Source organism: Caulobacter sp. BP25 (assembly GCF_002737755.1).
GTDB lineage: Bacteria > Pseudomonadota > Alphaproteobacteria > Caulobacterales > Caulobacteraceae > Caulobacter.
Map to the genome: position 1 here is coordinate 1 of NZ_PEGH01000009.1, position 52755 is coordinate 52755.

The 52755-nt window shown below is 67.7% G+C and carries 64 protein-coding genes and 3 pseudogenes (1 of these 67 only partly in view); 46 read left to right on the plus strand and 21 right to left on the minus strand.

All coding sequences use genetic code 11. The features are described from left to right. On the plus strand, positions 1-1520 hold a 1520-nt coding region (rpoD, locus tag CSW59_RS05850; protein ID WP_099443159.1), incomplete at its 5' end, for an RNA polymerase sigma factor RpoD. A gap of 222 nt (positions 1521-1742) precedes the next feature. Here rpoD and CSW59_RS05855 read toward each other — a convergent pair. The 3 genes from CSW59_RS05855 to CSW59_RS05865 all read right to left on the minus strand — a co-directional run bounded on the left by CSW59_RS05855 (position 1743) and on the right by CSW59_RS05865 (position 4419). Next, entirely contained in the window at positions 1743-3395 is a 1653-nt protein-coding gene (locus tag CSW59_RS05855; protein WP_099443160.1) for a M56 family metallopeptidase, read from the minus strand. Beyond that, a complete protein-coding gene (locus CSW59_RS05860; RefSeq protein WP_099443161.1) occupies positions 3392-3781 on the minus strand; it encodes a BlaI/MecI/CopY family transcriptional regulator in 390 nt (129 codons plus the stop codon). Before CSW59_RS05860 ends, CSW59_RS05855 begins: the two co-directional genes overlap by 4 nt. A gap of 131 nt (positions 3782-3912) precedes the next feature. Further along, positions 3913-4419, minus strand: a complete 507-nt coding sequence (locus CSW59_RS05865; RefSeq protein ID WP_099443162.1) for a VOC family protein — start codon at positions 4417-4419, stop codon at positions 3913-3915. 405 nt (positions 4420-4824) lie between these two features. Between CSW59_RS05865 and CSW59_RS05870 the strand changes: the two genes are divergently transcribed. Then, positions 4825-5235 carry a hypothetical protein gene (locus CSW59_RS05870; protein WP_099443163.1) on the plus strand — a complete coding sequence of 137 codons (411 nt, stop codon included), beginning with the start codon at positions 4825-4827 and terminating at the stop codon, positions 5233-5235. Between the two features lie 36 nt (positions 5236-5271). Here the strand turns inward: CSW59_RS05870 and CSW59_RS05875 are convergent, their stop codons facing one another. From CSW59_RS05875 to CSW59_RS05885, 3 genes are all read right to left on the minus strand, one after another. Further along, entirely contained in the window at positions 5272-5688 is a 417-nt protein-coding gene (locus CSW59_RS05875) for a flagellar export protein FliJ (protein ID WP_099443164.1), read from the minus strand. Next, positions 5688-7022, minus strand: coding sequence for a flagellar protein export ATPase FliI (gene fliI, locus CSW59_RS05880; protein ID WP_099443366.1), 1335 nt, complete (start codon positions 7020-7022; stop codon positions 5688-5690). The genes CSW59_RS05875 and fliI overlap by 1 nt, the downstream gene beginning before the upstream one ends. A gap of 91 nt (positions 7023-7113) precedes the next feature. Next, complete coding sequence (locus CSW59_RS05885) at positions 7114-8115, minus strand: CocE/NonD family hydrolase (RefSeq protein WP_099443165.1); 1002 nt, start codon at positions 8113-8115, stop codon at positions 7114-7116. 151 nt (positions 8116-8266) lie between these two features. Between CSW59_RS05885 and CSW59_RS05890 the strand changes: the two genes are divergently transcribed. From CSW59_RS05890 to CSW59_RS05900, 3 genes are all read left to right on the plus strand, one after another. Then, a complete protein-coding gene (locus CSW59_RS05890; protein ID WP_099443166.1) occupies positions 8267-9046 on the plus strand; it encodes a LytTR family DNA-binding domain-containing protein in 780 nt (259 codons plus the stop codon). A gap of 421 nt (positions 9047-9467) precedes the next feature. Continuing rightward, positions 9468-10163: a response regulator transcription factor CtrA gene (gene ctrA / locus CSW59_RS05895; RefSeq protein WP_010920871.1), complete on the plus strand. Its 696-nt coding sequence runs from the start codon at positions 9468-9470 to the stop codon at positions 10161-10163. 232 nt (positions 10164-10395) lie between these two features. Continuing rightward, complete coding sequence (locus tag CSW59_RS05900; protein WP_099443367.1) at positions 10396-11763, plus strand: peptidoglycan DD-metalloendopeptidase family protein; 1368 nt, start codon at positions 10396-10398, stop codon at positions 11761-11763. Positions 11764-11766: 3 nt separating this feature from the next. On the opposite strand, the gene CSW59_RS05905 is transcribed toward CSW59_RS05900, so the two are convergent. From CSW59_RS05905 to CSW59_RS05930, 5 genes and pseudogenes are all read right to left on the minus strand, one after another. Then, a complete protein-coding gene (locus CSW59_RS05905) occupies positions 11767-13065 on the minus strand; it encodes a M20/M25/M40 family metallo-hydrolase (RefSeq protein ID WP_201722729.1) in 1299 nt (432 codons plus the stop codon). A 74-nt stretch (positions 13066-13139) separates the two neighbouring features. Further along, positions 13140-13297, minus strand: a pseudogene (locus CSW59_RS21765) (hypothetical protein); the annotation flags it as partial. Between the two features lie 33 nt (positions 13298-13330). Further along, entirely contained in the window at positions 13331-15391 is a 2061-nt protein-coding gene (locus CSW59_RS05915; protein ID WP_099443167.1) for a phosphocholine-specific phospholipase C, read from the minus strand. Between the two features lie 100 nt (positions 15392-15491). Further along, positions 15492-16592: a Zn-dependent alcohol dehydrogenase gene (locus CSW59_RS05920; protein ID WP_099443168.1), complete on the minus strand. Its 1101-nt coding sequence runs from the start codon at positions 16590-16592 to the stop codon at positions 15492-15494. A 94-nt stretch (positions 16593-16686) separates the two neighbouring features. Further along, a complete protein-coding gene (locus CSW59_RS05930; RefSeq protein WP_099443169.1) occupies positions 16687-17160 on the minus strand; it encodes a chemotaxis protein CheW in 474 nt (157 codons plus the stop codon). Positions 17161-17335: 175 nt separating this feature from the next. Here CSW59_RS05930 and CSW59_RS05935 point away from each other — a divergent pair, with 175 nt between their 5' ends. Further along, positions 17336-17731 carry a hypothetical protein gene (locus CSW59_RS05935; protein ID WP_099443170.1) on the plus strand — a complete coding sequence of 132 codons (396 nt, stop codon included), beginning with the start codon at positions 17336-17338 and terminating at the stop codon, positions 17729-17731. Between the two features lie 166 nt (positions 17732-17897). Next, positions 17898-18125, plus strand: a complete 228-nt coding sequence (locus CSW59_RS05940; RefSeq protein ID WP_099443171.1) for a hypothetical protein — start codon at positions 17898-17900, stop codon at positions 18123-18125. Positions 18126-18334: 209 nt separating this feature from the next. Here CSW59_RS05940 and CSW59_RS05950 read toward each other — a convergent pair whose 3' ends face one another. Beyond that, entirely contained in the window at positions 18335-18580 is a 246-nt protein-coding gene (locus CSW59_RS05950) for a DUF2188 domain-containing protein (protein ID WP_099443172.1), read from the minus strand. Between the two features lie 145 nt (positions 18581-18725). Here CSW59_RS05950 and CSW59_RS05955 point away from each other — a divergent pair, with 145 nt between their 5' ends. Genes CSW59_RS05955 through CSW59_RS05965 form a run of 3 tightly spaced genes read left to right on the plus strand, consistent with a single transcriptional unit; the run spans position 18726 to position 19789 of the window. Next, positions 18726-19007 (plus strand): type II toxin-antitoxin system RelE/ParE family toxin, encoded by a 282-nt coding sequence (locus CSW59_RS05955; protein ID WP_099443173.1) that lies wholly within the window; start codon positions 18726-18728, stop codon positions 19005-19007. Then, positions 18982-19308, plus strand: coding sequence for a HigA family addiction module antitoxin (locus CSW59_RS05960; RefSeq protein ID WP_099443174.1), 327 nt, complete (start codon positions 18982-18984; stop codon positions 19306-19308). The genes CSW59_RS05955 and CSW59_RS05960 overlap by 26 nt, the downstream gene beginning before the upstream one ends. Before the next feature lie 4 nt (positions 19309-19312). Next, entirely contained in the window at positions 19313-19789 is a 477-nt protein-coding gene (locus CSW59_RS05965) for a hypothetical protein (protein ID WP_099443175.1), read from the plus strand. Here CSW59_RS05965 and cobS read toward each other — a convergent pair. Further along, a complete protein-coding gene (gene cobS / locus CSW59_RS05970; RefSeq protein ID WP_099443176.1) occupies positions 19786-20796 on the minus strand; it encodes a cobaltochelatase subunit CobS in 1011 nt (336 codons plus the stop codon). The genes CSW59_RS05965 and cobS overlap by 4 nt on opposite strands. 190 nt (positions 20797-20986) lie before the next feature. Between cobS and CSW59_RS05975 the strand changes: the two genes are divergently transcribed. After that, positions 20987-21706 (plus strand): phosphatase PAP2 family protein, encoded by a 720-nt coding sequence (locus CSW59_RS05975; RefSeq protein ID WP_099443177.1) that lies wholly within the window; start codon positions 20987-20989, stop codon positions 21704-21706. On the opposite strand, the gene CSW59_RS05980 is transcribed toward CSW59_RS05975, so the two are convergent. Then, positions 21675-22115 carry a hypothetical protein gene (locus CSW59_RS05980; protein WP_099443178.1) on the minus strand — a complete coding sequence of 147 codons (441 nt, stop codon included), beginning with the start codon at positions 22113-22115 and terminating at the stop codon, positions 21675-21677. The two genes, CSW59_RS05975 and CSW59_RS05980, sit on opposite strands and share 32 nt — an antisense overlap. A 174-nt stretch (positions 22116-22289) precedes the next feature. Between CSW59_RS05980 and CSW59_RS05985 the strand changes: the two genes are divergently transcribed. From CSW59_RS05985 to CSW59_RS05995, 3 genes and pseudogenes are all read left to right on the plus strand, one after another. Beyond that, positions 22290-23918, plus strand: coding sequence for an ABC-F family ATP-binding cassette domain-containing protein (locus CSW59_RS05985; protein ID WP_099443179.1), 1629 nt, complete (start codon positions 22290-22292; stop codon positions 23916-23918). A 112-nt stretch (positions 23919-24030) separates the two neighbouring features. Further along, a pseudogene (locus tag CSW59_RS21605) lies at positions 24031-25309 on the plus strand (HlyC/CorC family transporter). A 229-nt stretch (positions 25310-25538) separates the two neighbouring features. Further along, positions 25539-25907, plus strand: a complete 369-nt coding sequence (locus CSW59_RS05995; protein ID WP_099443180.1) for a response regulator — start codon at positions 25539-25541, stop codon at positions 25905-25907. Positions 25908-26032: 125 nt separating this feature from the next. Here the strand turns inward: CSW59_RS05995 and CSW59_RS06000 are convergent, their stop codons facing one another. The 3 genes from CSW59_RS06000 to CSW59_RS06010 all read right to left on the minus strand — a co-directional run bounded on the left by CSW59_RS06000 (position 26033) and on the right by CSW59_RS06010 (position 30294). Next, positions 26033-29089, minus strand: a complete 3057-nt coding sequence (locus CSW59_RS06000; protein ID WP_161495022.1) for a TonB-dependent receptor domain-containing protein — start codon at positions 29087-29089, stop codon at positions 26033-26035. Between the two features lie 416 nt (positions 29090-29505). Continuing rightward, positions 29506-29934: a cytidine deaminase gene (cdd, locus tag CSW59_RS06005; protein ID WP_099443182.1), complete on the minus strand. Its 429-nt coding sequence runs from the start codon at positions 29932-29934 to the stop codon at positions 29506-29508. 87 nt (positions 29935-30021) lie between these two features. Continuing rightward, positions 30022-30294: a BolA family transcriptional regulator gene (locus CSW59_RS06010; protein WP_099443183.1), complete on the minus strand. Its 273-nt coding sequence runs from the start codon at positions 30292-30294 to the stop codon at positions 30022-30024. A 59-nt stretch (positions 30295-30353) separates the two neighbouring features. Between CSW59_RS06010 and CSW59_RS06015 the strand changes: the two genes are divergently transcribed. Continuing rightward, positions 30354-31004: a J domain-containing protein gene (locus CSW59_RS06015; RefSeq protein ID WP_099443184.1), complete on the plus strand. Its 651-nt coding sequence runs from the start codon at positions 30354-30356 to the stop codon at positions 31002-31004. Between the two features lie 46 nt (positions 31005-31050). On the opposite strand, the pseudogene aroB reads toward CSW59_RS06015, so the two are convergent. Both aroB and CSW59_RS06025 read right to left on the minus strand, forming a co-directional pair. Further along, positions 31051-32162 (minus strand): annotated as a pseudogene (gene aroB, locus CSW59_RS06020) (3-dehydroquinate synthase). Continuing rightward, positions 32159-32764, minus strand: a complete 606-nt coding sequence (locus CSW59_RS06025; RefSeq protein ID WP_099443185.1) for a shikimate kinase — start codon at positions 32762-32764, stop codon at positions 32159-32161. Before CSW59_RS06025 ends, aroB begins: the two are co-directional and overlap by 4 nt. Before the next feature lie 59 nt (positions 32765-32823). Here CSW59_RS06025 and CSW59_RS06030 point away from each other — a divergent pair, with 59 nt between their 5' ends. The 3 genes from CSW59_RS06030 (at position 32824) to CSW59_RS06040 (ending at position 35550) form a co-directional block, all read left to right on the plus strand. Then, positions 32824-34320, plus strand: coding sequence for a hypothetical protein (locus CSW59_RS06030; RefSeq protein WP_099443186.1), 1497 nt, complete (start codon positions 32824-32826; stop codon positions 34318-34320). Further along, complete coding sequence (locus CSW59_RS06035) at positions 34317-35243, plus strand: site-specific tyrosine recombinase XerD (RefSeq protein WP_099443187.1); 927 nt, start codon at positions 34317-34319, stop codon at positions 35241-35243. The genes CSW59_RS06030 and CSW59_RS06035 overlap by 4 nt, the downstream gene beginning before the upstream one ends. Before the next feature lie 85 nt (positions 35244-35328). Next, entirely contained in the window at positions 35329-35550 is a 222-nt protein-coding gene (locus CSW59_RS06040) for an alkylphosphonate utilization protein (protein WP_099443188.1), read from the plus strand. A 494-nt stretch (positions 35551-36044) separates the two neighbouring features. Here the strand turns inward: CSW59_RS06040 and CSW59_RS06045 are convergent, their stop codons facing one another. Both CSW59_RS06045 and CSW59_RS06050 read right to left on the minus strand, forming a co-directional pair. Beyond that, positions 36045-36539 carry a hypothetical protein gene (locus tag CSW59_RS06045; RefSeq protein ID WP_143754959.1) on the minus strand — a complete coding sequence of 165 codons (495 nt, stop codon included), beginning with the start codon at positions 36537-36539 and terminating at the stop codon, positions 36045-36047. Between the two features lie 12 nt (positions 36540-36551). Beyond that, positions 36552-37211, minus strand: coding sequence for a S24 family peptidase (locus CSW59_RS06050; protein WP_099443190.1), 660 nt, complete (start codon positions 37209-37211; stop codon positions 36552-36554). Between the two features lie 85 nt (positions 37212-37296). Between CSW59_RS06050 and CSW59_RS21770 the strand changes: the two genes are divergently transcribed. The 28 genes from CSW59_RS21770 to CSW59_RS06190 form a co-directional block, all read left to right on the plus strand. Beyond that, positions 37297-37605 carry a helix-turn-helix domain-containing protein gene (locus CSW59_RS21770; protein ID WP_099443191.1) on the plus strand — a complete coding sequence of 103 codons (309 nt, stop codon included), beginning with the start codon at positions 37297-37299 and terminating at the stop codon, positions 37603-37605. Between the two features lie 2 nt (positions 37606-37607). Continuing rightward, a complete protein-coding gene (locus tag CSW59_RS06060) occupies positions 37608-38579 on the plus strand; it encodes a ParB N-terminal domain-containing protein (RefSeq protein ID WP_099443192.1) in 972 nt (323 codons plus the stop codon). Next, positions 38572-39057, plus strand: a complete 486-nt coding sequence (locus tag CSW59_RS06065; protein WP_099443193.1) for a hypothetical protein — start codon at positions 38572-38574, stop codon at positions 39055-39057. The genes CSW59_RS06060 and CSW59_RS06065 overlap by 8 nt, the downstream gene beginning before the upstream one ends. Next, positions 39054-41012: a transposase domain-containing protein gene (locus CSW59_RS06070; RefSeq protein WP_099443194.1), complete on the plus strand. Its 1959-nt coding sequence runs from the start codon at positions 39054-39056 to the stop codon at positions 41010-41012. The genes CSW59_RS06065 and CSW59_RS06070 overlap by 4 nt, the downstream gene beginning before the upstream one ends. Positions 41013-41095: 83 nt before the next feature. Beyond that, positions 41096-42091 (plus strand): AAA family ATPase, encoded by a 996-nt coding sequence (locus tag CSW59_RS06075; RefSeq protein ID WP_099443195.1) that lies wholly within the window; start codon positions 41096-41098, stop codon positions 42089-42091. Between the two features lie 11 nt (positions 42092-42102). Beyond that, the gene (locus CSW59_RS06080; protein ID WP_099443196.1) at positions 42103-42333 is read left to right on the plus strand and encodes a hypothetical protein; all 231 of its coding nucleotides are present in this window, start codon (positions 42103-42105) and stop codon (positions 42331-42333) included. Continuing rightward, entirely contained in the window at positions 42326-42700 is a 375-nt protein-coding gene (locus tag CSW59_RS06085; protein ID WP_099443197.1) for a hypothetical protein, read from the plus strand. The genes CSW59_RS06080 and CSW59_RS06085 overlap by 8 nt, the downstream gene beginning before the upstream one ends. Further along, positions 42697-42930 carry a hypothetical protein gene (locus CSW59_RS06090; protein WP_099443198.1) on the plus strand — a complete coding sequence of 78 codons (234 nt, stop codon included), beginning with the start codon at positions 42697-42699 and terminating at the stop codon, positions 42928-42930. Before CSW59_RS06085 ends, CSW59_RS06090 begins: the two co-directional genes overlap by 4 nt. Next, positions 42927-43103, plus strand: coding sequence for a hypothetical protein (locus tag CSW59_RS20740; RefSeq protein ID WP_161495023.1), 177 nt, complete (start codon positions 42927-42929; stop codon positions 43101-43103). Before CSW59_RS06090 ends, CSW59_RS20740 begins: the two co-directional genes overlap by 4 nt. Then, complete coding sequence (locus tag CSW59_RS06095) at positions 43100-43810, plus strand: DUF3164 family protein (protein ID WP_099443199.1); 711 nt, start codon at positions 43100-43102, stop codon at positions 43808-43810. The genes CSW59_RS20740 and CSW59_RS06095 overlap by 4 nt, the downstream gene beginning before the upstream one ends. After that, the gene (locus tag CSW59_RS06100) at positions 43810-44046 is read left to right on the plus strand and encodes a hypothetical protein (RefSeq protein WP_099443200.1); all 237 of its coding nucleotides are present in this window, start codon (positions 43810-43812) and stop codon (positions 44044-44046) included. The genes CSW59_RS06095 and CSW59_RS06100 overlap by 1 nt, the downstream gene beginning before the upstream one ends. Further along, the gene (locus tag CSW59_RS06105; RefSeq protein ID WP_099443201.1) at positions 44043-44234 is read left to right on the plus strand and encodes a hypothetical protein; all 192 of its coding nucleotides are present in this window, start codon (positions 44043-44045) and stop codon (positions 44232-44234) included. Before CSW59_RS06100 ends, CSW59_RS06105 begins: the two co-directional genes overlap by 4 nt. Beyond that, positions 44234-44518: a hypothetical protein gene (locus CSW59_RS06110; RefSeq protein ID WP_099443202.1), complete on the plus strand. Its 285-nt coding sequence runs from the start codon at positions 44234-44236 to the stop codon at positions 44516-44518. The genes CSW59_RS06105 and CSW59_RS06110 overlap by 1 nt, the downstream gene beginning before the upstream one ends. After that, positions 44515-44838: a hypothetical protein gene (locus CSW59_RS06115; protein ID WP_099443203.1), complete on the plus strand. Its 324-nt coding sequence runs from the start codon at positions 44515-44517 to the stop codon at positions 44836-44838. The genes CSW59_RS06110 and CSW59_RS06115 overlap by 4 nt, the downstream gene beginning before the upstream one ends. Continuing rightward, positions 44838-45068 carry a hypothetical protein gene (locus tag CSW59_RS06120; protein ID WP_099443204.1) on the plus strand — a complete coding sequence of 77 codons (231 nt, stop codon included), beginning with the start codon at positions 44838-44840 and terminating at the stop codon, positions 45066-45068. The genes CSW59_RS06115 and CSW59_RS06120 overlap by 1 nt, the downstream gene beginning before the upstream one ends. Then, positions 45065-45373: a hypothetical protein gene (locus tag CSW59_RS06125; protein ID WP_099443205.1), complete on the plus strand. Its 309-nt coding sequence runs from the start codon at positions 45065-45067 to the stop codon at positions 45371-45373. Before CSW59_RS06120 ends, CSW59_RS06125 begins: the two co-directional genes overlap by 4 nt. Then, positions 45370-46011: a gp16 family protein gene (locus CSW59_RS06130; RefSeq protein WP_161495024.1), complete on the plus strand. Its 642-nt coding sequence runs from the start codon at positions 45370-45372 to the stop codon at positions 46009-46011. Before CSW59_RS06125 ends, CSW59_RS06130 begins: the two co-directional genes overlap by 4 nt. After that, positions 46004-46213, plus strand: a complete 210-nt coding sequence (locus tag CSW59_RS06135) for a hypothetical protein (RefSeq protein WP_099443207.1) — start codon at positions 46004-46006, stop codon at positions 46211-46213. Before CSW59_RS06130 ends, CSW59_RS06135 begins: the two co-directional genes overlap by 8 nt. Then, positions 46210-46596, plus strand: a complete 387-nt coding sequence (locus CSW59_RS06140; protein ID WP_099443208.1) for a hypothetical protein — start codon at positions 46210-46212, stop codon at positions 46594-46596. The genes CSW59_RS06135 and CSW59_RS06140 overlap by 4 nt, the downstream gene beginning before the upstream one ends. A 104-nt stretch (positions 46597-46700) precedes the next feature. Beyond that, the gene (locus CSW59_RS06145) at positions 46701-47333 is read left to right on the plus strand and encodes a glycoside hydrolase family 108 protein (RefSeq protein WP_099443209.1); all 633 of its coding nucleotides are present in this window, start codon (positions 46701-46703) and stop codon (positions 47331-47333) included. After that, positions 47323-47607 (plus strand): hypothetical protein, encoded by a 285-nt coding sequence (locus CSW59_RS06150; protein ID WP_143754960.1) that lies wholly within the window; start codon positions 47323-47325, stop codon positions 47605-47607. Before CSW59_RS06145 ends, CSW59_RS06150 begins: the two co-directional genes overlap by 11 nt. After that, entirely contained in the window at positions 47604-48131 is a 528-nt protein-coding gene (locus CSW59_RS06155; protein WP_099443211.1) for a hypothetical protein, read from the plus strand. Before CSW59_RS06150 ends, CSW59_RS06155 begins: the two co-directional genes overlap by 4 nt. Positions 48132-48341: 210 nt before the next feature. Next, entirely contained in the window at positions 48342-48569 is a 228-nt protein-coding gene (locus CSW59_RS20745; protein ID WP_161495025.1) for a TraR/DksA C4-type zinc finger protein, read from the plus strand. 5 nt (positions 48570-48574) lie between these two features. Next, on the plus strand, positions 48575-48943 hold the full coding sequence (locus CSW59_RS06165) for a hypothetical protein (RefSeq protein ID WP_143754961.1): 369 nt from the start codon (positions 48575-48577) through the stop codon (positions 48941-48943). Next, on the plus strand, positions 48943-49242 hold the full coding sequence (locus CSW59_RS06170) for a hypothetical protein (RefSeq protein ID WP_099443369.1): 300 nt from the start codon (positions 48943-48945) through the stop codon (positions 49240-49242). Before CSW59_RS06165 ends, CSW59_RS06170 begins: the two co-directional genes overlap by 1 nt. 3 nt (positions 49243-49245) lie before the next feature. Further along, positions 49246-49788: a DUF3486 family protein gene (locus CSW59_RS06175; RefSeq protein WP_099443214.1), complete on the plus strand. Its 543-nt coding sequence runs from the start codon at positions 49246-49248 to the stop codon at positions 49786-49788. A gap of 211 nt (positions 49789-49999) precedes the next feature. Further along, positions 50000-51490: a terminase large subunit domain-containing protein gene (locus CSW59_RS06185; protein WP_099443216.1), complete on the plus strand. Its 1491-nt coding sequence runs from the start codon at positions 50000-50002 to the stop codon at positions 51488-51490. Next, positions 51490-52755: the 5' portion of a DUF935 family protein gene (locus CSW59_RS06190; RefSeq protein ID WP_099443217.1), read on the plus strand. The gene runs 246 nt beyond the window's last position; only the first 1266 of its 1512 coding nucleotides appear in the window; the start codon lies at positions 51490-51492; its stop codon lies off the right edge, out of view. The genes CSW59_RS06185 and CSW59_RS06190 overlap by 1 nt, the downstream gene beginning before the upstream one ends.

Sequence of the window (52755 nt, forward strand, 5' to 3'; positions counted from 1 at the left end):
TGGCCTGTGCGTGCGAGTCCGCCCTGACCTTCGAAGCCATCATGGTGTGGCGCGAGGAGCTGGGCTCGGGCCGCATCCTGCTGCGCGAGGTCATCGACCTGGAAGGCACCTATGCCGCGATCAACGGCGTGGCCGCTCAGCCCGCCGCCGAGGACGACGACGGCGAACCGGCCGAGCCCGTCGACCAGGAAGCCGGCGGCGAGCCCAAGCCCGAGGGCGAGGGCGACGACGACGACGATTTCGACGACGGCGCGGGTCCGACCGTCAGCGCCATGGAAGGCGAGCTGCGCGAAGGCGTGATGGCCATCCTGGACGCCATCGCCAGCGAGTTCGAAAGCTTCCGCAAGCTGCAGGACAAGCTGGTCGGCAGCCGCCTGAAGGGCGAGGATCTGTCGGAAGCCGACCGCAAGGCCTATGAAGGCCTGTCGGCGACCATCATCCAGCACCTCAAGACGCTGAAGCTGAACAACAACCGCATCGAGGCGCTGGTCGAGCAGCTCTATGCGATCAACAAGCGCCTGATCGGCCTGGAAGGCCGCCTGCTGCGCTTGGCCGACAGCTACGGCATCAGCCGCGCCGAGTTCCTGAAGGCCTATTTCGGGTCCGAGCTGAACCCGACCTGGGGCGAGCAGGTCAAGGCGATGGGCGTGCGCTGGACCAAGTTCGTCGAGAACGACAGCCAGTCGGTGACCGACATCCGTGGCGAGATCGCCGCCCTGGCCACCGAGACCGGCGTGCCGATCGACGACTACCGTCGCATCGTCCAGACCGTGCAGAAGGGCGAGCGCGAAGCCCGTCAGGCCAAAAAGGAGATGGTCGAGGCCAACCTGCGTCTCGTGATCTCGATCGCCAAGAAGTACACCAACCGCGGCCTGCAGTTCCTGGACCTGATCCAGGAAGGCAATATCGGCCTGATGAAGGCTGTGGATAAGTTCGAGTACCGCCGCGGCTACAAGTTCTCGACCTACGCCACCTGGTGGATCCGTCAGGCGATCACCCGCTCGATCGCCGACCAGGCCCGCACCATCCGTATCCCGGTGCACATGATCGAGACGATCAACAAGATCGTCCGCACCAGCCGCCAGATGCTGCACGAGATCGGCCGCGAGCCGACCCCCGAAGAGCTGGCCGAAAAGCTGGCCATGCCGCTGGAAAAGGTCCGCAAGGTCCTGAAGATCGCCAAGGAGCCGATCAGCCTCGAAACGCCGATCGGCGACGAGGAAGACAGCCACCTGGGCGACTTCATCGAGGACAAGAACGCGGTCCTGCCGATCGACGCGGCCATTCAGTCAAACCTGCGCGAAACCACCACCCGCGTGCTGGCCTCGCTGACCCCGCGTGAAGAGCGCGTGCTGCGTATGCGCTTCGGCATCGGCATGAACACCGACCACACGCTGGAAGAAGTCGGCCAGCAGTTCTCGGTGACCCGCGAACGGATCCGTCAGATCGAGGCGAAAGCCCTGCGCAAGCTCAAGCACCCCTCGCGGTCGCGCAAGCTGCGGAGCTTCCTGGACTCGTAAGCATGTCCTAGGGCCTGTCCCGAGGAGCTAGCTCAAACGAAGACGCCCCGGTCCTGCGACCGGGGCGTTTTTGTTTTGGGCCTTTGAAGCCCTCTCCCCTTGCGGGAGAGGGTGGCCCGCAAGGGCCGGGTGAGGGGTTGCGCTGCGCTATCCGGAAAGGCCTTCCAACCCCTCATCCGTCAGCTTCGCTGACACCTTCTCCCGCAAGGGGAGAAGGATCACTCACGAAACTTCCCGCGCCCGCTTCTCCAACCGATCCGCCTGGCGCTCCATTTCATCCGCCTGGGCGGGCAGCCGGCGGGCCACGGCCTTCAGCTCCTCGTCCGTCACGGTCTGGCCGCGCGCGCGGTTCTCGGCGATCTGCTGGGCGCGGTAGGCCGGGTCGCGCAGGCGATGAGCTTCCTCGCGCATCTGGCGCGCGCCGGCGCGCATCTGCTCGGCGCCCCGGGCCATGTCGGCGCGAGACTGTTTCATCGCCACGGCCTGCGCGCGCTCGGCGGCCTTGCGGGCCTCCTCGCCGATGCGGCGGGCTTCCGCGGCCGAGAGGCGAACCTGCTGGGCGTAGACGCGCGCCTGGGCGCGAGCCTGAGCGCCGGCCTCCCGCGCGGCGGCCTCGATCTCATCGCGATGAGCCTCGACCTGGCGGCGGATCTCGTCGGCGTTGACGCGGGCGGCCTCGGCCTGGGCTCTGGCCCATTCGGCTTGCTCCCGCGCCTGGGCGCGGTCCAAAGCGGCCTGCTCCCGCGCCTGGGCCATGTCGTAGGCGTCAGCTGCCTCGGCCGCCGGAGCCGGAGGCGCGGGCGGGGCCGGCGGAGCGGCCAGCGCGGCCTCGGCGGCGGGCGCGGGCGGGACGGGCTCTGTTGGCGGGGCGGGTGGGGCGGGCGCGCTGGCGACCTCAGCGGGCGGAGCGGGCGGGATTGGCGGCGCGAGCTGCCGGGTCACGGCGAAGGCGGCCAGCGGCGCGGCGACCAGCGCCAGGGCGCCGATGCAGAGAGCGACGGTCAGCGGGCGGCGGCGGTTTGGCGTATCGATCATGATCTGGGCGATCCTCGACTTCAGCGTCCGGCTGTCGGCGGCCATCGGCAGCGAGGCGACGGGCGCGAGCAGCGGCGTGGGGTGGGCGGCCAGGCGGACCAGGGTGCGGGCGTAGAGCGCCCGGTCCACCGTGCCGAGCGCGGCGGCGTCGGCGGCTTCTTCCGAGCGCTGGCGCAGCACGGCGTGCAGCCGCCAGACCAGCGGGTTGAACCAGAAGATCGCCAGTACGACCCGCGAGATCACCAGGAAGATCCAGTCGTGGCGGCGCAGGTGGGCCAGCTCGTGGGCCATGATCGCCGGGGCGGTGTGGCGTTCGGCCAGGGTCGTGGGGTCGATCAGGATGGCGCCCGGCGCGACGCCCCAGCTTAAGGGACCGGCGACGCGGTCGGAGCAGACGAGGTTGGGGCGGTCGGCCGGCGGCAGGTCCTCGATCGGCGCCAGCCAGGCGGGGCAGGTCACGGGATCGGCCTTCTGGGTCCAGCGCGTCAGGGTGCGCAGGCCTAGCGCCAGCCGCGCGCCGATCAAGGCCGCGCCGAGCAGCCAAAGACCGCCCAGGATCGCGCCTGGTGTCATCCACTGCGGGGGGAGGGCGGTCGGAAGGTCCGTCGTGAGGTCCGACGCGGCCAGCACGGGCGCGTCCAACAACGGCGGCAGCAGGGCCAGCTCGATCGGCGGCAGGGCGTTCATGATCACCGGCAGGGCCAGCAGCAGGCACACCGTCCCGCGCAGGATGTCGACCCGCTCGACGGGGCGCTGGGTCAGATGACGCGACAGCGCCAGACCCGCGCCCGCGATCAGGCTGGACTTGACCAGCAGCGAAATCAGCAGCGTCCAGGTCATCGCATATCCCCCCCGTCCTTCGTCACCACGGCCTTGTCGATCATCGCTTCGAGCGCGGCGGCTTCCTGCGGCGTCAGCTTTTGGCCAAGGCCCAAGAGGGCGCTGGCGGCGCTGGCGGCCGAGCCAGCGAAAAAGGTGTCGATCAGCCGCCGAAGCGCCCCGACCGCGACGGTCTCGGTGGCCTGGGCGGGGCGATAGGCGACGCCGTGTGCTCCGGGCGTGCGCTCGACCAAGCTCTTGCTCTCGAGACGGGCCAGCAGGGTGCGGACGGCGGAGTCGCTCAAGGGGTCAGCGAGGGCGGCGCGGACCTCGGCGGTCGTACCGGTCTCGAGCCGGCAGAGCGTCTCGAAGACCTCGCGCTCGCGTCGGGGCAGGGCGTCGATCAAGGGCGGGCCTCCGCAGTCTGGGTTCGCTACATTCGTAGCGCTACATTTGTAGCGATGAAAGTGAACTCGCTGTAATGCGCAGGTTTCGGCAAGAGGGGCAGCGTTGTGGGGGAGCGCCGCCCCTCTCTCCCTTAGGCGTGTTCCAGCGTACGCGCCTGGGGCTGGTGGGCGTCGAGCGCCGCGTTCGGATTGGCCATCTCGGTCACCGCGTTGGCGAAGCCCAGATATTCGGCGGCGAAGTCCTGGGGCAGGATCTCGACCAGCCAGGCGTTCTCGACCCAGACCTCGATCACGTGGAAGCAGCCGCCGCGGTCACAGATATAGGCGTGCCAGCCCAGGGCGGCGGCGCGGTCCAGCACCTCTTGCCGCGCCATCGAGACGCTGAGCGCGAAGTGGGTCGGCGAGCGACGATCGGCGGCCTCGGCCTGGCGTTCGAAGACCGCGCCGGGCTCGCCGTTCGGGACCATGACGCTACCGGCCGGATAGATCTCGATGGCGGTGCCCAGGACGTCGCCCTTGAACACCATGTAGCTCCCTGGATTGGGTGGGAAGTCGACGACGGTCCCGCCCATGATGTCGGCGAAGAACTCGGCCACGCCTTTCGGATCGGCGGCGCTGACGGACAGATGATGGATCACGATATACCTCTTATGACTGGGCGCAGCGGGGCTCATGACGCGCGACGACCGCCGCGCGCCTTGGATAGGCTCGCCAATTGCTGTTCAAAAAACGGCGTTACGCGCCGAGGCGGCGGGGTTTACTGAGCCTGATATCGGGCCTCAACTTAAAAGACCTTCATGACCTCGAATTAACCTTGAGCGTGATCGCCATGCCGGTTGCGACGCGGCGCACGGGTTGATCCAGGACAATGCCAGCGCGGGGCGCTGCTGGCCTACCGAGGGCCGGAGGCGTCCATGTACTTAGAAGCGTTGGGTGGATGGCCAGGCGTCCTGGCTTTCGTGCTTGTTGTCAGCTGTATCGCGTCGATTTTCGGATTTCGGGCGCCGTGGTCCAGAGCGTCCGGAACGGCGGCGGAGCCGTCAATGCGCGTGACCAAGCGCGTCGGCGAGGCGCCTGAACGACGAGCCGCCGTCGTTCATCCGAGGTTCGCTGAGGCGGCCCAGGAAAGGCTGGAGCCGCTGCTCCGCGACCTGGTTCATCGCGCCAGCGCACACGGTTTCGAGGCGCGCCTTGAGGTCGCGGGCGAGGGGCAGGCGTCGACGTATCGCCTGGAGATCAAGCGTCCCGACCACTCCGCCGGCCAGCCATTGCCCTACATCGCCTTTTCAGCCGGCGGCGCCGGTCTGGTGGAGGTGATCTATGGCGGCGTGTATCCAGGCCCTGCTGATCACAACAGGCACGATACCGAGATCGGCTGGCGCACGGTGCGCTGGGACCAGGTCGACAACGTGCTGGCCAGCTTCGCGCACAAGGTGTTCGCCCGCTTCGACTAGCCTAGCCTCGGGTCGCGACCGTCGGCGAGGGCTTAACTAGAACCCCACAGCCTTCCGGCGCAGGCCCAGCTCGTCCAGTTGGGCGGCTTCGAAGGCACCCTGCTTCTTGGTGGCCAGGACCTTAGCCTGTTCGGCGACGTGTTCGTACTTCTTGAGGTTCTCGAAGGCTTCGGCGAGCGCGTCGCGGGCCCCGACCTCCTCTTGGTGGCACTGGTCGATCTGGACCAGCATCTCGGCGCGGCGGCGCTTATAGCCCTCGCGATAGCCGATCATGTACCAGCCGGCCGAGGCGTCGCCCTCGGCGCGCTTGCCTTCGGCCTCGGCCTCTGCGTCCAGCATGGCCACGCGCAGTTCGGACGCCGTGCGGCGCTCAACGATCTCGGCGAGGCGTTTCTGCAGGGTCTCGACTTCGTGGGTCGAGATGCGGATCAGCGAGGCGGCCCACTTGGTCATCAGTACTCACTCTGCAGGATCTGGCCCAGCAAGCCGAAAGAGTCGTCGAGACTAGTTGCCTCTTCCTTATCCTGGCTAAGGAAAGCCTCGATGGCGGGGTTCAAGCGGATCGCGCGGTCGACCACCGCGTCGGCCCCGGCGCGATAGGCGCCGATGCGGATCAGCTCTTCCATGTTCGAATAGGCGGCCATCACCTGGCGCGCGCCCTTGACGATGTCGCGCTCGTGCGGGAGCTGGCAGCCGGGCATGGTCCGGCTGATCGACTTCAGCACATTGATGGCCGGGAAGCGGCCGCGCTCGGCGATGGCCCGCTCCATGACGATGTGGCCGTCCAGGATACCGCGCGTGGCGTCGGCGATCGGCTCGTTATGGTCGTCGCCGTCCACCAGCACCGTGAAGAGGGCGGTAATCGGGGCGGCGGTGGTGCCGTCGGCGCGGATGGGCCCGGGGCCGGCGCGCTCCAGCAGCTTGGGCAATTCGGTGAAGACGGTGGGCGTATAGCCCTTGGTGGTCGGCGGCTCGCCGGCGGCCAGGCCGATCTCGCGCTGGGCCATGGCGAAGCGGGTCACCGAGTCCATCAGGCACAGAACTTCTTGGTCCTGGTCGCGCATGTACTCACTGATCGCCAGGGTCATGTAGGCGGCCTGGCGGCGGGTCAGGGCCGGCTCGTCCGAGGTGGCGACCACGACGACGGCGCGGCGCAGGCCCTCCTCGCCCAGGGTCTCCTCGACGAACTCGCGGACCTCTCGGCCCCGCTCGCCGATCAGGCCGACGACGACGGCGTCGCAGGTGGCCTCTTTCGCGAGCATCGACAGCAGCACCGACTTGCCGACGCCCGAACCGGCGAAGATGCCCAGACGCTGGCCTCGGCAGGTGGTGGTGAAGACGTTCATCGAGCGCACGCCCAGATCCAGGCGCTCGCCCACCCGGCCGCGCGCGTGGGCCGGCGGCGGAGGCGTCTTCAGCGGATAGGGAACCTCGCCCTGGGGCAGCGGCCCCAGTCCGTCGATGGGCTCGCCGAAGGCGTTGATGATGCGGCCCAGCCACGCCTTGGTCGGGCGGACCACGGCGCCTTCGGGGACGATGCGGATCTCCGCGCCCGGCGCGACGCCCTCGACGGGGCCGAACGGCATCAAGAGGGCGCGGGTCTCACGGAAGCCGACGACTTCGGCGGGCAGGGCGGTCTGGCCCAGACGCTCGATCTCGACGCGGGCGCCGACCGCCAGGCGGGTCAGGCCGCCGCGCGCCTCGATCAGCAGGCCGTTCACGGCGGCCACGCGACCATAGACGGTCAGCGGGTCGATGCGTTCAACGGCGGCGATGAGACTACGCAAGCTGGACCCCGAAAACCCCACGGCGGCGCCAACCTTGGCCATTCGCCCCCGTGTCGCCACAGTCGGGCAACGTGGTTAACCAGGTGTGAAATCAGCGGCCGACCGCGCTGTCTTTGGGTGCGACCAATTGGTCGGTGAAGAACCGGACCACGGCGGCGTTGAAGTCGCGATGGAAGGCCTGACGGTCGAAGCCGGGCCCGCTGGCGCACAGATAGGTCAGGTCGGCGGGCGGCGTCGTGGCGCAGGGCGCGAGGAAGTCGAAGTGTCCGGCCCCTGGGACCACGCGATAGTCGTGAGGACGCTTGAGGTTTTGGTGCACGGCCTCGGCGTAGTCGTCGCCCGGCAGGATCTGGTCATCGCCAGCCTTCCACAGCTGGACGGGCGCGGTGATCCCCTTGAGGCCGTTCTCGCCGAAGGTGAAGCCGAGCGCCGGCGCGGCGGCGACCACGGCCTTGATGCGCGGGTCGTGGACCCAGCGCGTGGTCAGGACCTCCGCTGATGCCGGACGCCTGGCGGTCAGCTTGCAGTCGAAGTTGCTGGGATGCTTCAGGCAGTGACCAACCATCCGCGACAGGTCCGGCTCGCCGCCCGCCGCCGCCAGCACCGTGAAGCCGCCGGACGAGAAGCCGAACGCGCCGACGCGCTCGGGATCCAGCTCCGCCTTTAGCGGCGAGGCCTCCAGCATCCAGCCGATCAGGGCCGAGAGGGCGGCCGGGCGGTCGGTCATGGCGGTCGCTCGGCTCTGGTCGCGATAATTGTCGCCGGGATGGGTGAGCGCCGCGACCACGAAGCCCGCTTCGGCCAGCGCCTGGGCGGTGTCGGCGTGGCCCGCGAAGGAGCCGCCGTTGCCGTGCGACATGACGATCAGCGGCAGGCGGTCGCCGACCACGGGCGCGCCGGTGGCGACCGTGTGGGCGTTGAGACCCAGCCTCATGGGCGAGGGCGCCGCGTCGGTCGGATACCAGACCCCGACCTCGACGGGCGAGGCGTCGGGGCGAGGCTGCTTAAGCACCATGAAGCCGGCGTTGGCGGCCAGGGCGGGGGTAGCGGCCGCAGTCAGCAGGGCGGCGGCGAGGAGGGCGCGGAGCGACATGTGGGTCCTTCAAGCAGATGGCGATGGCCCCGCTTTCGCCGGTGGGCCGGGGCCTCGCCAGCGCTTCTGCGCGAATGGGCGAACGGGTTCGCGAGCGGGCGAGCGGGCCCGGGCTGGCGACTCCGCCGATCCTCGATCTATAGGAGGAGCGATGATCGCCGCCCGCACGCCGCCGCTGCTGGGGACCGCCCGAGAATGGACGGTCGACCTGGTCGTGGCCGTGGGGATCGGCCTGCTGCTGGGGCTGATGGGGCCGTTCGGCAGCTTCTATAACGGCGGGGCCCTGGTCCGGATCGCCTACTGGGTCGGCAGCGTCGTCACCGGCATGATCGTGATCAGCGGCCTGGCGCGGCTAGGCCTGGCGCTGGCCTGGCGCCAGCGGTGGCCGGTCTGGCGGGTCCTGCCGGCGGTGGTGCTGATCGGCGCCCTATTGCAAGGCGCGCCGCTGCGCCTCGTCGCGGTGGCCCTGTGGCCCGAGATCGGTCGGCTGGTCTCGCCGCTGGCCTGGTACGGCCAGTGCGTGGCGATCACGACGCCGATCGTCCTGGCCTACTACTTCATCCGCATCCGCCCGCTCGTGCGCGCCCACGCGCGCGAGGCGCTGGTTCCCGAGGCGGCGCCCGCCGCGACCGTCGATCCCGCCGCCGTCCTCTATCTGAGGATGGAGGACCACTATGTCCGCGTTCGCACCGAGCGCGGTTCCAGACTCGAAATGGGGCCGCTGGCGCGGGTGACCGCGGGGCTTTCTGGCGTCGAAGGGCTACAGACCCATCGCTCTTGGTGGGTGGCGCGGCGGGCCATCGTGGGCGTCGAGCGCGACGGCCGGAACCTGCGTTTGCGCCTCGTCGACGGCCAGACCGCGCCGGTCAGCCGCGCGTCGGTGGCCAAGCTTCGCGCCGCCGGATGGTTGGCCGACGAAAACTCGACCTGAAACACCGCGTCGCGGCGTCGCAGGCTTTGGATCGGCTGCGGCGAGAAGAGCGCTGATGGCCTCAAAGCAACGGCCAGAATTCTCGCGACAGAACGCCGCAATAGTCGCTCCGCCGCCCTGTGGTACGACCTTCGATTAACGGTTGCGGACGCCCGGTGACGCTTGGCGCTTACCGGTTTCCGCCCCTGGCGAGCCTGTTTTGGAAGGCCCGGAAACGCTGGGTGCGACGCCTGCGACCAAAGTGCCAAAGCGTCAGCGGACGGCTTGCACCCGATTCGCAAATCAGATTAACCATTCAACCAAGACGAACATTCACCATTAACCAGTCTTAAATTAACTCTCCGGCAGGATGGCCGCAGGGTTTAACCGGCGGTATTCCGCCAAGACGTCGAATTACGCCAAAATTGGCGTGGAGGGGCTCATGCGCGTACTGTTGATCGAGGATGACAGCGCGACCGCGCAGACGATCGAATTGATGCTGAAGTCTGAAGGCTTCAACGTCTATACGACCGATCTGGGTGAAGAAGGCGTGGATCTGGGCAAGATCTATGACTACGACCTGATCCTGCTGGACCTGAACCTTCCCGACATGAGCGGCATCGACGTCCTGCGCACCCTGCGCGTGGCCAAGATCAACACGCCGATCATGATCCTGTCGGGTTCGTCCGAGATCGACACCAAGGTCAAGACCTTCGCCGGCGGCGCTGACGACTACATGACCAAGCCCTTCCACAAGGACGAGATGATCGCCCGCATCCACGCGGTGGTCCGTCGTTCGAAGGGTCACGCCCAGTCGGTCATCAAGACCGGCGACATCGTCGTCAACCTCGACGCCAAGACCGTCGAAGTGAACGGCAACCGCGTGCATCTGACCGGCAAGGAATATCAGATGCTCGAGCTGCTCTCCCTGCGTAAGGGCACGACCCTGACCAAGGAAATGTTCCTGAACCACCTGTACGGCGGCATGGACGAGCCCGAGCTGAAGATCATCGACGTCTTCATCTGCAAGCTGCGCAAGAAGCTGGCCGCTTCGGCCCACGGCAAGCACCACATCGAAACCGTCTGGGGCCGCGGCTACGTGCTGCGCGACCCGAACGAGCAGGTCAACGCCGCCTAAGGCGACTGATTTCAGTATGCGTACCCAAGACGCCCGCCGGAAACGGCGGGCGTTTTCTTTTTGGGTCAATGGCTTAGCTTGTATCTCCATCCGCCCCGTGACAAATCGACCGAACCGCCGAATAGTCCTTGTTGCGGGCTGCGGGGGCGACCATGGTCCGGCGCGAGAACGTCTGTAGGTTTTCCAGGCGCGTGACTACGACTTGCGCGGCGTCGACATCGACGGGGGCACGATGCAGGAATTTGATCCGCGACGCAGCGCCACGCGCTGGGCGCCGAGGCTCTTTACCGCCGTCGCTGGCTTGGCCGCGCTGGGCCTGGGCCTGAAGCTGACCGTGGACGACGTCAAGTCGTCCGCTGACAAGGCCCCGCTGGATCCCGCCGCCCTGGCCGCCCTGCAACACGCCGCCTTCGCCGGCGCCGAGGCTCAGCCCGGCTTCGAGCGTCCCGAGAACGTCGAGGTCAAGGTTCGCCCGGGCGAGACCCTCCAGGGCGCCGTGCAGCGCGCTGGCGTCGCGCCGGAAGAGGCCCGCCAGGTCGTCTCGGTGCTGCAAGGGGCGATCGACACCGTCAACATCAAGGCCGGCATGGCCTTCGAGACCGCCATCGCCCAGCGCCGCGACCAGCGCGGCCCGGCGCGGCTGATCGGCCTTTCGATGCGCGCCAGCCCGTCCTCGACCCTGACGGTCTCGCGCACCTTCGACGGCGCCCTGCGCCTGCGCGAGCTGGAGGAAGAGGTCCGCGACGAGAAGAAGGTCGCGTGCGGCGAGATGAACGGCTCGTTCTACGAGAGCGTGGCCAGCGTCGGCGGCACCCCCCAGGTGATCAGCCAGGCGGCCAAGCTGTTCTCGCACAAGATCGACTTCTCGCGCGACATCCAGGAGGGCGACCGCTTCTGCCTGGTGTTCGAGCGTAAGGTCACCGAGAGCGGCCGCACAATCGAGGCCGGCGACCTGGAATACGCTGAGGTCAAGGGCCAGAGGTTCTACGCCTTCGATCGCAGGGACAGCGATGGCAAGCCGCAGTTCTTCGACGAGATGGGCAAGAACATCAAAGGCTTCCTGCTGCGCACGCCGGTCGACGGGGCGCGGATCACCTCGGTGTTTGGCGTCCGTCGTCACCCGGTGCTGGGCTACACCCGCGCCCACCAGGGCGTCGACTTCGGCGCGGGCACGGGCACGCCGATCCTGGCCGCCGGCGACGGCGTTGTGGTGGAGGCCCGCCGCTGGGGCGGTTATGGAAACTGGCTGCGCATCCGCCATTCGGGCAACTGGGACACCGGCTACGGCCACATCTCGCGCTATGCTCCCGGCATCCGTCCGGGCATGAAGGTCCGCCAGGGCCAGGTGGTGGCCTATGTCGGTTCCACGGGCCTCGCGTCGGGCCCGCACCTGCATTACGAGATCTGGCAGCGCGGCCAGCGGGTCAATCCGATCGGCGCCAAGGTCCCGCAAGGCACGGTGCTGGCCGGCTCGGAACTGGCGGCGTTCAGGTCCCAGAAGGCCCACATCGACCGCCTTCTGGCCGACGGCGGAACGGTGCTGGACACGCCGAAGCTCGCCGCCGCCGACCTGGGCCAGGCCAAGACCGCGCTGCGGTAAGGTCTACTCCACCCCCGCCACGGCCAGCAGCGCCGCGAGGCCCACGCTCATGCCCTTGACGGTCGGGGCCTTCTCGATGTCGATCCATTCGTCGAGGGCGTGGGCGCGGCCACCCAGGAAGCCCGCCCCGATGGTCAGGGCCGGCACGCCCAGGCTCATCGGGATGTTGGAGTCCGTCGAGCCGGCATGGCGCGCGGGCTTGTAGCCGAGGGTCGTGATCGCCGCTTCGGTCAGGACCACGATGTCGGCCGTTTCGGGCGTGGCGCCGGCGGGGCGTTCGCCGATCACCTTGGCCGCGTAGCTGACCGCGCCGGCCTTGGTCGAGCGGGCCGCGTTCTCGCCGGCCACGGCCTTGTCCAGGATCCCGATCAGCGTCTGGTCCAGCTTGGCCAGTTCGGCGGCGCTTTCCGAGCGCATGTCGAACTCCATGAACACGTCGTGCGGGATCGAGTTCACCGAGGTGCCGCCGCCGGTGACGCTGGCCGAATAGGTGGTCTTCGGGGTCGTGGGCGGCTGGATGGCGTAGAGGTCGGTCACGGCCTTGGACATGGCGACCATCGGGTTGACGATGCCGAACGCGCCGTAGCTATGGCCGCCGGGACCCGAGAAGGTCACCCGATAGCGCTTGGAGCCCGTGCCCCGGTCGACGATCTGCTCGGGCTCGGCCCCGTCCATCGAGAAGAAGGCGCTGATCCGGCCCTTGTAGGGCCCCTTGTTGAACAGGTAGCGGACGCCGCGCAGGTCGCCGGGGCCTTCCTCGCCGACATTGCCGACGAACAGGATGTCCTTCTTGGTCTTGATCCCCGCCGCGTCCATGGCCCGCACATAGGCCAGCAGGGTTGAGAGCGCGCGGGTGTCGTCGCCGATCCCCGGGGCCATCAGGCGCGTGCCCTGGCGCTTGACCGTCACGTCCGTGCCTTCGGGGAAGACGGTGTCCAGGTGGGCGGCGATGACCACGAACGGGCCCGCGCCCTTGGTCGCGGTTCCGGGCCGCACGCCCATGACGTTGCCCTCGGCGTCCATCTCGACATGGGTCAGGCCGTGAGCCTTCAGCATCTCGAGATAGGCCTTGGCTCGCTTCTCCTCCTTGAAGGGCGGGGCGGGGATCTCGGTCAGGGTGATGATGTCGGCGACCGTGCGGTCGTAGTCGGCGTCGAGTTTGGCGACCGCCGTCTTGAAGGCCGGCGAGGCGACGATCTTGCCGACGGCCTTGGCTGGATCGGCTTTCGGCGCGGCCATCGCGGGCGCGGCCGTCAGGGCCAGGGCGAGGGCGGCGAGGGAGGCGGCGTGGCGAAGGGTCATGGCGGCGAATCCTTGGATGCGCCGCCAGACTAGACTGTCATCCCGGGCGGCGCGAAGGTCTGCGCACCCGATATCCAACCATACCCTCCCGTCATTCCCGCCCTCGTGGCGGGAACCCCTGTTTCAGCTCGCAAGGGCGGCGCCAGCGGACCGCCAGCGGACCGCCAGCGGTCCGCCCCATCCTCACTTGCGGCGGATAGAGAGGTTCCCGCCACGAGGGCGGGAATGACGGGGAATTTGGTGAGCGCTTGGATGTCTATCCGCCCTAGACCTTCAACACCGCCGGACCGCCCATCCACGGATCGCTGATCGAGTCCTTGCCGGTCTCGACCCGGCCCGAGACGCGCCGCAGCCAGGCCGGGGCGCCGTCGAGGCGGGCGGTGACGTCGTACCAGCCCTGGCGGGTCGGGAAGGCCTTGGTGCGGGTCTCGCCGGGGGCCAGGGTCACGCTCAGGCGCTCGCCGTCCAGGACCTCGACTGACAGGGCGCGCGGCGTCGGGCTGCTGTTGACGGCGCTGACCAGCAGGGCGTCGCCCTGGGCGCGGGCGTTGATCTCGACGCCTTCGCTGTCGCCCGCGAAGCGGCGGTGGAAGCCGTTCGGGCCCAGCACCCACAGGTCATAGGCGCCGGCCGGCCAGGTGTCCTCCAGGCTCGTGCCGGGCGCTAGGGTGTAGCGGCGCGGAGCCGCGTCCAGCCGCAGGCGGTCATAGACATGCAGCACGGCCGCCGCCGCGCCGGTGTTGGTCAGGATCAGCCGCGCCGCGCCATCCTGGACCTTGGCGTCCGCGACGAGCGCGTAGGGCAAGGCGCGCGAGGGCCGCGTTCCCTTGGCCTGAACGGGTGCGACCACCGTCGTCGGCGTCGGCGGCTTGGTGCGACCCAGGGCGTTGGCGCGCTTGGCCGCCTCGGCCGTCGGGGGCAGGGGCGCGAAGGGCTTGGCGTTCGGCGTCTTGAAGTCGAAGCAGGTGGTCAGGTCGCCGCAGACCGCGCGACGCCAGGGGGCAATGTTGGGCTCCATCACGCCAAAACGTGCTTCCAGGAACCGCACGACCGAGGTGTGGTCGAAGACCTGACTGTTGACCCAGCCGCCCCGGCTCCAGGGCGAGATCACATACAGCGGCACGCGCGGGCCCAGGCCATACGGGCGGCCCATCAGGTCGTCGCGCTCGGCCTTGGCCTCGGTCGGGTTGCGCACGTGGTGATGCATGCCGGTCTCGTCCACCGTCGAGCCGCCCAGCGGCTTGCCGTCGGCGCCGCGGCAGGCCGGCGAGGGTGGCGGCATGTGGTCGAAGAAGCCGTCGTTCTCGTCGAACATCACCAGGAACACGGTCCGCGCCCAGACCTTGGGATCGGCCGTCAGGGCGTCGATCACCCGCGCGGTGTAGTCCGCGCCCTGGGCCGGGCTGGAGGGATTGGGATGCTCGCTGTCGGCGGCCGGTGAGATGACCCACGAGACTTGCGGCAGACGGCCGGCCAGCACGTCCTCGCGCAGCTTGTCCAGATGATGGGTCGACAGGGCCAGTTGCTTCAGGCGCGGGTCCGAGCCCGGCAGGCCCTTGTGAGCGTCGCGATAGGCCTTGAACCCCGCCAGCGGGTTGTCGGTGAAGTTGTCGGCCATGTCCTGGTAGATGCGCCAGGAGACGCCGGCCTTCAGCAGGCGCTCGGGATAGGTGGTCCAGGTATAGGACTCCTTGGCCCCGCCCTTTTCGGCGAACTCATCGTGCGAGTTTGAGATCGACGGACCGCCGGCCTTGCCCAGCGGGTCATTGGTCCCGGTCCACAGGAACAGGCGGTTGGTGTTGGTCCCGGTCTGGGTGGCGCAGTGATAGGCGTCGCAGAGGGTGAAGGCGTCGGCCAGGGCGAACTGGAACGGGATGTCCGCGCGCTGGAAGTAGCCCATCGACCAGGGTTTCTTGGCGTCGGGCCAGCGGTCCATGCGGCCTTCGTCCCAGGCGTCCTGGGCGTCGGTCCAGCTGTGCGGCGTGCCCTCGACCCGCATGTGGGCGAAGGTCTCCGCGCTATTCAGCGCGAACGGGGCCAGCAGCTTGGTCTTGTCGTAGCTCTGCACGAAGACCGAGGCGTCCTGGCGGCCGGCCGCATCGCGCACGGGCGCTGGGAACCGGTCGCCAAAGCCCCGCACGCCGTTCAGCGTGCCGAAGTAGTGATCGAAGCTGCGGTTCTCCTGCATCAGGATGACCACGTGCTCGACGTCCTGGATCGTGCCGGTTCGCACATCGGCGTCGATCGCCGCCGCCCGCGCCAGCGCTGGCGGCAGGGTCAGGGCGCCGATGGCGGCGAGCAGGGCGCGGCGGTCGATCTGAGGCATGGCGGAACTCCGGTGAACTGCCGCGCACCTAGCATGGGTTCATCGTCAGTCCTGTGACAACTGGACTGGACCAGATGCAGCGGCGGCGCCCGCCCAATGTTCAATCAAACACGATCACCGACCGCGCTAGCTCGCCGCGTTTCAGCTCGTCGAAGGCCGAGTTGACGTCCTCCAGCTTGATCCGGCGTGAGATCAGCTCGTCCAGCTTCAGCTTGCCCGACATGTAGAAGTCGACCAGGCGCGGCATGTCGACCGGGAAGCGGTTGGAGCCCATGTAGCTGCCCTGGATGCGGCGCTCGCCCAGGAAGTCAGGGCCGTGCAGCTCGATCTTGGTGCCGATCGGGATCATGCCGATGATATTGGCCGTGCCGCCACGCCGGAGCATCTTGAACGAGGCCTCGGCGGTGGCCTTCAGGCCGATGGCCTCGAAGCTGTGCTGCACGCCGCCGCCGGTCAGTTCGATGACCGCCTTGGCGATGTCGTCGACCTGGGAGCCGTCGATCACGTCGGTCGCGCCGAAGGTCTTGGCCAGCTCCAGCTTGGCCGGCACGCGGTCGATGGCGATGATCCGGCCCGCGCCGGCGATCGCCGCGCCGTTGATGGTGGCCAAGCCCACGCCGCCGCAGCCGATCACGGCCACGGTCTCGCCCGCCCGGACGTTCGAGGTCTGGATCACCGCGCCCACGCCGGTGGTCACCGCGCAGCCGATCAGGGCGGCGCGGTCGAACGGCATGTCCTTGCGCACCGCCACGCAGGCGTGCTCGTGGACCAGCATCATCTCGGCGAAGGATGACAGGTTCAGGAACTGGGCCATCGGGCCTGTTCCGCCATTCAGGTCTTCCTTGAACAGGCGCGGCGCCTCGCTCTTACCCCGGCGCGTCTCGGGGCTGATGCACAGGTTCATGTGCCCGGTCAGGCAGACCTCGCAGTGGCCGCAATAGGGGTTGAGGCAGGTGATGACGTGGTCGCCGACCTTGACCGTCCGCACCTCCGAGCCGACCGCCTCGACGATCCCGGCGCTCTCGTGGCCCAGCACGGCGGGCAGGGGATGGGGATAGGAGCCCTCGATGAAATGGAGGTCGGAGTGGCAGACGCCGGCGGCCTTGGTGCGGATCAGCACCTCGCGCGGGCCCGGCTTGCCGATGGCCACGGTCTCGATCTCGAGGGGCTTGCCCACCTCGCGCAGAACAGCGGCCTTCATGCTCGTCTCCCTCTTGTTTGAGGGGAGACTAGCGTCCCGCTCTGGGCGAGCGGAAGGGGAATTCGAACGAATGTTTGGCTTGCGCCTTGGGGTCTTAAGCCGCCAGGGCGATCGGGCGCTCGGGCAGGATGCGGCTGACGGCCAGCAGGACCGTCATGTCGCCTTCGCCGCTGGTGATCACGGCCGCGACCAGCGGCGACTCCTCGACATCGCCCAGCGACGGCGGCGGATTGATCGCGTCGGCCTCGACGGTGAAGCTGTCGCAGACGGCGTCGACCAGCAGGCCAGCGACGTCGGACTGGTTCTCGACGACGATGATCACCTGGCGGGGGCCATCTTGCGCCGCGCCCTTGCCCAGGCGTTGCGACAGGTCAATGACCGGCATGACCTGGCCGCGCAGGTTGATGACGCCGCGCACGAAGGGCGGGGCGTCGGGCAGCGGGGTCGGCGGGGTGACGCCACGGATTTCACGGACGGCGCTGACGGGCACGCAATAGGTCTGGGCGCCGACTTCGAACGACAGGACCTGCAGGGCCTGGCCTTGGGCGTAAGACACGTTGGTGGTCATGGCGGTCTCCGGGGAGCACGAATTTCGTCGCCTCAGGCTCTCGGAAAAAGATGAACAAACCGGTTCCAGGAACCCGAGAATTTCGTTCAGGCGCCGTTCAGGCGGCAAGGCCGATCGTCCTCGTGACGCTTCGACGGCGCGCCGCGCTGGGAGCCAAAGAGGTCAGGAGGCCACCATGGTCCGCAAGTTCGTCACCACTCTGGGCCGGGTCGGAGCCGGCGTCGCGGCTCTGTCGCTGGCCGCCGCCGCCACCACGGCCTCGGCCGATCCGCGCTACTATCATCGCTATCACAAGAGCAAGGGCGACGACGTCGCCGTGGCCGCCATCGCGGCTGGCGTGCTGGGCCTGGCGGTCGGCGCGGCCTTGTCAGACAACGATCGGCGCGATCGCTACGACGACCGCTACTATGGTCGCCGCGCCTATGCGCCGCCCCCGCCGCCGCCCCCGCGCTACTACGGTTATGGCTATGGCTACGCGCCCCGTCCGTACTACGGCGACCGGGAATGCTGGACGACCCACGAGTACGATCGCTGGAGCGGCAGCTACTACGAACGCACCGTGTGCCGCTGAGACACGCGGACGATCGGGTCGTCGGCGTAAGCCGCCGATCCGCCTTCAAGCCCCAGGTTCCCCGGGACCTGGGGCTTTTTGTCGCGCTCAAGCGTGGCGGGACTCGACTCCGCTGAGAAATGAGAACAAAAAAGGAACATTACTCCCCAGCAGCAGGAGAGCCCTGATGTCGCCGCTCGCTCCGTCGCCCCTCTCGCCAACCCCGTTCAGCGCTGGCCTACGCCTGACCGAGGATCGCCTGGACATCGCCGAGGCCGTGCTGGCCGGCGCCTGGCGCACCCTGCGCGCGGCCGGCTTCGGAGAGGCCGAGGTCCAGGCCCTGTTCGATCAGATCGCCGACCGTCCGGAAGACCTGGCGCGGCGGCTGCGGCGGATGGCGAACGCGGCGGCTTAGGGGGGCTAAGCTCAGCCTTCTTTGAAGGGTCTCATTTATGTGTCCGTCATTCCCGCCCTCGTGACGGGAACCCCTGGTTCAATGCGCACGTGCGGCGCAAGCGGACCGCCAGCGGTCCGCCCCATCCTCACTTGCGGCGGATAGAGAGGTTCCTGCCACAAGGGCGGGAATGACGGGGGGAATTGGAAATTCTAAGCGGCGCTCAACGCCTACTCAGCATCCCGCACCTGCGTCGCCGGCCGGTCGTCGCCGGACGACAGCTCTTGATGCCAGACCGCCTGCTTGTCCTCGTAGGTGATGCCCTCGGTCTCGCCCGGCAGGCGTTGCTCGCCGGCCGCGCGCTGGGCGGCCTTCAGCGCCGCGTCGTGGCTGGGAAACGTCTCCGAGAAGGTCTCGCCCACCTTATAGGCCCAGCCGCCGTCATGCTCGACGATGATGTAGGTGACTTGGGTCATGGCGCGTCTCCGTGAAGCTCGAACGTCGAACGATCCGCGACGCGGGGTGGTTCCGATGACGCGGTCTTGTCGGAAGAGGGCGCTCAAGGTTTCGAGCCCGGCGCGGATTTGATCCGCATAACGGTACGCGTTATGAGGAGGGGAGATGATCCGGAGCTTCGCTGACCGCGAGACTGAGCGTGTCTGGGGTGGCGGCCGTTCGCGTCGGTCGCCCGGCGATATCCAGGCGCAAGCCTTGCGAAAGCTGCGTGTGCTCAACCGGGTGGCGCGTCTGGAGCAATTGCGGGCGCCGCCGGGTAACCGATTGGAGGCGCTGCGCGGCGATCGGGTCGGTCAGCACTCCATCCGGATCAACGATCAATGGCGGATCTGTTTTCGCTGGCGGGATGGAGGAGCCGAGGATGTCGAGATCTGCGACTACCATTGAGACCGATCCGTCGGAGTGGCTGCCCAATCCGACGCCGGGGGACATCCTGCTGGAGGATTTTCTCAAGCCGATCGGTATGAGCCAGACGGCCTTGGCCAAGGCCATTGGCGTTCCGCCGCGTCGCATCAACGAGATCGTGCTGGGCAAGCGCGCGGTGACGGCCGACACCGACCTGCGGCTAGCGCGCTACTGGGGGCTGTCGGCGGGCTTCTGGCTGAGCCTGCAGATGGACTACGACCTGATGGAGCAGCGCCGGAAGATGGGCGCGGAGCTGGACAAGATCACGCCGCGGGCGGCGTAGGTGGATGGAGGCGGAGCCTAGGTCAGCTCTGGATCTTCTGCGCGCCTACAGCGCCGCGATCCAAGCCCTGCATGAGCGCGGGATTGTTCGCACGAAGAACATCGTCGGCTGCTATGCCGAGACATTATTTGCGCGTGCATTTGGATGGGAACTTCCGGCCAGTTCAAACAAGGCCTTCGATGCGACGGACGGCATGAGGACCTATCAGATCAAGAGCCGCCGAGTTTCAGCGTCAAACCCATCGTGCCAACTCGGGGACATGCCCAAGGACAACGAGATCACCTTCGATTGCCTGGCTGCGGTGATCTTCGAAGAAGACTTTTCGGTCCGGTATGCGGCTGTCGTCCCGGCTCCGGTCTTGATTGGCCTGCGTACCCGCCGAGATGGCCGCCCCAGATTCATCTTCCGCCCGGCCGTACTGAGCGTACCAGGCGTTGAAGACGTGACTGAGCGGCTGCGCGCGGCTCAAGCTACCTTTTAAGCCACCTTCACCCGCGCCGCGCTTTCCGGGAGGTCCGTGCCGAACGCGCGCTGGAAGAACTCGGCGACCGTGGGGCGTTCGAGTTCGTCGCACTTGTTCAGGAAGGTCAGCCTAAAGGCCAGAGCCACGTCGTGGTCGAAGATCTCGGCGTTCTGGGCCCAGGTGATCACGGTGCGGGGGCTCATGACCGTCGAGATGTCGCCGTTCATGAAGGCGTTGCGGGTCATGTCGGCGACGCGGACCATGGCCGAGATCGTGCGCCGGCCTTCGGTCGTGTCGTAGTACGGGTTCTTGGCCAGCACGATGGCGGCCTCGACGTCGTGCTCGAGGTAGTTCAGCGTCGTGACGATCGACCAGCGGTCCATCTGGCCTTGGTTGATCTGCTGGGTGCCGTGATAGAGGCCCGTGGTGTCGCCCAGACCGATGGTGTTGGTCGTGGCGAACAGGCGGAAGTACGGATTGGCGCGGATGACGCGGTTCTGATCCAGCAGGGTCAGCTTGCCGCCGGCTTCCAGCACGCGCTGGATCACGAACATCACGTCGGGGCGACCGGCGTCATATTCGTCGAACACCAGGGCGATCGGGCGCTGCAGCGACCACGGCAGAATGCCCTCGCGGAATTCGGTGATCTGCTTGCCGTCCTTCAGGACGATGGCGTCCTTGCCCACGAGGTCGATCCGCGAGACGTGGCTGTCCAGGTTCACGCGAACCAGCGGCCAGTTCAGGCGCGCGGCGATCTGCTCGATGTGGGTCGACTTGCCGGTGCCGTGATAGCCTTGGACCATCACGCGACGGTCCTTGGCGAAGCCCGCGCAGATGGCCTTGGTCGTCTGGGGATCGAAGCGATAGGCGGCGTCGATCTCGGGCACGTGGGGATCGCGGTGGCTGAAGGCTGGAACCTTCATGTCGCTGTCGACGCCGAATGCATCGCGCAGCGTCACCCACTTGTCGGGGACTAGGGTGATCAGCGGATCTTGGGCGGAGCTGGTTTCGGCGAACTCGGGCATGTTTCCGGATTAGCGCCTTGACCCGGGGGGAGGGAAGGGGGCGCCGCGCTCGCGCGCCCCTTTCCAGGGTGTTTTTTAGCGGTTGGCGTTGATCGGCGCGGCGATCGGTCTGGTCCCGACGAGACTTGCGCGGCCCAAGTTCATGTTTAAGTCGAAAACTATGGCCTCTGCCGTTCAAGGAGCGCGACGGGTGTTTCGTCTGGATGTTCGGAGACTTTTCGCCGCTGCGGGGCGAGAGATCGGGGTGGCGTCCGCCCTGCTGATCGCGGCCCTAGGCGGTTTGGGCTTCCTGGCCATCGCCGACGAGGTGGTGGAGGGCGAGGCCCACGCTCTGGACCTGGCGGTGTTGCGGGCCTTGCGGGTCGGCGGCCAGCCCCAGGCGCTGGTCGGGCCAGAGTGGCTGCACGTGGCGGCGGTCGACATCACCGCCCTGGGCTCGGTGGCGGTGCTGGGCCTGCTGATCCTGTCGGCCTTCGCGCTGCTGGCTTCGCTGAAACGCTGGACCGAGGGCTGGCTGCTGGTGCTGGGCGCGCTGAGCGGCGTTACGGTCAGCCAAAGCCTCAAGGCGGTGTTCGGCCGCGAGCGTCCCGACGAGGCCTACCGCGTGGTCGAGGCGGTCAACGCCAGCTTCCCGTCCGGTCACGCCATGCTGTCGGCGGTGGTGTTCCTGACCCTGGGCGTGCTGGCGGCGCGCTTTTCCGACCGGCGACGGGTCAAGATTCTGGCGGTCAGCGCTGCGGTGCTGGTCAGCCTGCTGGTCGGCGCCAGCCGGGTCTATCTGGGCGTCCACTGGGTCAGCGACGTTTTGGCCGGCTGGAGCGTCGGCGCGGCCTGGGCGATGATCTGCTGGCTGGCCGCCTATCTGGTCGAGCGGTGGTTCAGGCCGTCTTCGGCTTCGGACGCCACCTGAGCTCCAGCGTCGTCCAGACTGCGCCGGCGAAGTCGGCCAGGCCGACGGCCAGCCAGGCCTTGGGCAACCAGTCCAACAGGACAAAGGCGCCGATCACCACCAGCGACAGCACCCGCAGCACGACCGAGGCGCGCATGTAGGTCCGCTGCCCGGTCCAGCCCGCCACATGGTAGCCCATGGCGTAGGCCAGCAGCAGCAGGCCGCAGAACCGCACCCACGGCAGGCTGGTCGGCTCCACGGGCGATTTCAGCAGGTGGAGCGCCGCGTCAGGCGAGATCGCCAGGGCCAGGCCGGCGGTCGAGAGCAGGGCGCCCCACGCCCAGATGCTCCAAGGCTTGCCGAAAGGCACCGGTGTCACCGGTGTCGGCGCTTCGACGGGCGCGCGCCACTCCGGATCGCTATCGGTCATCTAAACAAGCCCCCGTCCGCCCCTGTCGGCGCGCGACAATGGCCTATTCGCCCCTTGCGCCGCAAGGGATCGCAGCGGACTCCGGGTGTGTCTGGCGCTGTCGGCGACTTTCGCGCTTCCCGCCTCGCGCTCTAAGGCTGGCTTTCTTCGTCGCTCCGGGGTAGCAGCCCCGCCATGATCCGCCTCGACAATATCTCCAAGCAGAACGGCCACCAGATCCTGTTCATCGAAGCCTCGATGGGCATCCAGAAGGGTGAGAAGGTCGGGCTAGTCGGCCCCAACGGCGCCGGCAAGACGACGCTGTTCCGCATGATCACGGGCCAGGAGCAGCCCGACGACGGGATCGTTTCGATCGATCCCGGCACGCGGATCGGCTATTTCAGCCAGGACGTCGGCGAGATGTCGGGCCAGAGCGCCGTGGCCGCCGTGATGGACGGCGTTGGTCCCGTCAGCGCCCTGGCCGCCGAGATGGCGACGCTGGAGGCGGCGATGGTCGATCCGGACCAGGCCGACCAGCTGGACGCGGTCATGGAGCGCTATGGCGAGGTGCTGGAACGCTTCCAGGAGCTGGACGGCTATGCGCTGGAAGCCCGCGCCCGCGAGGTGCTGGCGGGCCTGAGCTTCAGCCAGGAGCGCATGGACGGGGACGTGGGCCTGCTGTCTGGCGGCTGGAAGATGCGCGTGGCCCTGGCCCGCATCCTCCTGATGCGCCCCGACGCCATGCTGCTGGACGAACCCAGCAACCACCTCGACTTGGAAAGCCTGATCTGGCTGGAGGCGTTCCTCAAGAACTACGAGGGCGCGCTGCTGATGACCTCGCACGACCGCGCCTTCATGAACCGCATCATCGGCAAGGTGATCGAGATCGACGCGGGAACATTGATTAGCTATTCCGGCGACCTTGATTTTTACGACCAGCAGCGGGCGCTCAGCGAGGCCCAGCGCCAGGCGCAGTACGAGCGCCAGCAGGCGATGCTGGCCAAGGAAATCAAGTTCATCGAGAAGTTCAAGGCGCGCGCCTCGCACGCCGCCCAGGTGCAGAGCCGGGTCAAGAAGCTGGACAAGATCGAGCGCGTCGAGGCGCCGCGCCGTCGCCAGTCGGTGCAGTTCGAGTTCCAGAGCCCCCCGCGCTCGGGCGAGGACGTGATCAGCCTGAAGGGCGTCCACAAGGGCTATGGCGAGCGGCCGATCTACCAGGATCTCGACTTCCTGGTGCGCCGCAAGGAGCGCTGGGCCGTGCTGGGCGCCAACGGCGCCGGCAAGTCGACCCTGTTGAAGCTGGTGGCTGGTGCGACCGAGCCCGACCAGGGCAAGGTCGCCATCGGGGCCAGCGTCAAGATGGGCTATTTCGCCCAGCACTCCATGGACTTGCTGGAGGGCGAGGAAACGATCTTCGAATCCCTGGAGCGCTCGTTCCCGCAGGCGGGTCAGGGCGCCTTGCGCACCCTGGCCGGTTGCTTCGGCTTCTCGGGCGACGATGTCGAAAAGCCCTGCCGCGTGCTGTCGGGCGGCGAGAAGGCGCGTCTGGTCATGGCCAAGATGCTATTCGATCCGCCCAACCTCCTGGTGCTGGACGAGCCGACAAACCACCTGGACATGGCGACCAAGGAGATGCTGGTGGCGTCTCTGGCCGACTTCGAGGGCACCATGCTGTTCGTCTCGCACGATCGCCACTTCCTGGCGGCCCTGTCGAACCGCGTGCTGGAGCTGACGCCCGAGGGCGTGCACCAGTACGGCGGCGGCTACACCGAATATGTCGCCCGCACGGGCCAGGAAGCGCCGGGCCTGCATCCCGGGGGCTAACGGATCGCATTCGAAATAGGCTCAAAACCCGCCTTCCTGGGCACAAGGCCCAGGAAGGCCAGTTCTGGGCTTCGGAGTCGTGTTGGATCTCGATCCCATCTAGAACATCCGCATGTTCACCGCCCTGCTTGGCCTCGCGCCCATTGTCATCGCCCTGCTGACCCTCTCGGCGCTGTTCTCGGCGGCGGAGACGTCGATGACGGGCGCCAGCCGCTCGCGCATGCACCAGCTGGAGCGCGAGGGCGACGCCTCGGCGCGGCGGAGCTCTTGTCCGACCAGGAGACGATGATCGGGGCGGTCCTGTTGGGCAACAACCTGATCAACATCCTGGCCTCGGCCCTAGCGACCCAGGTGCTGACCACCCTGATCCCCGGCCCTGGGGCGTGGCCCTAGCCACCGCCGTGATGACGGTGCTGGTCCTGGTCTTCGCCGAGGTGCTGCCCAAGACCGTGGCCATTGTCCGCTCCGACGACGTCGCCCGCGCCCTGTCGGCGCCGACGCTGTTCCTCGTGGGGCTGTTCGGCCCGGTCATCTACGCGGTGCAGTGGATCGTGCGCCGCACCTTGCGGATCTTCGGCGTCCGGCTGGACATGGCCGTCGACGTGCTGGCCGCCCACGAGGAGATCCGGGGTGCGGTCGACTATCACCACTCCGAAGGCCTGGTGGAGACCGACGACCGGCGGATGCTGGGCGGGGTGCTGGATCTTTCGGACATGGACGTTTCGGAGATCATGGTCCACCGCAAGTCGATGGTCCTGTTGGACGCCGACCTGCCCGCGCGCGAACTGGTCGACCAGGTGCTGGAGGCCCAGCACACCCGCGTGCCGCTGTATCGCGACGAGCCTGACAACATCATCGGCGTGCTGCACGCCCGCGACCTGCTCAAGGCCCTGGCGCAGTCGCCGACTGGGGTGGAGGGGCTGGACATCGCCGCGATCCTGCGCGAGCCGTGGTTCATCCCCGACACCACCAATCTCAAGGACCAGCTGAACGCCTTCCTCAAGCGCAAGAGCCACTTTGCTTTGGTCGTCGATGAGTACGGCGCGCTGCAGGGCCTGGTGACGCTGGAGGACATCCTCGAGGAGATCGTCGGCGAGATCGACGATGAGCACGACACGGCCCTGGATGGCGTGCGCAAGCAGCAGGACGGCTCGGTCAATGTCGACGGCCATGTCACCGTGCGGGACCTTAACCGCGCCATGGACTGGCGGTTGCCCGAGGGCGAGGCGGTGACGATCGCCGGCCTCGTCATCCACGAGGCCCAGATGATCCCCGAGCCGGGCCAGACCTTCATCTTCCACGGGCACCGGTTCCAGGTGCTGCGCCGCCAGCGTAACCAGATCACCGCCTTGCGCATCAGCGCGCCGCTGGACGAGGGCGAAGAGTCGTAGGCCGATGATGTGACCGCCTGGGAACCCGATCTCTCCGCGCGCGTTTAGGGCCATTGCTGGTCTGGGAACCACTGCGGGTCAGGGGGCGGCCAGGTGCGCCGGCCTTGGCGCGCGGCTTCTTGAACGCGGTCTCGCGGCCGAGCTATCCGGCGGGGTCGAGCTGACCTATGATCACTTCGGACTCGCCTGCCACATGGTGATGCCCCTGCGCACGCTGGAGCCCTGATCTATGAAGACTCTCTCGTCCCTGAAGGTGCTGGTCGTCGAAGACGAGGCCCTCGTTTCCATGCTGGTCGAGGACATGCTGACCGACCTCGGCTGCACGGTCGTCGGCCCCGCGGCCGAGATCGAGGAGGCCCTGAAGCTGGCCGGCTCTGCGGATATCGACGCGGCCTTGCTGGACGTGAACCTGGGCGGTCGGCCGATCTTCCCGGTCGCCGACGCGCTGCGCGCGCGCGGCGTGCCCTACGCCTTCGCCAGCGGCTATGGCGAGGCCGGCATCAGCGAGGATCACAAGGGCTCGGCCGTGCTGCAGAAGCCCTTCCGCGAGGCCGACCTGCGCCGCGTGCTGGAAGGCCTGGTCGCCCAGACGGCCTGATCGGGCCACCAGGACGAAAACAAAACACGACGGAAACAAAAAAGGCGGCCCCAAGGGACCGCCTTTTTCTTTACCGCATTGGACGAGAGCGGCCGGGAAGGAAATCCTTCCCGGCCGTCCTTGTTCTAGAAGCGGGCCGTCAGGCCGACTTGATAATAGCGGCCCATGACGTCGTAGACGCCCAGACCGGTCGTGCCGTACGGCGCTTCCTTGTCGAACAGGTTCCGAACGTTCAGGCGAGCCTTCACGCGGTCCATGCCCAGACGGCCACCGAGCAGATCGGTCAGGTCATAGGACATGGCCAGGTTGTTCACGTAGTAGTCGTCGACCCACAGCGGGTCGCGGGTTTCCGGCGTGAAGTCCTTGTTGAAGTACGACTTGCCAATGAAGGTGGTGGTCAGCGTGGCCGACAGCGGGCCGCGCTTGTAGGTCGTGTCCAGGCTCCAGGAGACGTCGGGGTTGCCGATTTCGCCCTTGTCGTCGTTCAGGTCGAAGCCAAGGCCGGTGACCGAGGTCTCTTGCTTGTTGACGTGGTAGAGGTCGAATTCGAACTCCAGGGTGCCCAGGTCACCGCCCTTGCTTCCGACGTAGGGAACGTCAGCCAGCGCGAACTTGTAGTCGACGCCCAGGGTGGCGCCTTGGAAGTTCGTGTAGCCAGCGTTGACGTAGCCGGCGGCCGGACCGGTGTAGCCGGTGGCGCTGTCGGCGCCGCGAACCTGACCGTTCGCGTCGCGCGAGAAGCGCGAGCAGACGTCGGCCGGCTTGCTCGGCGAGTCGTAGCAGACCTGCATGATCGAGCTGAGGTTGAAGTTTACGATCGCATCGGTGATGTCGATGTTCACCCAGTCAAAGCTGATCGCCAGACCCTTCACGAAACGCGGCTGATAAACGAAGCCGACGGACCATTGGTCAGCCAGTTCGTTGTTCAGGCTGCGGTTACCCGAGGTCGTGCCCTGGACCGTGGCGGCCTGGACGTTCGAGGTCAGGTTGAAGTTCGCCGGCAGGCCCAGAGCCGTGAAGTCCGAGCGGCAGTTGGCCTGGCGGGCGGCCGGGTTCGGGCCCGAGTTGATGTTCCGCGCGTCGCAGGGGTCGGTGGCGGTCATGAAGCTGACCGCGTCCGGCAGGAACAGTTCGGTGATCGCCGGGGCGCGGAACGAAGCGCTCTTGGTGCCGCGGAGCAGCAGGTCATCGAACGGCTTCCATTGCAGGCCGTAGCTCCACACGTCGTTCTTGCCGGCCAGCGAGTTGTTCACCTTCCGGCGAGCGCCGTCGATTTCCAGGCTGCGCATGCCGGGGAACGAGAAGTCGCCGCCGAAGATCGGGATCCGGCCTTCGATATAGGCTTCCTTGGTGTCGAACGAGCCGCTGATCGCCGAGATCGCGGCCGAACGGCCCACGCCCAGACGTTGCGGATCGTTCGGCGAGAAGCGCGACTTTTCCTTACGGTACTCGTAGCCGGCGTTGAAGCTGGCCCAGCCGGCCGGCAGCTTGATCAGATCGCCACCGAAGTTGGCTTCGTAACCGGTCTGGATCAGAGCGTACTTGCTCTCGAACTGGACGTTCACATAGTTCAGGGACGCCTGGCTGGGCGAGCCGACGCCGAACAGGTTCAGCGGGGCGCAGCCAGCCGCGCGCGCCGTGGCGCTGCGGCAGACGATGTTGCCGGAAGAGTCACGAACGGCGTCGATCGCTTCCAGGAAGCGGGTCTGGTTGATGTTCGGCGACGAGAAGGTGCCCCACGACTTGCCCAGGTTCGCCGCGACGTTCCAGTAGAAGCTGCGGTCGGCGTAGTCGAAATCGCCTTCAAGATTGAAGACGTTGCGGATCAGGTCGCCCTTGGTGCTGGTCTTGTTGTTGCCGATGTCCGACGAAGCGCGGCTCAGGAAGAAGATGCCTTCGCCCGGGTTCGCCGCGTCGGCCGTCAGAGCGGTCGTCTGGCCCAGCAGGGCCGCGCGGGTCGCGGCCGGCAGGAACGGATTGGCCGTCGACATGCGCAGCGCAGACGAGTTACCGCCGAACAGAGGCGCGTTGTAGATCGGCTGGTTATACGGCTCGACCGAGCTCTGGTGGTTGTAGAACGTCTCGGTGTTGAAGCGGACGTGGTCGTTGATCTCGTAGCGGCTGAACAGCGTGGCGACGTGGCGCTTGACCGGCGAGACCAGCGACGACAGGTCGGCCAGGTTCAGGCCGTTGCCGCCCGAGGCGACGCTCGAGCTGTAGAAGGTGCCGGTGGCGTAGGGCACCAGCACGCCGCCGGGACCAAACTGGGCGGCGATGCGCTGACCCGGGTTGTTCGGATCCGCCATGGTCAGGATGCCCGACAGGGCCGCAGAGCCAGCGCGCGTCGGCAGGCCGCCGGCGGTGACTTCCGGAATGCGACGGTTCAGGATGATGATCGAACCGGGGATGCCGTCGGTCGTCGTACGGTTTGCCGGGTTCACCGCGAAGGTCAACTGACGCGCGGTGATGTCGCGATCGTTGAAGCTCAGCGCCGTGGTCTGGGCGTACTCGTAGCTGCCCGAAACGTTCAGGCGGCCGTCCATGAAGCTGCGGCCGGCCGTGATACGGCCCCGGTAGGTCTCGGCGTCACTCTTGTCGGAGATGCCGAACTGGCCGTCGACCTCGACGCCTTCGAAGCGGTTCTTGGTGATGATGTTGATGACGCCGGCCACGGCGTCCGAGCCGTAGACGGCCGCGCCGCCGGCCTGAACGTTCTCGACGCGGTCGATCATGCCGGTCGGGATGCCGTTGAAGTCGACTTGACCGCCGGCGCCGGCGCCCGAGAACAGCGAGGCGACGTTGCTGCCGACGAAGCGGCGGCCGTTCACCAGCGTCAGGGTGCGGTTGGTGCCCAGGTTGAACAGGTTGATGAAGTTACGGCCCGTGCCGAACGAGCCCTGGTCGCCGATCGGATTGACCGGGATGCCGGACGCCGGCAGGTCGTTCAGGGCGTCGGCGATGTTGGTGTAGCCCTTGGAGTCGATCGTCTCGGAGCTGATGACTTGCATCGGCTGGGTCGAGACCAGGTCGGGGCGGCGGATACGCGAACCGGTGACGACGACGGCTTCGACTTCAGCGACGCCTTCCTTCGGCGCGGCTTGGCTGGCCTGGGCGTAGGCGCCCGTGGCGCCGGCCATCGCGATCAGCATGCTGGAGCTGAGCAGAAGAGAACGAGTGATCATGGACAAGAACAAACCCCCAGAACTTTTGGTGATCGGCGCACCGGCGTCACACGTCGCATCAAACGGATGCATCGCGTCAGCGTGAACCTTGCCGGAAATTAATGCGGGCTCGGAGCCCGCGACACCTCAATGCTGCGGTGAATTCTACTTCGCGGGCAGACCGTTACCTAGGTGACACACAAGCGCCACAGTCGCGATTTTCCGGCAAGCAATCGACGACCGCTTGCGGCGAAACGCTCGTTTCGCGTTTAGCTCCTATGCGGATTTATTTGCCCCAAGGTCGGACCTTATCGTTGGTAATGGGCATAAATTTCCGCAAGGCGAGGAGGCTTGATGGCGTGCGGCTGCGCGACCGGAAACAATTCTTTTCGGTCGATAAGGTACGCTTATTTTACTAGTTTGCCCCGATTTCGCCTTCAATCCAGGTCGCTTGGCCCGAACGACTGTGGCAGCAGGTCCCAGAAGCCGACGCGCCGCGTGGGTTGTCCGCCTTGCACCGACACGACCTCGCAAGACCTGCCGGCGAACTCTGCGATGCGCTGGCGGCAGGCGCCGCAGGGCTGGACGACGGCGTCGGAGCCGGCCGCGATCAGCACCTTGGCGATGCGGCGCACGCCGCCGGCCGTGATCATCGCCCCGATCGCCGTCTGCTCGGCGCAGGTGCCGGACGGATAGGCCGCGTTCTCGACATTGACGCCATAGTGCGCGCGCCCCGCCTCGTCGATCACCGCGGCGGCCACCGTGAAGTTGGAGTATCGGGCGTACGACCGCTCCAGCAGCGCGGGCAAGGCCCGGGCGGCGGTCTGTTCCAAGGTGTCGGAAGAAGAGATCTCGTCGGCGCTCATGCTTGTCCTGCCTGTCCGGCCAAGGTCGCGCCGGGGAGAGAGGCAATCAGTCGCGGCGCCGGCGCGCAAGCTCAAAATCGCGGACGCTCAGGCCTCGCCTGGCGCCGTCGCGACGATCGACAGGGCGTGGACCGGCCCCGCCAGCTCGTCGGCCAGGGTCTTCATCACCATGCGCTGGCGCATCACCCGGGCCTTGCCCGCGAAGGCTTCCGACTCGATACGCAGGGTGAAGTGGCTTTCGCCCGCACCGCTATGGCCGGCGTGGCCTTGGTGGCGGTCGCTGTCGTCGACCAGCTCCAGCCGCGACGGCGCGAAGGCGGCCTCCAACTTGGTCCGAATAGCTTCCGCAACGGCGCCCATGACGCAACTCCCGCATGTCAATCCTTGAACGGAAATAGCGCGGGCTTACTCTAAGCGCCATGAGCCGGCCGTTCGAGTACCGCCCCAAATTCTATGACATCCGGGTCAAGCCCCCCAAGGAGGGCGACGACGACCGAGTCGAGGACGTCCTGCGCCTGAAGCCGGGCGAGAAACGCTGCGACCATCCCGACTGCCACCTGCCCGGCTCGGCCAAGGCGCCGAAGTCGCGCGACATACCCAACCAGCACTACTGGTTCTGTCAGCGGCACGCGGCCGAGTACAACAAGAACTGGAACTTCTACGCCGGCATGAGCGAGGCCCAGATTCGGGCCGAGCAGGAATCTGAACGGATGACTGGCGGCCGTCCGACCTGGAGCTTCAAGGCCGACGCCCGCTCGCGCGAGGCCGCCGCCCAGGCCGCCCGCGACGCCCGCGCCTTCGCCGACCCGTTCGGCGTCTTCCGCGCTCAGCAGCGGCGGGCCGAATCACAGCGGACCGCCGCCGAGCGCGGCCTGGGCAAGCTGGAGCGCCAGGCCCTGGCGGACCTGGACCTGGAGGCCGGCGCCGACAGCGCGGCGATCAAGGCCAAGTACAAGGAGCTGCTCAAGCGCTGCCACCCCGACGCCAATGGCGGCGACCGCAGCGCCGAGCACAAGCTGCAGCGCGTGATCAAGGCCTACAAGCAGCTGCAGAAGTCGGGGGTGGTGTAGGCGCGATCGCCGGCCTGAGGGCGGCGGGCCAGAAGCCAGCCGTCGCCTAAACCGCGCCCTCGGCGATCAGGAACGTCCGTAACGCCTCGCGGTCCACATCCTTGGCCACGAACGCGTCACCGATCCCCCGCACCAGCACGAAGGTCAGCTTGCCGCCTTCGGCTTTCTTGTCCTGGCCGCAGTGGGCGATCAGGGCGTCGGCGTTGAAGGGCTCTTTCCGCACGTCCGCCAGCGTTGTCGGCAGACCGGCGGCCTTGATGGCGGCTTGCGCGCGGACGGCGTCTTGGGCCGAGCACAGGCCCTGGGCGGCCGAGAAGCGGAAGGCCTGGGCCATGCCGACGCCGACGGCTTCGCCGTGCTTCAACGCATCGCCAAAGCCCATCTCGGCCTCGATCGCGTGGCCGAAGGTGTGGCCGAGGTTCAAGAGCGCGCGGCGGCCGGCTTCCTTCTCGTCCTCGGCGACGATCTCGGCCTTCATCTCGACGCTGCGGCCGACGGCGCGGACCAGGGCGTCGACATCGCGCTCCAGGACCCTGGCGACGTTCGCCTCCAGCCACTCGAAGAAGGCGAAGTCACCCAGCAGGCCGTACTTGACGATCTCGGCGTAACCACAAGCCAGCTCGCGGGCGGGCAGGGTGGCCAGGACGTCGAGGTCGGCCAGCACCAGGCGCGGCTGGTGGAAGGCGCCGATCAGGTTCTTGCCGCGCGGGGTGTCGATGGCGGTCTTGCCGCCGACCGAGCTGTCGACCTGGGCCAAGAGCGTGGTCGGGACCTGCACGAAGTCGATGCCGCGCTTGTAGATCGCCGCCGCGAAGCCGGCCAGATCGCCCACCACGCCGCCGCCGAACGCCACGATCTGGTCGCCGCGCTCCAGGTTCAAGGCCAGCAGGCGATCGGACAGGTCGGCCAGCCCCTCGAAGCTCTTGCTCTCCTCGCCGGGGGGATGGTGATGACGTCGACGGCGATCCCGGCCTTTTCCAAGGACGCCGCCAGGCGCTCGCCGTGGTGCTCGCCGACATGGGCGTCGGTGACGATCGCCACGCGCTTGCGCTTGCCCAAGACGGGCGCAATCTGCTCGCCCGCCCGGTCGATCAGGCCCGGGCCGATGACGACGTCATAGGCCCGGTCGCCCAGGCCCACGGGAACGGTGCGGATCATGGGGTGGGAACTCCTGGCGTGAGACGCTCGCGCAGCGCGGCCAGGATGGCGTCGACGGCCACCCCGTGCGGCGTGTCGCCGGTCTGGACGTGGACTTGCGCCTCGGCATAGGCAGGGTTGCGAACGCGGGCCAGCTCGGTGAGCACCGCCACCGGATCCTTGCCCTTCAGCAGCGGCCGGGTGTCCTTGCGCGAGACGCGGCGCGCCAAGAGCTCGACATCCGCCTTCAGCCAGACCGACAGCGCCTTGTCGTTGATCATGGCGCGGGTCTCGGCGTTGACGAAGGCGCCGCCGCCGGTGGCCAGCACGTGCGGCGGCTCGTCCAGCAGGCGGGCGATCACCCGGCGCTCGCCGTCGCGGAAGGCCGGCTCGCCCAGCTCGGCGAAGATCTCGGAGATCGAACGGCCGGCGGCGGCCTCGACCTCGTTGTCAGCGTCGCGGAAGGGCAGGTTGAGGACGGTGGCCAGGCGCCGTCCGACGCTGGACTTGCCCACGCCCATCAGCCCGACCAGCACGATGGTCTTCTGGCGCAGCGGCGCCAGGTCTTCGAACGCATGGCGCGAAGGCGCCTTGTCTTCGGGGGGATGAGCGGACTCGGTCATGATGCGGTCGCGGGTTTACACGAGGCTTGGCCAAAGCCCAAGTTTGCGAGAACCCCGTCATGCGTCATAACCGCTCCATGATCTCACCCCAGACGATCTCGCCCCTGCGTTCTTCGCGTCTGCTGCTGCTGTCCAGCGCGCTCATCCTATCGCTTTGCGGCGCGGCTCGCGCTCAGGAGGAGGTCAGGGTCAAGACTCTGGCCGCGCCCGACTACTTTTCCGGAGCCGCCGCCGATACTGGAATTCCGGGGGATCTTTGGAAGGACGCCGCGCCGGGCCTGATGCGCGACATCCTGCCCAAGCTCGCGGGGACCAAGCCTCTGTCGCCGGCCTTCGCCAACCTGGCGCGGCGGGTGCTCCTGACGGGCGCGAACGCCCCGGACGAGGTGGGTGACGAGGTCGAGATGGGCGCGGCGCGCGGTCTGGCCCTGATCGCCCTGGGCGAGGCCAAGGCGGCGAACACCATCCTCGACCGCGCGACTGGCGGTCCCGGCAGCTCGGGGCTGTCGATGGCGACGGCCGAAGCCGCCTTGATCGCCGGAGACGACGACAAGGCCTGCCGCACCGAGGAGGACCTGATCGTTGATCGCAGCGCGACCTACTGGCTGCGGCTGCGCGCCTTCTGCCAGCTGAAGGCCGGCCAGACCGACGCCGCCCAGCTGACCTTCCAACTGGTCCAGCAGCAGACGAAAGACGCCGACTATGCTCGCCTGATGGGGGCGGCCCTGGCGGGGACGCCGCCCGGCGCGGCCAATCTAAAGAACGGGGTCAACTACGCCCTCTCGCGCCGGCTGAGCTTGGATGTCCAGTCCGCCGCCGCCGTGGCCACGGCCTCGCCGGCCTTGAAGCCCGTAGTCACGCCGCCTCAAGCCCCGACGACCGACATCGGCCACGACCTGACCGCCGTCGAGGCCTCGGATCTGGCCTTCCTGCGCCAGGCCAAGAGCGCGCCGGCCTTTGTCGAGGCGGCGCGCGCCTCGGCGGCCTCGATCGCGGCCCTGGCCAGGGCCGGAGGACCGCTGCAGGACCCGGTTCTGATGGCCCGCGCGGCCGTGGCGGCTGGCGATGTCGAGAGCGCCCAGGCGATCCGCAGTCGCCTGACGCAGGACGCCATCCCCGGCGCGACCGCCACGGACCTGGCCATTCTGGACGCCCTGATCGGCGCGGCTTCAGGCAAGGTCGACAACCAGGTGCTGAGCGCTCTGATCGACCGAGGCGCGACCGCCGCCAAGTCGCCGGCCCAGGCCGCCGCCGTGCTGCTGGCCAGCCTGGGCGGGACGATGGACGCCGACACGCGGACCCAGTTCGCGGCCTTCGACCTGGGGCGTCCGGCCGCCTCGGCGGCGCGGGTCCAGCTTCTGGAGGACGCCGGGAGCGCCAAGCGCAAGGGCGAGGCGGCGCTGCTGGCCCTGTCGATCGCGCTGGACGCCGGCGCCAACGGGCCCGCGCCCGCCGACCGCGCTCGCATCGCCCGCGCCCTGAACCGCGCCGGCCTGCCCGTCGATGCGCGGGCGGTGGTGGTCGAAGGGCTGCTTAGCCTCGCCTACGCCAAATGAGCGCATCCGCGTCCGGCTGGGTCGACGCGTTCCTGGAGATGATGGCGGTCGAGCGCGCCGCCGCCCGCAACACGCTCACCGCCTATGGCAAGGATTTGGAGGACGCGCGGGGTTTCCTGGCCCGTTCGAAGCGCGACCTCGATGACGCCGACGCCGAAGCCGTCGAGGCCTATTTCCAGGATCTGGGCGCGCGAGGCCTGTCGCCCGCCACCGCCGCCCGCCGCCGCTCGGCGGTTCGGCAGTTCTATCGCTTCGTGCTGGGCGAGGGCTGGCGCACCGACGATCCCTCCCGCCGCGTCGCCGCGCCCAAGGCCGGCCGGCCCCTGCCCAAGGTGCTGGAGCGCGACGAGATCGAGCGCCTGCTGGCCGCCGCCAGCGCCAAGGACAGCGCCCAGGGCCTGCGTCTGGCCTGCATCATCGAGCTGATCTACGCCTCGGGCCTGCGGATCTCCGAGCTCTTGGCCCTGCCGCTGGCGGCTCTAGCCCGAGACCCGGCCTATCTGATCGTCAAGGGCAAGGGCGGCAAGGAGCGGCTGGCCCCGCTGAACCACGCGGCCCGCGCGGCGGTGAAGGCGTATCTGGCTGGCCGGTCTTCATTCCTGGCGAAGGGGCAGAAGGAGAGCCCGTGGCTGTTCCCCTCGCGTGGCGGCTCGGGCCGGCTGACGGCGCGGCGGGTGGGACAGCTCTTGGACGACGCGGCCATCGCCGCCGGCATCGACCGCGACAAGGTCAGTCCCCACGTCTTGCGCCACGCCTTCGCCACCCACCTGCTGGAAGGCGGCGCGGATCTGCGCGTGATCCAGACCCTGCTGGGCCACGCCGACATCGCCACCACCCAGATCTACACCCATGTCGCCGGCGAGCACCTGGCGCACGTGGTGCAAACCAAGCACCCACTGGGCCGCAAGAAGACCCCGCATTGACGCGCGGCGGGCCCACCGCTTAGGAAAGTCCACACCAAATCTACGGGTTTGCCTTCATCGGCCGCCCTATCCTGAAAGGCCCGCCATGTCGGACGAAACCCGCGACTCCAATGGAACCGTCCTGGCCGACGGCGACACCGTCACCCTGATCAAGGACCTGAAGGTCAAGGGCTCGGGCGGCGTGACCCTGAAGCGCGGCACGGTGGTCAAGAAGATCCGCCTGACCGGCGACCCCGACGAAATCGAAGCCAATGTCGACAAGGTCCGGGGCCTGGTCCTGCGGACGGAGTTCGTCAAGAAGGCGTAGGGGCGCAAATCCTCTGTGGCTAGACATTTAGATCCGCAGTGACCGGGATGGGCCGGGACCAAACGGGACGACATGGGACAAAGCCTTGTGCTGCGGGGCTTTCGGCGGGGTGAGCCCGGAAAAAATCGGCGCCATGGCTTGTCTCGGGGAAACGGCCGATTTGGCCGCCTGGGGCGGAATTAGACAGTCAGTTTCGCAGTTCCCAATATACGTTCCAAGGGCCTTCGAGAGTACTTCCCCGCGACTTCCCAAAACCCCTTGTGGCACGGGGCTGGAACGCTCCTAGAAGGCGCTTCGGCGAAGGGTGATGGTCGTGGGGATTTACTGGCGATCGGCGGCCGAAAAGTTGGAAGCGAACCTGGAAGTGGGCTTCCAAGTTCATGCGCCGGTTCCAAGTTCGGCTAAAGCCTTATCTAGAAAGAAAAAAGTGCCGGATTTACCGGCCCCGCTATGATCATGAACTTGGAACGGCCTATGAGGCTCGGCCCGCTTGATCAATCGATCTGGTAGGTCTTCTGGGACATCAGCTCGCCGTTGGTGCGAACAGTGATTTTCACGGACGGACCGTTGAGGGCGTAACGAATATCGTCCTCGGTCCGCCAGCGGCCCTGCACGCCATTCGATATCGTGGTCCAGCTCACCCGGTCGCCGTTGATGGCGCAGTGATTGCTCCAGCCGCGCCCGTCGTTTGGCGAGACATACGACACGTCGACGCCCTCTTCATTGCTGCTGGCAACGCGAATAAGGGTCGGATCTCGCCCCATCAGGCTTGCTACAGCGGCGCGGCACACTCGGCCCGCGTCCTTAGGGTTGATCTTCGCGTCGCTGAAGCCGTTGTCGAGCCTCACATTCAGTGCGGCCATCTTCTCGGCGTTCTGGCGAGCCCAGTCTCGCTCGCTGCGGGTCTGGGCTTCATGTTCGGCGGACTTATCGCAGCCGGCCAGAACCAACGCGAGTGTCATCACCAACAAGCCCACCTTCACAGTCACGGTCTAAACTCCCTAGAGCGCCTGGCTCACCCAAAGCACCTGTCCGATGATTTGAAGCGCGCTCAACTGCGGCGTGTCAATCTCCTCGGCGGGGTAGGCCGGGTTGTCGGAGATGATCGTCAGGCCGGTAATTGTACGCCGGAACCGCTTCAAGCGGGCGTCACCGTCCAGGACGAAGGCGAAGATACCGTCCGCTATTCTATGCTGCCCCTCGTCGACCAACACCATCGCCCCGTCGTGGATTGTGGGAAACATGCTGTCTCCCCTTGCCTCCAGGACGGAGAGGCCGGTTGCGCTAGTCCGATTCAGGACCTTGCGAAAGAATTCGGGCGTGAACGGCACATCTTCGACCCATTGCCGCGCCTCATTCCAACGACCATGGCCTGCCGCCAGTTCTACGGAGAAGCGCGGGACCTTGATGAAGTCGTTGCCCTTGGGGCCGTCGCCATCGCCCCAAACAAGCCATTCTAGCGTCACGCCTGCCGCGCGCGACAAGTGGGCGGCGATGTCTAGGCGCGGCGATGTCCCCTGACCTTTTAGATACTTGTGAAGGGTCGCATGCGGCACGCCGGTGCGTTGCGCGAACGTGAATGGCTTTTCCGGAAAGATGGCCTCCGAGAGCCGCTGCCCGAAGCCTTGATAATCGAAATCGACGAGTTCGTGAGCGTCCATGCGCAAATGACGCCGAAAGGCGCTTGACCGCGTTCACGTATGTGATGTCTATTGTCACGCACGTGATATACGTTGGTGACAGCAGATGGCCGCTAAGAAGACCCGTAAACCCGCTGGATGGCACCCCGCCGACATCAGGGCGGAGGTATCAAAACGCGGCAAAACACTTGCGGGGCTAGCTCGGGACGCTGGTCTGGACGAGAGCGCCTGTCGCGTTGCTCTCATTCGCCCCCTGCCAAAAGCTGAACTTGCGATCTCGCGTTTCCTAGGCGTCTCCCTTCATGAGCTGTGGCCGTTGCGGTGGTCGCCGGATGGCCTCCGATACCGCAACGTTCGTGCTGAAAATTATCACGATCGTGACGCGTCGCACCGTCAAAACTCTCGGGCGGCTTAAACATGACGTCGGGGGAAGCCAAAAAGTCACGGTCGCCCGCAACCGTAAGAGACGGGGAGCCCGCTGCCACTCGCCAGGCTAGCGAAGCGCTACCGCCCGCTCGGCGCCGCATCAGGCTAGATCGAATCATCGTCGCCAACCGTCTGAGACCCGTCGTCCCCGCCGCCGTCGATGGGATGGCGGTGTCCATGGGCGAGGGCGGCATGCACCAACCAATTCTGGTTCGTCCCCTCCAGATGGACGGCGATGACATGGTGTTCGGACTGGTCACAGGTGCCCACCGTCACGCAGCAGCTACGAAGCTCGGCTGGATCGACGTTGAATGCACGATCAGGAACCTCACCGACGACCAGGCCCGCATGGTCGAGATCGACGAGAACCTCGTTCGGCGGGGCCTAACCGCGCTAGAGCGCGCGGTGTTCGTCAGCGAGCGCTTGGATGTTTGGGCAAAGCTCCATCCTGAACGTGTCGCCGAGGACGGCGCTGCGCCGAAACGCGGTCGCCCGGCCAATTCCGACAAGTTGTCGCAATTTCTCGGCGACGTGCCGCCGTCGATGGGCTTCAGCGCCGAAACGGCCGCAGACCTTGGCGTCGACAAGCGCACCGTAGAGCGCGCCCTGGTCATCGCGCGCGGCCTGTCGGCTGAAACCCATGTCCGGGTCGCCGGGACCAAGATCGCCAAGAACGAAGGCCTTCTGCGCCAGCTTGCGGCGGTTCCAGACAAGGCCGAGCAGCTCCGCGCCGCCGAGGCCCTGGTCACTGAAAAGGCCAAGTCCTTCCCCGACGCCTTGGTCATCGCTAGCGGCCGGGAACCCGCGCCACCTGCGCCACCGCGTCCGGTCGATGAAACCGTCGCCGCCTTCATGGCGATCTGGAAGAAGGCGCCGCCGACCCACCGCGCCGCGATCTTGCACGCGCTGCAGGGCGAGAAGCTGCCTGGGGCCTGGGCCGTGATGGAGCGGGCCAATGTCTAAGGCCCGCGCCCACGACACCGACACCCTGGACCTCTTCTCGCACTCGCGGCTGTTCCCGGTGGAAACGCCCCGCGAGATGGGCTCTGCGCTCGACTTCAACGGCCGCATCTCCCAGGCGATGGCCCGCGCGATCGACGAGGCGCGGGATCACGGTATCGACCGATACGAAATCGCCCGCCGCATGTCGGAGACCCTGCAGATCGATATCAGCAAGGGCATGATCGACGCCTACACCAGCCAGGCGCGCGAGAACCACACGATCAGCCTGGTGAGGTTCGTGGCCTTTGCTCGCGCGACCGGCTGCCCGTGGCTTTGGAACGTCGTTCTGAAGGACGAGGGCCTGACGATCCTGCAGGGCGAGGAAGCCCTGCTGGCTCAGGCCGCTCACGCCCGCAAGCAAGCCGAATTCTACGCCGCCGAGGCCAAGCGCCTTTCGAACCAGGCCCCGCTGCAGGTCGGCCGTGGAGCCCGCCGATGAGCCCGCGCGCCAGCATCACCGCCCAGGAGTGGTTCACGACTGCTGAGCTTGCCGCTCTGAAATTGCCCGGCCTGCCGACGAGCACGCGGGGTGTCCAGATGGTCGCCGACCGCGAGGGCTGGGCGACCTATCGGGACGCCAGTGGCGCCGCGGCTAGCCGCAAGCGGGCCGGCCGTGGCGGTGGCCTGGAATACCACGTCAGCCTGCTACCCGAGGCCGCGCGCAAGCACCTGGCCAACGTGCGCCCCGCGAAGGCCGAACTGGCCGATCGCGAAAGCACCCTGTTGCGCTATGAGCGCCTCCCCCAGGGCCTGAAGGACGAGGCGGTGCGCCGCCTCGGGTTCATCCAGCGCGTCGAGCAACTGCAGCGCGCGGGAATGACCAAGACCGGCGCGATCAAGGAGACGGTCGGCGAGGCTGTGCGTCTAGCCAGCGCCACGGGCGCCAAGCCCGAGGTTTCCGAGCGGACGCTCCACGATTGGTTCGGCCTGATCGCGGGCGTTGAGCCCCAAGACCGAGCCATGTATCTGGCCCCGCGCTACGCGGGCCGGGTCTCGCGCGCCGAGTGCCCCCAGGCCGCCTGGGAGGCCTACAAGACGGCGTATCTGCGCCAGGAGAAGCCGACCCACGCGCGCTGCTACCGCGACATCCAGAAGCTGGCCGGCGTCAACGGCTGGACCCTGCCCAGCGCCAAGTACTTCGAGCGCCGGATTGTCGCCGAGGTTCCCGAGCCGGTGATCATATACCAGCGTGAAGGGCCCAAGGCCGCGCGCCATACCTTCGCCTACGCTACACGGTCGAAGGAAGGCCTCTACCCTCACGCCGTGGCCAACCTCGACGGCCACCTTTGGGACGTCCAGGTCGAGTGGGAAGACGGCACGCGCGGCCGCCCCTACAGCCTCGCGGTCCAAGACATCGCGTCGAGCATGCCGCTAGGCCTGCGCTTCGACCGCACCCTCAACAGCGACATCGTTCGCCTGGCGCTTGGCGACACCTTCCGCGAGTTCGGCCTGATTGAGCGGCTGATCATGGACAACGGCTCGGAGAACCAGGCCAAGCAGATCCAGGGCGGCATCCACCGGATGCGCGGTCCCAAGTCGGTTCACGAAGAGCCAGCCGGCTTGCTGAAGATCCTCGGCGTCGAGGCCATCTCGGCGACGCCTTACTGGGGCCAGGCCAAGCCCGTCGAGCGCATGTTCCGCGACTGGGCGCACGAGCTGGCGAAGGACCCGCGCTTCGCCGGCGCCTACACTGGCCACAACGCCATTGCCAAACCCGAGAACCATCGCTCGCGGGCGGTCCCGATCGCCGAGTTCGAGCGCATCGTGCGCCAGGAGCTGGAGTTCTATCGCGACCAGTTGGGTCGCTCGGGCACGGGCATGAACGGCCGGTCCTTCCGCCAGGTCTATCTGGAAGGCATCGCCGTCCAGCCGCCGCGCCGTCTGACGGCCGAGCAGCTCCGCTACTGCATGCTGGCCTCGGAGCCGCGCCCCATGGACCCGGCCTCGGGCGCCGTGTCGATCGTCGGAAACCGCTACTGGAGCCCGGAGCTGGCGGACCTGAAGCGCCAGAAGGTCATCGCCCGGTTCGACCCCGACGATCTGTCGAAGGACGTCTTCCTCTACTCGCTGGACGGCCGCTTCCTGCTGCAGGTCCCGCGCCACATCGAGGGCGATTTCAACAGCGTCGTCACCGCCAAGAAGATCACAAGCGAGCGCCGCAAGCACATGCGCCGGATCCGCGACGCCAAGGATGCCTTGGTTCGCATGGGCATCGACGACCTGGCCGCCCAGCTAGACGCCGTTGCTCCGCCCGCGCCGGTGCAGATCCCGGCAGACGCCACCAACGTGGTGGTCCCGGCTTTCGGCGTCCCGCGCCGGGCGAACACCACCCAATCCGATTTCACGGACGCTGCTGACCGGGCGCTCATCGCCCGGTTCCAGGGCGGCTCATGAAAACGGCCCGTCGGGGCTGCAACCCCGACGAGCCGACGACTCCGCAGACCTAGCAACCCACGAAGGAATTCAAGGCTAGCACAATGATCCACCCCTCCAAAACGACCTTCACGGACGAGGAACACGAGGAGATCCGCGCCGAGGTTCGGCAGGCTCTGGAAGGGCCGCCGCGCCTCACCCAGGCCGACCTGGCCCGCGAAACCAGCCTCGCCCCCAGCGTCATCAGCTCGTATCTGAGCGCCTCCTACGCGGGCGACAGCAACAAGCCTGCTCTGACCCTCAAGAAGTGGCTGGATGCTCGTCAGCGAGCGGACGAGGCCCGCCTGCGCGAGCCGATCGAGCCCGACTTCCAAGCACTCGGCATCAGCCAGTTGCTGCTGGCCCTGATGGACAGCGCCAGGGTGTCCGGTGACATCGTCTCGGTGATCAGCCCGCCGGGGATCAGCAAGACCACCACGGCGCTGCGCTACGCCAACTCCACGCCCCGCGCCTGGTACGTCTACATCGACGAAGCCACCCATGGCGTGCAGCCGATGCTGCTGGAGATCCTGGCGGCCATGGGCCGCAAGGACGTCACTGGCTCGCCGGCCATGCTACGGAAGATGGTGGTGGACGAGGCCCTGGAGGCCCCCGGCGTCATCATCATCGACGAGGCCAACATCCTCTCGGAGAAGGCCCTCAACCAGGTCCGCGCGATCAACGACGCCACGGACCGTCGGGGCAAGCCCGTGGGCATCGTCCTGCTGAGCAACCCGACCATGAACGAGAAGGTCGGCACCGGCTCGACCAAGCCACAGTTCGCCCAGATGTCGAGCCGGATCGGCGAGCGCCGGGTGTTCGCGGCGCCCGACCAGCAGGATGTCGCCGATCTGGCCTGGGCCTGGGCCAACGCCAACCGCGTCCACCTGACCAAGGCCGAGCTGGAGATATGTCAGGCGATCGCAGCCAAGCCGGGCGGTCTGCGCAACGTCACCAAGGTCTTCAAGAAGGCTCTGCGCGTGACGATCGCCACTGGCGAGGTCTTCGGCGCCCAGCACCTGCGCGGCGCCTTCCACCAGCTCTACGGCATCTGGCTCTGAGGAGAAGCGTCATGCTGTTCAAGCACACCTCGACGATGGACCTGGACAAGGCCCGCGATGGCCGCAACGCCCTGCGGGAGCTGAAGGTCAGCGTCCGTCACAACACCCTGACGCCGGAAGCCTTCGCGCGCCTGACGGCCCGCATCCAGGCCGCCTTCGATGAGTTCGGGCCGATCATCGACGAGAGCCCGGACCCCAAAAAGGGCCAGTTCTACGCCGTCGCGGGAGGCGCCCGTGTCTGAGACCCTCGTCTTTCAAGTCGCGAGCGCCGAGATTTGCGAGCGCGTGGTCTGGCTAGCCGACGAGACCGTGGCCGCCGGCATCGAGATCGCGCGCCAGATGGACCCTCCTGGGACGCCGCAACAGGTCATCGACTTCGGCGGAACCTCACACGCCCTGCAGGCCGTGCTGAAGCAAGCGCGGCGTCGGGGCTTCGGGGACGACGCGATCTTCGCCGCCCTCGCTTCTGCGATCGGCGCGTTCGCCAAGCACCAGATGCTCGGGCCGATCGACTGCGTTTGCGCCCAGCTCGCCCACAACGGCGCGCGCGCGGCGCGGGCGGTCTCTGAGACCGAAGCGGCCGACCTCCCGACCAGGGGGAACGCATGAACCGGGATTGGACCATCGCCGGCCTCGCGGCCGTCTACGCCTTGTCGTCCGCCAGCATCGGCCTGGGCGAGATCGCCGAGGCGGTCGGCCGAAGCCGTGGCGAGGTGGACCTGGCGCTCTGGTGCCTGGTCGGCCGCACGCCCGAGCAGGCCCTGGCGGTTCTCGCCACGACTGGCGCGCCCGCCGTCCATAGCCGGCTGGGCCGCTTCATCCAGGAGACGCTGCCGTGATCGCCCTGCTGTCGCGCTTCGCGGCTTGGCTCTGGGCGGCGCAGCCGGTGCTCCACCGGTTCGACCCGGCCGAGTGCCGCGAGCGCCAGCGCCAGGCCGCGATCGTCGCCGCCTTCAACCCTCAGTCACCGCCGGCCTCCCGCCGGCTCTTCACCCAGGACGGTTTCCAATGAATGCCTTCACCGAAGCTCACCCCCTCGCCGAGGCCGAAGAGGTCGCCACCACCGCTGAAGCCCATCCGCTGTATCGCGCCGTGGGCACCGGCATCATCGACGTCGCCGGCGTCGACTACATGCGAGCGGGCGACGGCAGCCTGATGCCGGTCGCCAACATGCGCGCCCAGGACAGGCTGCAGGACGAATTGGTCCGAAAGGTGCTGGGCTTTGCCCTGCCGCTCTCGGAAACGATCGCCCGCTTCGTCCAGCACACCTTCGACGACGCCGACGACCTGGTCGAGCTGCTCGACCAGCAGTACGGGGTGAAGCGAGGCGGCAAGGCGGGCAACCTGACCTTCACCACCTTCGACCAGCTCATGAAGGTCGAGGTGACCCGCGCCAAGATCATCGACTTCGGCCCGGAACTGACCCAGGCCAAGGCTCTCGTCGACCAGGTCGTCGCCGACTTGGCCGTCAACGCCGATGACCTGCTGAAAGGCTTGGTCACCCGCGCCTTCAACATCGAGAACGGCGGGCTGACCAATCGGGCCGCGCTCCTGCAACTGCTGCGCTGGGAAATGCCGGACGCCCGCTGGCGGAGGGCGATGGACGCGATCCGCGACGCGATCCAGGTCAAGGGCACGAAGCGCTATGTCCGCATCTACCACCGGCCGTCGATCGACGATCAGTGGATCGCGGTCAGCCTCGACGCGGCGAGGGCGTGATGTACATCCGTCTCACCCCAGAGCGCGAGTTCACCGTTCGCTTGGCCACGCGCCTGCTGCCCTTCCACGGCGACGCGCTTTCCGCCTTCGAGCGCCAGTTGGTCGCCGAGATCGTCGATCGCTATCTGTCGCCCGACCATGACGTCCCGCCGATCACGGACGCGGAATGGCCCGTCCTCGAAGAGGCGGCCCAGGTGATGGCCACCGCCAGCGCTCTCCAACGGAGGGCGGCATGAAGGACGTCGTCACCGTAGAGCCCTGTCATGGCGTCGGCCGCACCGGCCGCGCCGAGGGCTATGTGATCATCTGCGTTCCGGCAGTGGGCGCGGCGCTCTCGATCGAGGCGTCGCGACAACTGCGCGGCGAGCTAGAGCGGGCGGAGAACGCCCTGCTCCAGGCCGTACCGGCGAACGGAAGCGCCTGATGCGCCTTAGCCTCTCAACGATCCTGGCGATGTCGCCGATCGCCCAGGCCAAGTTCTGGGCGCAGGTCGAAGACGAGCTGTTGCTCGATATCGACCTGGGGATCGGGAGTGGCGTCACCGAGAGCGACCCGGTCCGCGTCGAGGCCGCCCGCCGCCTGGAGCGGGCCGGGGTCGTTATCACCAAAGTCGCCCAGCCGGGTCGGGTCAGCGTTCACCGCGTGTTTCCGACCAGCGCCGCCGAGCGGCGCGGCCCATCCTCCACAGCGCCGGAGAGAACGTCGTGAGCGTTCAAAACGATTTTCAGGGGCGTCCAGTTGACCTTCAGAAGGTCCGCGCCCGCGCCGTGGTCACCGACCACGCCTTGCTGCGGCACATCGAGCGCGTGCTGCTGATCCCGGTCGAGGAGATCCGCGCGGATATGCTGACGGACAACGTGCTCCTGGCCATGGCGCTGAAGGCTCCATCCGTGCGCGCCCACGACCACCAGATTGTGTTCGCCCAGGACAACCCCTTCGTCATCGTGACCGTCCTGACCCCGTCGATGCACGTCCGCCGCTCTCGGCGGCGCAAGGCGCGCTGGCAAAAGTTCCAGGGGCAAGGCTGATGGTCGCCCGCCGCAAGAAGCCCGCGCCTACGCAAGCGACGGTCGAACTCGCCATTGCGCTGCTGAAGGCGCGTTTCGTCCTGGAGAAGGCAACGAACCTGTCGCTCACGCCGAGCCTGGCCAAGTTCCTTGCCGCCGCCGCCGAGGACGCCACGGAAGCGCTCGGAAGGCACGCGCCCGATCTACTCGCCGAGTTCGATCGACATCAAACCGAGAGGGCGGCGAAATGACCGCCCTCGTCGCCGAGAACAGCCGCCGCGTCGGCGAAACCTTCGCCGATCGCATCGCGCGCGCCGTCCGGATCCTGGAAGGCGAGACCCATGGCATGGGCCAGCACCTCTTGCTCGCCTACGCCACCGCTCGGATCCTGGGCCAAGATCCGCGTGAGGCAATCCTTCGGGCGCACTGGGGCAAGAACGTCCGTGAGCCCGCCGCTGGCTGGAACCTGCCGGTGCTGGAGCGCGCAGCCGGTGAATGGGTCAACCGCCTGGACGTCGCCGTCGCGCGGATCCGCGAGAAGGCGACGCGCCCATGACCGCCGCCCGCGCCCTCGCCAGCGACAACGGCCGCCGCGCTCTCCTGGCCAAGGTCCACCTGGCCAAGAAGGATCTGGGCCTGGACGACGACACCTATCGCGCCGTCCTGGAACGCGAGACCGGGCGCCGCAGCTCGGCCGACTGCACCGTGCGCGAGCTGGAGCACCTGGTCGCCCACTTCCGCGCCCAGGGCTTCGTGCCGAAGGCCGTCGCCGGCGGCCGCGCTGGCGCCGCGGTTCAACGCGGTCCGCGCCGCGCCGACAATCCGGTGGCCAAGAAGGCCCGCGCGATGTGGATCTCGCTCCACCAGCTGGGCGTGGTCGAGAACGCCTCGGAACAGGCGCTGGAAGCGTTCGCGAAGCGCCAGCTGGGCGTCGAGCGCATGCAGTGGATGGACCAAGGCCTGGGCTTCAAGTTGGTCGAGGCCTTGAAGGCCATGGCCGAGCGCGAAGGCTGGAGCCAGGATCTGGCCGGCATCGAGAGGAAGCAGCACGTGCGGATCCTGAAGGTCCGCCTGGCCTGGGCTCAAGCCAAGCGGCTGGGCGAGCGCTTTAGCGCCGCCAGCCTTTCCGACCGCGATCTGGACGCGGCCATCGTGGCCTACGCGGCCCGCCTCAGGGAGGCGCGCCATGGCTGACGACCTCTTCGCCCATGCTGACCTGGTCGAGGCCCAGAAGGCCATCGACGCGGCTCGGCATGCGCGCGAGGAGGCCGTCGCGGCCGTGATCAAGCGCCGGCGCGCCAAGACCCTGGCGCACGAAGCCGCGCTGGTCCGGGCCACCCATGACGAGCTGGCGGCCTATGTCGCCGCCCGCAAGCGGCTGGGAGTGCAGCATTGAGCCGCCTTCCTGGTATCCTGGGCGAGATCGCCGACGTCGCGGGCGTGGACGCGGCGGTGAAGCTGGCTCGCGCTCGTGGCGGCACGGCCATGAAGATATCGGGCAAGCCCGGCGGAGCCCTGGCCCAGATCGTCGGCGACGACGCGGCTCTCAAGATCGCCGAGCTGCTGGGCTCGATCGAATACACCATCCCGATGGCGAACCTGCGGGGCCAGAAGGCGCGCAGAGCGCGGGCTAGGCAACTGCTCGCCCAGAACGTCCCATCGTCTAAGGTGGCCCTGATCGTTGATGTCCATCTTCGGACGGTCGAGCGCCTCAAGCGCCGAGAGCGCGAGGATCCGGAGCCCCAGCTTCCCCTCTTCGACACCCCGGAAACGCAATAGCCCCCGACATCTGTCGGGGGCTATTTGCTGCGTGGCTCCAGCGACATTGGCCCGAACAGAGGCCGGTCCGCAAGACCGGCATTTTTCCGGGGCCTCGCTAGACCATGAACGCCGCTGATCCTGCCTTCGTTGCTCGCCCGACCGGGTGGACTGCGGACCATGAGCTGCGCTGGCGTCTGCTATATGGCCGTCTGCTTAAGACCGAGGGCCCGTTCGTCAACGACCCCAAGGACCCTGGCGGCGCCACCAAGTACGGCGTGAGCCTTCGCTTCCTGGTCATCAATGGTCTGATCGACGCCGACCGCGACGGCTTCGCGGACTTCGACCTCGATCGCGACGGCGACATCGACGCCCTGGACGTCAAGCTGCTCACGCCGGCGAACGCGGAAGCGCTCTATCTGCCGAAGTTCTTCATCGAGACAAAGTTCTGGCGATTGCCCGCGCCGATCGACGCGGCGATTTTCGACCTCGGCGTGAACGTGGGCACGCGAACCGCCGTCAGGCTGCTGCAGCGCGCCGTCAACAGGTTCGGGCCTCCTCCGCTCGCGACGGATGGCGTGCTGGGCGAGAAGACGTTTGGCGGCGTCGCCGAGGCACAGCGCACCGGCCCGTTGCTGACGGAAATCCGGAACGAGGCCGCCGCCCACTATCGCTGGCTTGTCAGCCGGAACGGCGAGCTGGAGCGCTTCCTGGGCGGCTGGTTGAACCGCGCCAAGGAGCTTGGCCGTGTCGCCTAACCCGCTCATCCTTCCCGAGGTGCGGTGGACCTGGCGGCGCGTCTTCGCGTTTGGCCGCACGCTGATCTACGCCGCTCTGATCGGTGTCGTGATCTGGCGGCTCCCGACCGCCGCCGCCTCCGCCGGCAAGCCTCTCCAATGGCTCGGTCTCGCCCTGGTCGCGACCAGCACGATCGACGCGCTGCTCTACATGGCCGGCGCCACCGTGACCGACATCACCCGCCTGACCGCCGCCGCTCGGAGTGGCCAGGCGCCGCCTGGAGATCTGTCGTGACCTATTGGAAGATCCTCGCCGGCCTAGTCGGTGTCCTCGCTATCGTCGCCGGCATCCATACCGTCGCGGGTTGGCGAGAGGATGCGGCCATCCTGAAGGCCTGCGCCGCCGCCGTCGCGATCGACGCGCCACCCGCCGCCGATCCGGGGCGGGCCTGCCCGTCGTCGATCGCCGTGGCCGCTTTGGCCGCGAACCGTGCGCGGGCCTGTGACGCCGCGTTCCGAGCCCGTCCGGAGAACACCTACGGCGTCGCCGCCGCCTGCACCGAGCCGGTCAAGACCGTCCAGGCCGAACGCGACGTCGCGCGGCGCGAGGCCGGCCGTCTGACCCAAGCCCTTTCCAATGAACGCCTGGGCCAGGACGCGGCCATCGCCCGCGCCACCGCCTCGGCATCCACTCAAGCCGAAAGGAAAGCCCGTGCGGCCGCTGCTCTCCAAGCCGCGCCTCGCGATGGCGATGGCCTTGTCGTCTGCGCTGCTGACTGCATGCGCGCACGGTGGGCCAGCGCCAGCGAGCGCCCATGATCCGATCATCGAGCGCGAGGAAGTCACGCGCCTCGTCTGCCCGCCGGACCTGCGTCGCCAGCTTCCCACGGTCCCGGTGCTGGGAGCCGACGCAGTGATCCGCCACAACGCCGCCGGCGGCGCCTACCTGGACGCCAAGATCGCGCGCGGCGAGGCGGCGGAGGCGATCGTCCAGGACGCCCGAAAGGCTTGCGACCAAGCGGTGGCGAAGTGACCGACTTCGCCGACGACGCCCAGGAGATCGAGATCGCCGAGCGCGAGAGCGCCGTGGCCGAAATCCGCCGCAAAGCCGCGCCGCCGGTCCGCGTCTTCTCGGAGTGCCTGGCCTGCGGCGATCCGATCGAGACGGACCGCCTGAAGGCCAACCCCGGCGCCCGCCGCTGTCTCATGTGTCAGGAGGCCTACGAGCGCCTCCAGCTTCTCCGTTCGAAAGGCTGACCCGCGTGTCGTCGCTCATGAAGTACTGGCCGATCGCGGCCCTGGCCATTCAGGCGCTGACCGCGTGGATCTGCTGGTCTCTGCGCCAGCTCGCGACCACCGAGGTCAAGAAGCTTGTTGACGCGGCGGTCGCTTCGCTCACGACAGCCGACCAGGAAGCGGAAGCCGCAGTCGATGATCATGAGACGCGGATCACCGTCCTGGAAAAGGACGTCGAGGCCATCCGCCACGACATCGCCAAGCTGCCGACGAAGGCGGATCTGGCCCAGGTATCGGGCAAGGTCGACACCGTGGCCTCCAAGGTCGATGGCGCGCGCGCCGGTATCGAACGGATCGAGAGCTACTTCCTGGCCAAAGGCGTGGAGCGCGGATGATGGCCTACCCCGAACATTTCGCCGCTCACCTGCGGCTGACCATCCTCCGGGTGCTCGCGGAGGCCCCAGCCTACAAAGCCAACGACAGCCTGCTTACCAGCGCCTGCGACCACGTCGGCGTCCCGGCGACCCGCGACCAGGTCCGTACCCAGTTGGCGTGGCTGGAGGAGAACGGCCTCGTGAGGCTGGAGAAGCCGATGGCGAGCCTGACGATCGCCACGGCCACCGAGCGCGGCCTGGACGTCGCCGCTGGTCGGGCAAACGCGCCTGGGGTGCAGCGCCCGTCTCCGAGGGGCTGAGCCATGCGCCCCTCGTCCATCGACCGCTTGCCCAAGGAAGTCCGGGAACTGATCGGCAGCCTGCGTTCGGAAGGCGCCACGATCGACGAGATCATGGCGAAGCTCTCCGAGCTGAAGGCCGGGGTCTCGCGCTCGGCGCTCGGCAGGCACGTCAAGACCCTAGCCGAGGTCGGCGAGCGGATGCGCCGCTCCCGCATCATGGCCGAGGCCCTTACCGCGCGCTTTGGCGATCAGCCCGACAACCAGGTCGCCCGCATGAACATGGAACTCATGCACGGCATGGTCTTCGAGGTTCTCACGGCGGCCGCCGGGGCCGAGGATGAAGAGGGTGATCCGGTCACACTCGACCCGAAGGCCGTGAAGTTCCTGTCCGGCGCGCTGAAGGATCTTGCCTCGGCCCAGAAGGTCGATGCCGATCGCGTCCTGAAACTCCGGGAAGAGTTTGCGAAGGAAGCCGCCGCCAAGGCCGAGACCGTGGCCAAGCAGCGCGGCATGTCCGCCGACACGATCGAGGCGATCAAGCACGCCGTCCTAGGTGTGGGCTGATGAAGGCCCTGCCGGCGAAGCCGCATCTGCTGCCCGACGAGGTGATCAATAGAGCGCCTCGGGCCACCTTCGCGTGGCTACCGACCCCGGTCGGCGACGGCCGCTGGTGCTGGCTTGTTCCCATCTGGGCTTGGAGCGTCACCCAGAGGTGGTTCCTGGCCCACCCTGTGACTTTCACGCTCTACACGGGCGGCCTTGAAGGCGGTGCGTCATGAGGCGCTCCCCGAACGATCCGAGCGGTCAACCCGACTGGGACAGGCTGAATGGCGAGGCGGCGTTGAGCCGCCTCGGTCGCGGCGACTTGCTCCTCGGCTACCAGGCAAGCACGCTCGAAGACCTGTACACCGGCACCGCGCTGCTGGTGATCGAGAAGAGCCGCCGTATCGGCCTGACGTGGGGTCTCGCAGCCTACGCCGTGATGAAGGCCGCCGCCCAGCCCTCGGCCGGCGGCATGAACGCCTGGTACATGGGCTACGATCAGGAGATGGCGCGGGAGTTCATCGACACCTGCGGCATGTGGGCCAGAGCCTTCGGCATGGCGGCCGAGGCGGCTGACGAAGAGATCCTGGAAGGCGACGGCGAGAAGGTGCAGGCCTTCCGGATCCGCTTCGCCTCGGGCTTCAAGATCGTGGCCCTGCCCAGCGTGCCGCGCGCCCTGCGCGGTAAGCAGGGCCTGGTGATCATCGACGAGGCGGCGTTCCACAAGGATCTGGTCGAGGTCATTAAGGCCGCCCTGGCGCTGCTCATGTGGGGCGGCCAGGTTGTCGTCGTTTCGACCCACGACGGCGCGTCCAACCCGTTCAACCTGCTTCTGGACGATGTCCGCTGCGGCCGTCGCAAGGGCATGGTCAAGAAGATCACATTCGACGACGCCATCGCCCAGGGGCTCTATGAGCGGATCGCCCTCGCCGCGTCGATCAAGGGCCGCCAGATCCTGCCCAAGGATCTCTGGATCAAGGACATCCGCGACACCTATGGCGACGACGCTGAGGAAGAGCTGGATTGCGTGCCCAAGGAAGGCGCGGGCTCGTTTATCAATCCCCAGGATCTGCAGGCGTGCGAGCACCCGGACGCGGGCAAGCCGGAGCTGTATGCCGGCGGCCTCTGGTACCTGGGCCGAGACGTGGCCCGCCGCCGCGACCTGGCCGTCCTGCACGGCTACGAGCTGGTGGGCGACGTGCTCTGGCTGCGCGACCGCCAGCTCTTCCAGAACACCAAGTTCAAGGTCCAGGACGACGCGGCCGCCGCGCTGATCGCCCAGCGCCGGATGACCGCCTACTGGATCGACCAGAGCGGCATGGGTGAAAAGGTGGTCGAGGATGAACAGGCCAAGTACGGCTTAACCCGTTGCGTTGGTGTCCTCTTCACCGGACCGTCGCGCCTGGACCTCGCCATCGCCCTGAAGGACCGGGTTGAGCAGTGCAAGATCCGGATCCCGCCGCTGCCGGCGATCCGCGCAGACTTCCGAGCCATCAAGAAGAAGGGCACCGCCGGCGGCGGTGTCAGCCTGGTCAACGCCACCGACGAGGTCCACGCAGACGAGTTCTGGGCGGCGGGCCTTGCCTGCCGGGCCGCGAGCATGGGCGGCGTGGTGACCCCCGAAGCGCTGACCGCCGGTTTCACCGGCGCGCCGCCAGGCTTCCACGGCGGCGATCTGAGCGACCCCTACGACCAACCCCTGGACTTCTCGGGCTTCATCTAATGGCCACCACCGATCCCAAGGCCCAAGAGGCCGCCGCCAAGCCGCCGGCTCCCGAGCTGGGCGAGGTCGCGATCAGCGCCGCCGGCGTTGACATCACCATCCCGTTCATGGGCGCCCTGCGCGAGATCCAGGACACGGTGTTGGCGCGCCTCGGCAACAACTACGCCGCCTACCGCGAGCTGCGTCGCGACGACCAGGTCCACGCCTGCTTCCAGCAACGCCGCCTGGCGCTGACGTCGCGCCAGGTGCTGATCAAGCCGGGCGCTGACGACCCGGCCTCGGTGGCCGCCGCGGATTTCCTCCGGGAGAACCTGGCGCAGATCCCGTTCGACCGGACCTGCGGAATGGCGCTCTGGGGCGCGTTCTACGGGCACGCCGTCACCGAGTGCATGTGGGAGCCCCGCGACGGCAAGATCTGGCTCGGAAAGCCGAAGGTGCGCGTGCCGTGGCGCTTCCGCTACGCCACGGACAACAGCCTTCGCATGCTGACCAGGGCGAACCGCATCCAGGGCGAACCGGTCCCAGATCGGAAGTTCTGGACCACCAGCTGGGGCGCGGACAACGACGACGATCCCTACGGCCTTGGCCTGGCGCACCAGCTCTATTGGCCGGTGTTCTTCAAAAAGCAGGGCCTGTCGTTCTGGCTGCGCGCCCTTGAAAAGTACGGCGCGCCCTCGACCTACGCCACTTATCCCACGACGGCCGACCCCGAGACGAAGAAGCAGGCTTTGGCCGTGGCCCAGCGGCTGCGCGCCGATGGGGCGGCCGCCATCCCGGAGGGTATGACGGTCGCGCTCCTCGAGGCGGCTCGCGGCACGGTCGACCAGGCCACGTTCCTGCGCCAGATGAACGCGGCGATCGCCAAGATCATCCTCGGCCAGACCATGACGACCGACGACGGCGCCAGCCTGTCGCAGAGCCAGGTCCACATGGAAGTCCGCGAGGAGCTGACCGACGCGGACGCCGAGCTGCAGTGCGAGAGCTTCCAGAACGGCCCGGCCGCCTGGCTGACCGCCTGGAACTTCCCCGGTGCGCGCACGCCGCTGATCTCGCGGCCCAGCCCCGAGGACGAGGCGGCCGCCGCCGAGCTGCTGGAGAAGAAGGGCAAGGCCGTGAAGGCGCTGCGCGACGCGGGCCTAGAACCCGAGAGCGACGAGGTGATCGCCGCGATCGTCGGCCCTGGCTGGCGCATGGCGCCCAAGCCGGCCGCGCCGGCGGCAAGCTCGCCGGCCTTCGCCGAACCCAGCACGCGGGACGCCGTCGAC

What these genes read in the sequence shown, in the direction of transcription:
- CSW59_RS05855 (WP_099443160.1), bottom strand. Translation starts at nt 3,395, where the DNA reads ATGACCTGGACGCTGCTGATTTCGCTGCTGGTCAAGTCCAGCCTGATC.
- CSW59_RS05870 (WP_099443163.1), top strand. Translation starts at nt 4,825, where the DNA reads ATGCGCGTGACCAAGCGCGTCGGCGAGGCGCCTGAACGACGAGCCGCC.
- CSW59_RS05875 (WP_099443164.1), bottom strand. Translation starts at nt 5,688, where the DNA reads ATGACCAAGTGGGCCGCCTCGCTGATCCGCATCTCGACCCACGAAGTC.
- CSW59_RS05885 (WP_099443165.1), bottom strand. Translation starts at nt 8,115, where the DNA reads ATGTCGCTCCGCGCCCTCCTCGCCGCCGCCCTGCTGACTGCGGCCGCT.
- CSW59_RS05890 (WP_099443166.1), top strand. Translation starts at nt 8,267, where the DNA reads ATGATCGCCGCCCGCACGCCGCCGCTGCTGGGGACCGCCCGAGAATGG.
- ctrA (WP_010920871.1), top strand. Translation starts at nt 9,468, where the DNA reads ATGCGCGTACTGTTGATCGAGGATGACAGCGCGACCGCGCAGACGATC.
- CSW59_RS05900 (WP_099443367.1), top strand. Translation starts at nt 10,396, where the DNA reads ATGCAGGAATTTGATCCGCGACGCAGCGCCACGCGCTGGGCGCCGAGG.
- CSW59_RS05905 (WP_201722729.1), bottom strand. Translation starts at nt 13,065, where the DNA reads ATGACCCTTCGCCACGCCGCCTCCCTCGCCGCCCTCGCCCTGGCCCTG.
- CSW59_RS05915 (WP_099443167.1), bottom strand. Translation starts at nt 15,391, where the DNA reads ATGCCTCAGATCGACCGCCGCGCCCTGCTCGCCGCCATCGGCGCCCTG.
- CSW59_RS05920 (WP_099443168.1), bottom strand. Translation starts at nt 16,592, where the DNA reads ATGAAGGCCGCTGTTCTGCGCGAGGTGGGCAAGCCCCTCGAGATCGAG.
- CSW59_RS05930 (WP_099443169.1), bottom strand. Translation starts at nt 17,160, where the DNA reads ATGACCACCAACGTGTCTTACGCCCAAGGCCAGGCCCTGCAGGTCCTG.
- CSW59_RS05935 (WP_099443170.1), top strand. Translation starts at nt 17,336, where the DNA reads ATGGTCCGCAAGTTCGTCACCACTCTGGGCCGGGTCGGAGCCGGCGTC.
- CSW59_RS05940 (WP_099443171.1), top strand. Translation starts at nt 17,898, where the DNA reads ATGTCGCCGCTCGCTCCGTCGCCCCTCTCGCCAACCCCGTTCAGCGCT.
- CSW59_RS05950 (WP_099443172.1), bottom strand. Translation starts at nt 18,580, where the DNA reads ATGACCCAAGTCACCTACATCATCGTCGAGCATGACGGCGGCTGGGCC.
- CSW59_RS05955 (WP_099443173.1), top strand. Translation starts at nt 18,726, where the DNA reads ATGATCCGGAGCTTCGCTGACCGCGAGACTGAGCGTGTCTGGGGTGGC.
- CSW59_RS05960 (WP_099443174.1), top strand. Translation starts at nt 18,982, where the DNA reads ATGTCGAGATCTGCGACTACCATTGAGACCGATCCGTCGGAGTGGCTG.
- CSW59_RS05965 (WP_099443175.1), top strand. Translation starts at nt 19,313, where the DNA reads ATGGAGGCGGAGCCTAGGTCAGCTCTGGATCTTCTGCGCGCCTACAGC.
- cobS (WP_099443176.1), bottom strand. Translation starts at nt 20,796, where the DNA reads ATGCCCGAGTTCGCCGAAACCAGCTCCGCCCAAGATCCGCTGATCACC.
- CSW59_RS05980 (WP_099443178.1), bottom strand. Translation starts at nt 22,115, where the DNA reads ATGACCGATAGCGATCCGGAGTGGCGCGCGCCCGTCGAAGCGCCGACA.
- CSW59_RS05985 (WP_099443179.1), top strand. Translation starts at nt 22,290, where the DNA reads ATGATCCGCCTCGACAATATCTCCAAGCAGAACGGCCACCAGATCCTG.
- CSW59_RS05995 (WP_099443180.1), top strand. Translation starts at nt 25,539, where the DNA reads ATGAAGACTCTCTCGTCCCTGAAGGTGCTGGTCGTCGAAGACGAGGCC.
- CSW59_RS06000 (WP_161495022.1), bottom strand. Translation starts at nt 29,089, where the DNA reads ATGATCACTCGTTCTCTTCTGCTCAGCTCCAGCATGCTGATCGCGATG.
- cdd (WP_099443182.1), bottom strand. Translation starts at nt 29,934, where the DNA reads ATGAGCGCCGACGAGATCTCTTCTTCCGACACCTTGGAACAGACCGCC.
- CSW59_RS06010 (WP_099443183.1), bottom strand. Translation starts at nt 30,294, where the DNA reads ATGGGCGCCGTTGCGGAAGCTATTCGGACCAAGTTGGAGGCCGCCTTC.
- CSW59_RS06015 (WP_099443184.1), top strand. Translation starts at nt 30,354, where the DNA reads ATGAGCCGGCCGTTCGAGTACCGCCCCAAATTCTATGACATCCGGGTC.
- CSW59_RS06025 (WP_099443185.1), bottom strand. Translation starts at nt 32,764, where the DNA reads ATGACCGAGTCCGCTCATCCCCCCGAAGACAAGGCGCCTTCGCGCCAT.
- CSW59_RS06030 (WP_099443186.1), top strand. Translation starts at nt 32,824, where the DNA reads ATGCGTCATAACCGCTCCATGATCTCACCCCAGACGATCTCGCCCCTG.
- CSW59_RS06035 (WP_099443187.1), top strand. Translation starts at nt 34,317, where the DNA reads ATGAGCGCATCCGCGTCCGGCTGGGTCGACGCGTTCCTGGAGATGATG.
- CSW59_RS06040 (WP_099443188.1), top strand. Translation starts at nt 35,329, where the DNA reads ATGTCGGACGAAACCCGCGACTCCAATGGAACCGTCCTGGCCGACGGC.
- CSW59_RS06050 (WP_099443190.1), bottom strand. Translation starts at nt 37,211, where the DNA reads ATGGACGCTCACGAACTCGTCGATTTCGATTATCAAGGCTTCGGGCAG.
- CSW59_RS21770 (WP_099443191.1), top strand. Translation starts at nt 37,297, where the DNA reads ATGGCCGCTAAGAAGACCCGTAAACCCGCTGGATGGCACCCCGCCGAC.
- CSW59_RS06060 (WP_099443192.1), top strand. Translation starts at nt 37,608, where the DNA reads ATGACGTCGGGGGAAGCCAAAAAGTCACGGTCGCCCGCAACCGTAAGA.
- CSW59_RS06065 (WP_099443193.1), top strand. Translation starts at nt 38,572, where the DNA reads ATGTCTAAGGCCCGCGCCCACGACACCGACACCCTGGACCTCTTCTCG.
- CSW59_RS06070 (WP_099443194.1), top strand. Translation starts at nt 39,054, where the DNA reads ATGAGCCCGCGCGCCAGCATCACCGCCCAGGAGTGGTTCACGACTGCT.
- CSW59_RS06075 (WP_099443195.1), top strand. Translation starts at nt 41,096, where the DNA reads ATGATCCACCCCTCCAAAACGACCTTCACGGACGAGGAACACGAGGAG.
- CSW59_RS06080 (WP_099443196.1), top strand. Translation starts at nt 42,103, where the DNA reads ATGCTGTTCAAGCACACCTCGACGATGGACCTGGACAAGGCCCGCGAT.
- CSW59_RS06090 (WP_099443198.1), top strand. Translation starts at nt 42,697, where the DNA reads ATGAACCGGGATTGGACCATCGCCGGCCTCGCGGCCGTCTACGCCTTG.
- CSW59_RS06095 (WP_099443199.1), top strand. Translation starts at nt 43,100, where the DNA reads ATGAATGCCTTCACCGAAGCTCACCCCCTCGCCGAGGCCGAAGAGGTC.
- CSW59_RS06100 (WP_099443200.1), top strand. Translation starts at nt 43,810, where the DNA reads ATGTACATCCGTCTCACCCCAGAGCGCGAGTTCACCGTTCGCTTGGCC.
- CSW59_RS06105 (WP_099443201.1), top strand. Translation starts at nt 44,043, where the DNA reads ATGAAGGACGTCGTCACCGTAGAGCCCTGTCATGGCGTCGGCCGCACC.
- CSW59_RS06110 (WP_099443202.1), top strand. Translation starts at nt 44,234, where the DNA reads ATGCGCCTTAGCCTCTCAACGATCCTGGCGATGTCGCCGATCGCCCAG.
- CSW59_RS06120 (WP_099443204.1), top strand. Translation starts at nt 44,838, where the DNA reads ATGGTCGCCCGCCGCAAGAAGCCCGCGCCTACGCAAGCGACGGTCGAA.
- CSW59_RS06125 (WP_099443205.1), top strand. Translation starts at nt 45,065, where the DNA reads ATGACCGCCCTCGTCGCCGAGAACAGCCGCCGCGTCGGCGAAACCTTC.
- CSW59_RS06130 (WP_161495024.1), top strand. Translation starts at nt 45,370, where the DNA reads ATGACCGCCGCCCGCGCCCTCGCCAGCGACAACGGCCGCCGCGCTCTC.
- CSW59_RS06135 (WP_099443207.1), top strand. Translation starts at nt 46,004, where the DNA reads ATGGCTGACGACCTCTTCGCCCATGCTGACCTGGTCGAGGCCCAGAAG.
- CSW59_RS06145 (WP_099443209.1), top strand. Translation starts at nt 46,701, where the DNA reads ATGAACGCCGCTGATCCTGCCTTCGTTGCTCGCCCGACCGGGTGGACT.
- CSW59_RS06170 (WP_099443369.1), top strand. Translation starts at nt 48,943, where the DNA reads ATGGCCTACCCCGAACATTTCGCCGCTCACCTGCGGCTGACCATCCTC.
- CSW59_RS06175 (WP_099443214.1), top strand. Translation starts at nt 49,246, where the DNA reads ATGCGCCCCTCGTCCATCGACCGCTTGCCCAAGGAAGTCCGGGAACTG.
- CSW59_RS06185 (WP_099443216.1), top strand. Translation starts at nt 50,000, where the DNA reads ATGAGGCGCTCCCCGAACGATCCGAGCGGTCAACCCGACTGGGACAGG.